This window comes from Paraburkholderia sp. RCC_158, assembly GCF_041355255.1.
In the GTDB taxonomy this organism is placed as follows: domain Bacteria; phylum Pseudomonadota; class Gammaproteobacteria; order Burkholderiales; family Burkholderiaceae; genus Paraburkholderia; species Paraburkholderia graminis.
On record NZ_JBFUPM010000002.1, the window covers coordinates 544,074 to 601,744 of the forward strand.

At 64.0% G+C, this 57,671-nt stretch carries 51 protein-coding genes (2 of these 51 cut by a window edge); 39 read left to right on the plus strand and 12 right to left on the minus strand.

The genetic code is table 11. The features are described 5' to 3' along the window. The 4 genes from lysS to AB6809_RS06820 all read right to left on the minus strand — a co-directional run. Window positions 1–1,394, minus strand: the 5' portion of a protein-coding gene (gene lysS / locus AB6809_RS06805; protein ID WP_029967482.1) for a lysine--tRNA ligase. 133 nt of this gene lie to the left of the window's left edge; only the first 1,394 of its 1,527 coding nucleotides appear in the window; the start codon lies at window positions 1,392–1,394; the stop codon falls past the left edge of the window. Between the two features lie 117 nt (window positions 1,395–1,511). After that, window positions 1,512–2,616 (minus strand): peptide chain release factor 2 gene (prfB, locus tag AB6809_RS06810; protein ID WP_107706556.1). Its coding sequence is split into 2 segments (ribosomal slippage): window positions 1,512–2,534 and window positions 2,536–2,616, totalling 1,104 coding nucleotides; the frame shifts between segments, so codons are not numbered across the junction. Window positions 2,617–2,790: 174 nt separating this feature from the next. Continuing rightward, window positions 2,791–4,497, minus strand: a complete 1,707-nt coding sequence (gene recJ / locus AB6809_RS06815) for a single-stranded-DNA-specific exonuclease RecJ (RefSeq protein WP_006051280.1) — start codon at window positions 4,495–4,497, stop codon at window positions 2,791–2,793. Window positions 4,498–4,558: 61 nt separating this feature from the next. Next, a complete protein-coding gene (locus AB6809_RS06820; RefSeq protein WP_371026137.1) occupies window positions 4,559–5,737 on the minus strand; it encodes a regulator in 1,179 nt (392 codons plus the stop codon). A 588-nt stretch (window positions 5,738–6,325) separates the two neighbouring features. Here AB6809_RS06820 and AB6809_RS06825 point away from each other — a divergent pair. The 9 genes from AB6809_RS06825 (at window position 6,326) to ftsB (ending at window position 17,804) form a co-directional block, all read left to right on the plus strand. Further along, window positions 6,326–7,579, plus strand: coding sequence for a lipoprotein-releasing ABC transporter permease subunit (locus AB6809_RS06825; RefSeq protein ID WP_006051283.1), 1,254 nt, complete (start codon window positions 6,326–6,328; stop codon window positions 7,577–7,579). Then, a complete protein-coding gene (lolD, locus tag AB6809_RS06830; protein ID WP_006051284.1) occupies window positions 7,572–8,315 on the plus strand; it encodes a lipoprotein-releasing ABC transporter ATP-binding protein LolD in 744 nt (247 codons plus the stop codon). Before AB6809_RS06825 ends, lolD begins: the two co-directional genes overlap by 8 nt. Before the next feature lie 164 nt (window positions 8,316–8,479). Continuing rightward, window positions 8,480–9,268 carry a TatD family hydrolase gene (locus AB6809_RS06835; protein WP_029967474.1) on the plus strand — a complete coding sequence of 263 codons (789 nt, stop codon included), beginning with the start codon at window positions 8,480–8,482 and terminating at the stop codon, window positions 9,266–9,268. Window positions 9,269–9,403: 135 nt separating this feature from the next. Then, the gene (locus AB6809_RS06840) at window positions 9,404–12,217 is read left to right on the plus strand and encodes a ComEC/Rec2 family competence protein (protein ID WP_371026138.1); all 2,814 of its coding nucleotides are present in this window, start codon (window positions 9,404–9,406) and stop codon (window positions 12,215–12,217) included. 227 nt (window positions 12,218–12,444) lie between these two features. Then, complete coding sequence (locus AB6809_RS06845) at window positions 12,445–13,248, plus strand: alpha/beta fold hydrolase (protein WP_006051287.1); 804 nt, start codon at window positions 12,445–12,447, stop codon at window positions 13,246–13,248. 121 nt (window positions 13,249–13,369) lie between these two features. Further along, window positions 13,370–15,043 (plus strand): CTP synthase, encoded by a 1,674-nt coding sequence (locus AB6809_RS06850; RefSeq protein WP_006051288.1) that lies wholly within the window; start codon window positions 13,370–13,372, stop codon window positions 15,041–15,043. After that, window positions 15,040–15,894 (plus strand): 3-deoxy-8-phosphooctulonate synthase, encoded by an 855-nt coding sequence (kdsA, locus tag AB6809_RS06855; protein ID WP_029967470.1) that lies wholly within the window; start codon window positions 15,040–15,042, stop codon window positions 15,892–15,894. Before AB6809_RS06850 ends, kdsA begins: the two co-directional genes overlap by 4 nt. A gap of 80 nt (window positions 15,895–15,974) precedes the next feature. Beyond that, window positions 15,975–17,258, plus strand: coding sequence for a phosphopyruvate hydratase (gene eno / locus AB6809_RS06860; protein WP_053858435.1), 1,284 nt, complete (start codon window positions 15,975–15,977; stop codon window positions 17,256–17,258). Window positions 17,259–17,372: 114 nt separating this feature from the next. After that, on the plus strand, window positions 17,373–17,804 hold the full coding sequence (gene ftsB, locus AB6809_RS06865) for a cell division protein FtsB (RefSeq protein ID WP_006051291.1): 432 nt from the start codon (window positions 17,373–17,375) through the stop codon (window positions 17,802–17,804). Window positions 17,805–17,980: 176 nt separating this feature from the next. Here ftsB and AB6809_RS06870 read toward each other — a convergent pair whose 3' ends face one another. The 3 genes from AB6809_RS06870 to AB6809_RS06880 form a co-directional block, all read right to left on the minus strand. Further along, entirely contained in the window at window positions 17,981–18,367 is a 387-nt protein-coding gene (locus AB6809_RS06870) for a hypothetical protein (protein ID WP_029967468.1), read from the minus strand. A gap of 115 nt (window positions 18,368–18,482) precedes the next feature. After that, complete coding sequence (gene hslO, locus AB6809_RS06875; RefSeq protein WP_371026140.1) at window positions 18,483–19,433, minus strand: Hsp33 family molecular chaperone HslO; 951 nt, start codon at window positions 19,431–19,433, stop codon at window positions 18,483–18,485. A gap of 74 nt (window positions 19,434–19,507) precedes the next feature. Beyond that, a complete protein-coding gene (locus AB6809_RS06880; protein WP_006051294.1) occupies window positions 19,508–20,032 on the minus strand; it encodes a gamma carbonic anhydrase family protein in 525 nt (174 codons plus the stop codon). Between the two features lie 403 nt (window positions 20,033–20,435). Between AB6809_RS06880 and AB6809_RS06885 the strand changes: the two genes are divergently transcribed. The 10 genes from AB6809_RS06885 (at window position 20,436) to AB6809_RS06930 (ending at window position 29,627) form a co-directional block, all read left to right on the plus strand. After that, the gene (locus tag AB6809_RS06885; RefSeq protein WP_035569772.1) at window positions 20,436–21,332 is read left to right on the plus strand and encodes a ferritin-like domain-containing protein; all 897 of its coding nucleotides are present in this window, start codon (window positions 20,436–20,438) and stop codon (window positions 21,330–21,332) included. 102 nt (window positions 21,333–21,434) lie between these two features. Next, window positions 21,435–22,319 carry an alpha/beta fold hydrolase gene (locus tag AB6809_RS06890; RefSeq protein ID WP_371026142.1) on the plus strand — a complete coding sequence of 295 codons (885 nt, stop codon included), beginning with the start codon at window positions 21,435–21,437 and terminating at the stop codon, window positions 22,317–22,319. Window positions 22,320–22,449: 130 nt separating this feature from the next. Then, a complete protein-coding gene (locus AB6809_RS06895) occupies window positions 22,450–23,280 on the plus strand; it encodes a 3',5'-nucleoside bisphosphate phosphatase (protein ID WP_371026165.1) in 831 nt (276 codons plus the stop codon). Between the two features lie 159 nt (window positions 23,281–23,439). Continuing rightward, window positions 23,440–24,075 (plus strand): L-threonylcarbamoyladenylate synthase, encoded by a 636-nt coding sequence (locus AB6809_RS06900; protein WP_006051298.1) that lies wholly within the window; start codon window positions 23,440–23,442, stop codon window positions 24,073–24,075. A 47-nt stretch (window positions 24,076–24,122) separates the two neighbouring features. Continuing rightward, window positions 24,123–24,785 carry a site-2 protease family protein gene (locus AB6809_RS06905; RefSeq protein ID WP_006051299.1) on the plus strand — a complete coding sequence of 221 codons (663 nt, stop codon included), beginning with the start codon at window positions 24,123–24,125 and terminating at the stop codon, window positions 24,783–24,785. A gap of 6 nt (window positions 24,786–24,791) precedes the next feature. Next, the gene (locus AB6809_RS06910; RefSeq protein ID WP_006051300.1) at window positions 24,792–25,994 is read left to right on the plus strand and encodes a tryptophan--tRNA ligase; all 1,203 of its coding nucleotides are present in this window, start codon (window positions 24,792–24,794) and stop codon (window positions 25,992–25,994) included. 17 nt (window positions 25,995–26,011) lie between these two features. After that, entirely contained in the window at window positions 26,012–26,611 is a 600-nt protein-coding gene (locus AB6809_RS06915) for a bifunctional 2-polyprenyl-6-hydroxyphenol methylase/3-demethylubiquinol 3-O-methyltransferase UbiG (RefSeq protein ID WP_107706565.1), read from the plus strand. A gap of 43 nt (window positions 26,612–26,654) precedes the next feature. Then, entirely contained in the window at window positions 26,655–27,581 is a 927-nt protein-coding gene (dapA, locus tag AB6809_RS06920; protein ID WP_371026143.1) for a 4-hydroxy-tetrahydrodipicolinate synthase, read from the plus strand. Window positions 27,582–27,706: 125 nt separating this feature from the next. Then, on the plus strand, window positions 27,707–28,846 hold the full coding sequence (gene bamC / locus AB6809_RS06925) for an outer membrane protein assembly factor BamC (RefSeq protein ID WP_006051303.1): 1,140 nt from the start codon (window positions 27,707–27,709) through the stop codon (window positions 28,844–28,846). A gap of 7 nt (window positions 28,847–28,853) precedes the next feature. Then, entirely contained in the window at window positions 28,854–29,627 is a 774-nt protein-coding gene (locus AB6809_RS06930) for an MBL fold metallo-hydrolase (protein ID WP_006051304.1), read from the plus strand. A gap of 155 nt (window positions 29,628–29,782) precedes the next feature. Here the strand turns inward: AB6809_RS06930 and AB6809_RS06935 are convergent, their stop codons facing one another. Continuing rightward, window positions 29,783–30,481: a Bax inhibitor-1/YccA family protein gene (locus AB6809_RS06935; RefSeq protein WP_006051305.1), complete on the minus strand. Its 699-nt coding sequence runs from the start codon at window positions 30,479–30,481 to the stop codon at window positions 29,783–29,785. Between the two features lie 342 nt (window positions 30,482–30,823). Between AB6809_RS06935 and ndk the strand changes: the two genes are divergently transcribed. From ndk to AB6809_RS07020, 17 genes are all read left to right on the plus strand, one after another. Continuing rightward, entirely contained in the window at window positions 30,824–31,249 is a 426-nt protein-coding gene (ndk, locus tag AB6809_RS06940) for a nucleoside-diphosphate kinase (protein ID WP_006051306.1), read from the plus strand. A 158-nt stretch (window positions 31,250–31,407) separates the two neighbouring features. Then, window positions 31,408–32,559 (plus strand): 23S rRNA (adenine(2503)-C(2))-methyltransferase RlmN, encoded by a 1,152-nt coding sequence (gene rlmN, locus AB6809_RS06945; protein ID WP_029967454.1) that lies wholly within the window; start codon window positions 31,408–31,410, stop codon window positions 32,557–32,559. Between the two features lie 215 nt (window positions 32,560–32,774). Beyond that, the gene (locus AB6809_RS06950; RefSeq protein ID WP_371026145.1) at window positions 32,775–33,857 is read left to right on the plus strand and encodes a helix-turn-helix domain-containing protein; all 1,083 of its coding nucleotides are present in this window, start codon (window positions 32,775–32,777) and stop codon (window positions 33,855–33,857) included. An 83-nt stretch (window positions 33,858–33,940) separates the two neighbouring features. Continuing rightward, window positions 33,941–35,257: a flavodoxin-dependent (E)-4-hydroxy-3-methylbut-2-enyl-diphosphate synthase gene (gene ispG, locus AB6809_RS06955; protein ID WP_371026146.1), complete on the plus strand. Its 1,317-nt coding sequence runs from the start codon at window positions 33,941–33,943 to the stop codon at window positions 35,255–35,257. Between the two features lie 20 nt (window positions 35,258–35,277). After that, a complete protein-coding gene (gene hisS, locus AB6809_RS06960) occupies window positions 35,278–36,618 on the plus strand; it encodes a histidine--tRNA ligase (protein WP_371026147.1) in 1,341 nt (446 codons plus the stop codon). A 79-nt stretch (window positions 36,619–36,697) separates the two neighbouring features. After that, complete coding sequence (locus tag AB6809_RS06965) at window positions 36,698–37,327, plus strand: tetratricopeptide repeat protein (RefSeq protein WP_053858426.1); 630 nt, start codon at window positions 36,698–36,700, stop codon at window positions 37,325–37,327. A 74-nt stretch (window positions 37,328–37,401) separates the two neighbouring features. After that, window positions 37,402–38,547 (plus strand): outer membrane protein assembly factor BamB, encoded by a 1,146-nt coding sequence (gene bamB / locus AB6809_RS06970; RefSeq protein ID WP_310399533.1) that lies wholly within the window; start codon window positions 37,402–37,404, stop codon window positions 38,545–38,547. A 585-nt stretch (window positions 38,548–39,132) separates the two neighbouring features. Beyond that, window positions 39,133–40,470: a ribosome biogenesis GTPase Der gene (gene der, locus AB6809_RS06975; protein WP_371026148.1), complete on the plus strand. Its 1,338-nt coding sequence runs from the start codon at window positions 39,133–39,135 to the stop codon at window positions 40,468–40,470. A 142-nt stretch (window positions 40,471–40,612) separates the two neighbouring features. Next, window positions 40,613–40,849: an RNA chaperone Hfq gene (gene hfq / locus AB6809_RS06980; RefSeq protein ID WP_006051315.1), complete on the plus strand. Its 237-nt coding sequence runs from the start codon at window positions 40,613–40,615 to the stop codon at window positions 40,847–40,849. Window positions 40,850–40,921: 72 nt separating this feature from the next. Continuing rightward, window positions 40,922–42,094 (plus strand): GTPase HflX, encoded by a 1,173-nt coding sequence (hflX, locus tag AB6809_RS06985; RefSeq protein ID WP_114156720.1) that lies wholly within the window; start codon window positions 40,922–40,924, stop codon window positions 42,092–42,094. Between the two features lie 49 nt (window positions 42,095–42,143). Then, the gene (hflK, locus tag AB6809_RS06990) at window positions 42,144–43,556 is read left to right on the plus strand and encodes an FtsH protease activity modulator HflK (protein ID WP_053858425.1); all 1,413 of its coding nucleotides are present in this window, start codon (window positions 42,144–42,146) and stop codon (window positions 43,554–43,556) included. Between the two features lie 12 nt (window positions 43,557–43,568). Next, on the plus strand, window positions 43,569–44,471 hold the full coding sequence (gene hflC, locus AB6809_RS06995; RefSeq protein ID WP_371026149.1) for a protease modulator HflC: 903 nt from the start codon (window positions 43,569–43,571) through the stop codon (window positions 44,469–44,471). A gap of 45 nt (window positions 44,472–44,516) precedes the next feature. Further along, a complete protein-coding gene (locus AB6809_RS07000; protein WP_006051319.1) occupies window positions 44,517–44,708 on the plus strand; it encodes a DUF2065 domain-containing protein in 192 nt (63 codons plus the stop codon). A 224-nt stretch (window positions 44,709–44,932) separates the two neighbouring features. Beyond that, a complete protein-coding gene (locus AB6809_RS07005) occupies window positions 44,933–46,084 on the plus strand; it encodes an ATP phosphoribosyltransferase regulatory subunit (protein ID WP_371026151.1) in 1,152 nt (383 codons plus the stop codon). 244 nt (window positions 46,085–46,328) lie between these two features. After that, window positions 46,329–47,675 (plus strand): adenylosuccinate synthase, encoded by a 1,347-nt coding sequence (locus tag AB6809_RS07010; RefSeq protein ID WP_006051321.1) that lies wholly within the window; start codon window positions 46,329–46,331, stop codon window positions 47,673–47,675. 3 nt (window positions 47,676–47,678) lie between these two features. Continuing rightward, complete coding sequence (locus AB6809_RS07015; RefSeq protein ID WP_006051322.1) at window positions 47,679–48,269, plus strand: phosphoribosyltransferase; 591 nt, start codon at window positions 47,679–47,681, stop codon at window positions 48,267–48,269. Between the two features lie 254 nt (window positions 48,270–48,523). Next, window positions 48,524–50,410, plus strand: a complete 1,887-nt coding sequence (locus AB6809_RS07020; protein ID WP_029967434.1) for a potassium transporter Kup — start codon at window positions 48,524–48,526, stop codon at window positions 50,408–50,410. Window positions 50,411–50,557: 147 nt separating this feature from the next. Here the strand turns inward: AB6809_RS07020 and AB6809_RS07025 are convergent, their stop codons facing one another. Together AB6809_RS07025 and AB6809_RS07030 are read right to left on the minus strand one after the other, a co-directional pair. Further along, a complete protein-coding gene (locus AB6809_RS07025) occupies window positions 50,558–52,909 on the minus strand; it encodes a Tex family protein (protein ID WP_371026153.1) in 2,352 nt (783 codons plus the stop codon). Between the two features lie 142 nt (window positions 52,910–53,051). After that, window positions 53,052–53,321 carry a hypothetical protein gene (locus AB6809_RS07030; protein WP_175130925.1) on the minus strand — a complete coding sequence of 90 codons (270 nt, stop codon included), beginning with the start codon at window positions 53,319–53,321 and terminating at the stop codon, window positions 53,052–53,054. Between AB6809_RS07030 and AB6809_RS07035 the strand changes: the two genes are divergently transcribed. The 3 genes from AB6809_RS07035 to AB6809_RS07045 all read left to right on the plus strand — a co-directional run bounded on the left by AB6809_RS07035 (window position 53,299) and on the right by AB6809_RS07045 (window position 56,967). Beyond that, on the plus strand, window positions 53,299–54,159 hold the full coding sequence (locus tag AB6809_RS07035) for a hypothetical protein (protein ID WP_371026154.1): 861 nt from the start codon (window positions 53,299–53,301) through the stop codon (window positions 54,157–54,159). The genes AB6809_RS07030 and AB6809_RS07035 overlap by 23 nt on opposite strands. 248 nt (window positions 54,160–54,407) lie before the next feature. Further along, a complete protein-coding gene (locus AB6809_RS07040) occupies window positions 54,408–54,626 on the plus strand; it encodes a DUF465 domain-containing protein (RefSeq protein WP_006051328.1) in 219 nt (72 codons plus the stop codon). A gap of 64 nt (window positions 54,627–54,690) precedes the next feature. After that, complete coding sequence (locus tag AB6809_RS07045) at window positions 54,691–56,967, plus strand: ATP-dependent DNA helicase (RefSeq protein ID WP_371026155.1); 2,277 nt, start codon at window positions 54,691–54,693, stop codon at window positions 56,965–56,967. 169 nt (window positions 56,968–57,136) lie between these two features. On the opposite strand, the gene AB6809_RS07050 is transcribed toward AB6809_RS07045, so the two are convergent. Both AB6809_RS07050 and AB6809_RS07055 read right to left on the minus strand, forming a co-directional pair. Beyond that, complete coding sequence (locus AB6809_RS07050) at window positions 57,137–57,397, minus strand: hypothetical protein (RefSeq protein ID WP_081652994.1); 261 nt, start codon at window positions 57,395–57,397, stop codon at window positions 57,137–57,139. 233 nt (window positions 57,398–57,630) lie between these two features. Next, window positions 57,631–57,671 carry the final stretch of a JmjC domain-containing protein gene (locus tag AB6809_RS07055; RefSeq protein ID WP_371026156.1) on the minus strand. The gene runs 1,210 nt beyond the window's last position, so only the last 41 of its 1,251 coding nucleotides appear in the window; its start codon lies beyond the right edge, outside the window; the stop codon is at window positions 57,631–57,633.

Genomic DNA, 57,671 nt, shown 5'->3' on the forward strand with positions numbered 1-57,671 from the left:
ATATAGTCCGCGTCGTAGAACATGGCTTCTTCGTCGCCGGCGTCTTTCTGGTCGACCTGCTTCCTGAAGCGCGCGGCCTGGTCTTCCGGATCGTTCAGCTCCGAGAAGCCATTGGCGATCTCGCGGCCGGTAATGAAGAGCTCGAAGCGCTCCGTAATGCCCTCGACCTTGTCCGACGCGCGCGCGAGCGGCGACACTTCGAGCGGATAGTCGATGATGTACGTCGGCTCCCACAACTGCGACTCGGCGGTTTCCTCGAAGAGCGCGAGTTGCAGCGAACCCACGCCCGCGTTCAGGAACTGCGGCTGCGACGCATCCACGCCGAACTTCTTCAACTCGGTGCGCAAAAACGCGCTGTCGGCGAGCTGCTCGTTGGTGTATTGCGGCGCGTATTTCTGGATGGCCTGCGTGATCGTCAAACGGTGGAACGGCTTGGCCAGATCCAGCTCGCGCCCCTGGTACGTGATGGTGGCCGTACCCAGTGCGTCGATGGCGGCCTGGCGGATCAACTGCTCGGTGAAATCCATCACCCACTTGTAGTCGGTGTAGGCCGCGTAAAACTCGATCATCGTGAATTCCGGATTGTGGCGCACGGACACGCCCTCGTTACGGAAATTCCGGTTGACCTCGAACACGCGCTCGAAGCCGCCGACCACGAGACGCTTCAGATACAGCTCGGGTGCGATGCGCAGGAACATCTGCATGTCGAGCGCGTTGTGATGCGTGGTGAACGGCTTGGCCGCCGCGCCGCCGGGAATAGGGTGCAGCATCGGCGTTTCGACTTCCATGAAGCCGGCATCCGCCATGAATTTGCGGATCGACGAAATCGCCTTGGTTCGCGCGACGAATGTCTTGCGCGTTTCCGGCGTGACGATCAGATCGACGTAGCGCTGCCGATACTTCATTTCCTGGTCCGACAGGCCATGAAACTTGTCCGGCAGCGGACGCAGCGACTTCGACAGCAAACGCAGTTCGGTACAGCGCACCGACAGCTCGCCCTTGTTGGTGCGGAACAGGACGCCGCGCGCCGCGACGATGTCGCCCATGTCCCACTTCTTGAAGGCGTCGTACGTTTCCTGGCCGACGTCGGCCGGCGTGATGAAGAACTGGATCTGACCCGAGCCGTCGCGCACGGTCGCGAAGCTCGCCTTGCCCATCACGCGCTTGAGCATCATGCGGCCGGCGATCGCGACTTCGAGCGGATTCGCTTCGAGCGCTTCCTTGTCGGTGTGCTCGAACTGCGCCTGCAGATCTTCGGCGTGATGCGTGGGACGGAAATCGTTCGGATAGGCGACGCCTTGCTCGCGCAATTCGCGCAGCTTTTCGCGGCGCTCCGCGATGATCTTGTTGTCGTCCACCTCGGGCACGAGGTTCGGTTGGATCGGTTCGTTCATGATGGTCTTGGTGTTCGTGGTCCGCGTGGGTCGAGCCGCTTGCGAACAGCCAGTCGGTGAAAAACCTCAGGCAATAAAAAGAGGCGGCGCGGCTGTGCGTGCCGCGCCGGTTGTCGCTTAGACGCCTTGCTTCAGGCTTGCGCTGATAAACGGATCGAGATCGCCGTCGAGCACGCTCTTCGTATTGCTGATTTCGACGTTGGTGCGCAGATCCTTGATGCGGCTGTTGTCCAGCACGTACGAGCGGATCTGATGACCCCAGCCCACATCGGTCTTGCCGGCTTCGAGCTTGTCCTGCTCGGCCTGACGCTTGCGGATTTCCGCTTCGTACAGGCGCGATTTCAGCATGGCCATGGCTTCCGCGCGGTTGCGGTGCTGCGAGCGGTCGTTCTGGCATTGCACGACGATGCCCGACGGCATGTGCGTGATACGCACCGCGGAATCGGTCTTGTTGATGTGCTGACCGCCCGCGCCCGACGCGCGGTACGTGTCGATACGCAGATCGGCCGGGTTGATGTCCACTTCGATCGAATCGTCGACTTCCGGATACACGAACACCGACGAGAACGACGTATGACGCCCGCCCGAAGAATCGAACGGCGATTTACGCACGAGGCGGTGCACGCCGGTTTCGGTGCGCAAAAAGCCGTACGCGTATTCGCCTTCGATCTTGATGGTGGCGTTCTTGATGCCCGCGACGTCGCCGTCGGTCTGCTCGAGCACTTCCGTCTTGAAGCCCTTGCGTTCGCAATAACGCAGGTACTGGCGCAGCAGCATGGCGGCCCAGTCGCACGCCTCGGTGCCGCCCGCGCCGGCCTGGATGTCCAGGAACGCGTTGTTCGGGTCGGCGGGGTTCGCGAACATGCGGCGAAATTCCATGTCGGCCACGCGCTGCTCGAGCGCTTGCGCGTCCGCTTCGCAGGCGACGAGCGTTTCGTCGTCGCCTTCTTCACGCGCCATCTCGAACAGGTCTTGCGCGTCGCGCAAGTCGTTGTGCAGCGAGGTGAGTTTGCCGACCGTGTCGTCGAGCAGCTTCTTTTCCCGGCCGAGCGCCTGGGCGTGTTTCGAGTCGTTCCAGACGTCCGGGTCTTCGAGTTCCCGGTTGACTTCGATCAGACGACGAGATTTGTCGTCGTAGTCAAAGATACCCCCGTAGGTCGGCCGCGCGCGTGCGCAGGTCCGCCAGAGAGGCTTCGATCGCGTTGAGACGTTCCGCTTCCATGTCGATCTTTGTGGCTTCGTAAAAAGGGGAAATTATAGCCGATCGGCGTGCCGCGCCGGATGCCTCCCGGCGATCCGGCGCTTGTTCGCGGTTGATTTTGCGGAGATTTTCGGGGCGGTGCGAGTTGGGCGCGAGTAGGGCGAGCGCGGCCGCGGCAGTTCGTTGACGAGCGTGCTAGCTCACCGCATGCTCGACGATCAACTGGACGCGCGACACGCCGTTCCACGTATCGCTCGCGAGCCGGTACGCGACCGTGGTGCGCGCGGGCAGCGTGTCCGTGTGGTTGAACCAGATCGCGTTGAAGCGCTGGCGGCCGCGCATCAGTTGCAGCTTGAGGTGCTTGTCCTTCACGAGCGCCTGCGACGCCACGTCGAATTCGCCTGAGAACACCGGCGCCGGAAAGCCCTGGCCCCACACGGCTGCGTCGAGCATGTCGACGAATTGCGGCGTGAAATACGCGTCCTCGAGTTCGCCGTCGGTTTCGACGGTGCGCGACAGCGCGTCGTCGCTCAACCATTCGCGGCCGACCGCTTCGAACGCGGCCGTGAAGCGCGGCACGTCGGCGGTCGCGAGCGTGAGGCCCGCGGCCATCGCGTGGCCGCCGAATTTGACGATCATGCCGGGTTCGCGCTTCGAGATCAGATCGAGTGCATCCCGCAGATGAAAGCCCGCGATAGAACGCCCCGAGCCTTTGACGAGCTGGCCGCTGTCGTCGGCAAGCGCGAACGTGAACGCGGGCCGGTGAAACTTCTCCTTCAGCCGTCCCGCGACGATGCCGATCACGCCCTGATGCCACGCCGGATTGAACAGCGTGATGGTGGTCGCGCCGTCGGGGTCGATCGACGAGAGGTCGTCGAGCGCCTGCTGCTGCATGCCGGCTTCGATCTCGCGCCGCTCGCGGTTCATCGTGTCGAGCTGCTGCGCGAGTTCCCATGCGCGGCCGATGTCGTCGGTGGTGAGGCATTCGATCCCGAGCGACATGTCGGACAGCCGTCCGGCCGCGTTCAGGCGCGGACCGAGCGCGAAGCCGAGGTCGAAGCCCGACGCGTTGCGCGCGTCGCGAGCGGCCGCGCGAAAGAGGGCGGCGATGCCCGGCTGCATCTTGCCTTTGCGGATGCGCTGCAAACCTTGCGCGACGAGCACGCGGTTATTGCCGTCGAGCTTCACGACATCGGCGACGGTGCCGAGCGCGACCAGATCGAGCAGGCCGTCCAGACGCGGCTCGGGAAAGTCGTCGCCGAACGCGCCGCGCCGGCGCAATTCCGCGCGCAACGCGAGCAGCACATAGAACATCACGCCGACGCCCGCAATGCACTTGCTGGGGAACTCGCAGCCCGGCTGATTCGGATTGACGATGGCGCGCGCGGCCGGCAACTGGTCGCCGGGCAGATGGTGATCGGTGACGAGCACGTCGATGCCGAGCGCGTTCGCCGCTTCCACGCCGTCCACGCTCGCGATGCCGTTATCGACGGTGATCAGCAGTTCCGGCTTGCCCGACGCGCTTTGCGCGGCCAGCGCGACGATCTCGGGCGTGAGCCCATAGCCGTATTCAAAGCGGTTCGGCACGAGGTAATCGATCTTGCCGCCGAACATGCGCAGCCCGCGCACCGCGACTGCGCAGGCGGTGGCGCCGTCGCAATCGTAATCGGCGACGACCAGCATGCGGCGCTTCTGCTGGATGGCGTCGGCGAGCAGCGCGGCGGCCTCGTCGCAACCCTTCAGCGCGGCGGGCGGCACGAGGCGCGCGAGGCCGGTTTCGAGCTCGTCGGGCAGGCACACGCCGCGCGCCGCATAGAGGCGCGCGAGCACCGGATGCAGGCCGTGGCGCACGAGGATTTCGGCGTCGACGGGAGAACAGGCGCGCGTAACGATTCGGGTCATTGTGAAGGGGCGTCGGTTGGTGCGTCGATAGGGGCGTGGGCACGTTAGATCGTGCGGTCGATCATTCGATGAACAGCGATGCGAGCACGCGCCGCCGCCAGAACTTGCGCAGATCGCCGCGTGTGATGCTGAGCGTCACCGAGCCAGTGTCGCCGCATAGCGTCAGGCCGAGTTGCGCGAGCGCGCCCGATTCGAGCGCTGCGAGCGCCGGTTCGATCCAGTCGCCCTGCAACGACGCGAAGGCCGCGTTCCAGCGGGCCCAGTCCTGTTCGATGTAAGGCGCCGAGAACGGATCGAGCTCGACGAGCGTCGCGTTGTTGTCGCTGCCGGCGTCTTTAGCCAACGGCGACGACGCCGACGACGCCAGCGCCGCGAACGACGCCGGCGGTGCCGCGACCGGCGCGCCGGCCGTCATCGCGAGGCCGCGCGTGGCGGCGGCGTCGGAGAAAACTTGCGTGAACGGGCTTTGCACAGGACGCGCCGCGCCTTGCGCATGAAACCAGATGGAGTTGACGGCGGGCAGGCCGCGCGCTTCACGCGCCTCGTTGACGGGATGCTCGAACCAGGCCATCTGCACTTCGTTCTGCAGCTTCATCCACGCGCGCGAGCGCTCGCCGGAATGCGCTTCGTGCGGCAACCAGATTTCGATGTTGCGGCCGCTCGCGCGCAGCGGCGACGCGCCGGCGAGCGTGCCGAAGCCGTCGCCGGACAGATACCAGCGCGTGGGATTCGGCGCCTCGATTCGCACGCCGAGTTCTTCGATGAGCGGCCGCGCCACCGCGAGTAGCGCGCTGGCTTCTTCGTCCGAGAGTTCGAGCGACGCCGGATCGATCAGCACCAGATGGTCATGCGCGATGCGCACGTGCACCGGCTGCACGCAGGCCCAGGTGGCGTCGCCGGGATCGCCGCCGTCGGCGCGCAGCATGTACGGGGCGAGCGGGGCTTCGTCGGCGGCTGGGCTTGCATTGGTGGCGTCGGCGGGGCGGGTCGTGCTGGTCGCGTCGGTCGCGCCCGTCGCGCCGGTCGATAAAGCGCCGAACTGGCGAGCGATCCACCGTTCATGCGGCAGCGTGCGCTGGAAATCCTCGCCGATCACGCGTTCCACGAGCGTCGCGCGCGCGATCAGCCGGTCGAGGGCGGGGCTGCGGATGTCGTGGAGAGCAGTGGCGGCATCGGCTGCGGCAGGCAGCGCGAAAGGAAGCAGAAGATGGAGGCGGTTGGCGTGCATGATGCTGCGCATTGTAGGGCAAAGCGTGCGGCGATTTCGATTGGCGCGGCGGATGGCGGGCGCGGGCATTGGCGTCGCGGAGGGCGTGAAGCGGCTGGCGGACGGCGGGAGCATTTGCGCTGGGGCGGGCGTAGAGCGGCTGGCGGACAGCGGGAGCATTTGCGCCGCGGTGGGCTCGCGAGGGATCGCCGCAGGGCGCTTTGCGGCGAAGGCGGTGAACGCGCAAGCCGGCGCACCGCGGGAACGCGTCAACTCCGGCAACGCGTCCGCGCAGCGACACGTCAACTGCGGCAACCGGTCAACCGCGCGGACCTCACCGAACCGTCGCTCGTCACTCGTCCCTTTACGCGGCGGCGCGGCATTGTATGGCAAACTTCGCGCTTGATTGACGGTGGCGGCATCGGCGATATGGGGTGAAGTCTGGCGCGCAGTTGCGCCGCCAGACCAGACTGGAACCATCCGCATTGCCGCGACACCAATGATCAGGACACTCGGGCCACGCAACCATGCGCAACCGCGGGCAATCGCAAGCAACCGCAGCCGCACGGCAGCGGCTGCCCCAGCGGCAAGAGTGGCCGAAGAACGCAGAAAAGGACTCGCTTGAAATTTCCCTATGAATGGCAGATCGGCTGGCGCTACACGCGCGCCGGCAAACGCACGACCGGCAACGGTTTTATCTCCTTTATCGCGCTGGTGTCGATGTCGGGCATCGCGCTCGGCGTGGCCGCGCTGATCGTCGTGCTGTCCGTGATGAACGGCTTCCAGAAAGAAGTGCGCGACCGGATGCTGTCGGTGCTCGCGCACGTCGAAATTTTCTCGCCGACCGGGTCGATGCCCAACTGGCAACTGACCGCTCAGGAAGCGCGCCAGAACAAGGAAGTGATCGGCGCCGCGCCCTATGTCGAAGCGCAGGCGCTGCTCACACGCCAGGACGCCGTGAGCGGTGTCGCGCTGCGCGGCATCGAACCGGCGCTCGAGCCGCAGGTCTCGGACATCGGCAAGGAAATGAAAGGCGGCAAGCTGACGGACCTCGTGCCGGGCGAATTCGGCATCGTGCTGGGCGCGGATCTCGCGACCAACCTGGGCGTCGCTGTCAACGACAAGATCACCCTCGTCGCGCCCGAAGGCACCATCACGCCGGCCGGCATGCTGCCGCGCCTGAAGCAGTTCACGGTGGTGGGCATCTTCGAGTCCGGGCATTACGAGTACGACAGCACGCTGGCGCTCATCAACATCAAGGACGCGCAGGCGCTGTTCCGGCTGCCCGCGCCGACCGGCGTGCGGCTGCGCCTCGCCGACATGCAGCGGGCGCCCGAAGTCGCGCATCAGCTCGCGCGCAGTCTCTCCGGCGACCTGTATATCCGCGACTGGACCCAGCAGAACAAGACCTGGTTCTCGGCGGTGCAGATCGAAAAACGCATGATGTTCATCATCCTCACGCTGATCATTGCGGTGGCGGCGTTCAATCTGGTGTCGTCGCTGGTGATGACGGTGACCAACAAGCAGGCCGACATCGCAATCTTGCGCACGCTCGGCGCGCAGCCGCGTTCGATCATGAAGATTTTCGTCGTGCAGGGCGTCACGATCGGCTTTATCGGCACGGCGACCGGCGTTGCGCTCGGTTGCCTGATCGCGTGGAGCATCCCGTGGCTCGTGCCGATGATCGAGCATGCGTTCGGCGTGCAGTTCCTGCCGCCGTCGGTGTATTTCATCAGCGAGTTGCCGTCCGAACTGATTCCCGCCGACGTCGCGCGCATCGGCATCATTGCATTCCTGATGTCGGCCGTGGCCACGCTTTACCCGAGCTGGCGCGGCGCCAAAGTCCGTCCCGCGGAGGCGCTGCGTTATGAATGACCGTTCCGCAACTTTACCCATGACCGCTCAGGAAATGACGCCGCATCCCTACGTGCTGGAAGCGACCGGCATTTCGAAGTCGTTCGTGCAAGGCGGTCTGAACGTCCAGGTGCTGAACAACACGCAATTGAGCGTGCGGCGCGGCGAGAAACTTGCGATCGTCGGCGCGTCGGGTTCGGGCAAAAGCACGCTGCTGCATGTGCTCGGCGGTCTCGACGATCCGAGCGCGGGCCACGTCTCGGTGATGGGCAAGCCGTTCACGAAACTCTCCGAGCGCGAGCGCAACGACCTGCGCAATCGCGCGCTCGGCTTCGTGTATCAGTTTCATCATTTGCTGCCGGAATTTTCGGCGCTCGACAACGTCGCGATGCCGCTGCGAATTCGCCGCATGACAACCGAAGCGTCGCGCCGCGAGGCGCTCGCGGTGCTCGAGCGCGTCGGCATGGCGCATCGCGCGAAACATCGGCCGGGCGAACTGTCGGGCGGCGAGCGTCAGCGCGTGGCCATCGCGCGGGCGCTGGTCACGAAACCGGCGTGCGTTCTCGCCGATGAACCGACGGGCAACCTCGACGGCGGCACCGCGGATACCGTCTTCAACCTGATGCTGGAACTGTCGCGGACGCTCGAAACGAGCTTCGTGATCGTCACGCACGACCCGGAACTCGCGGGCCGGTGCGACCGCATCATGCGGCTGCGCGACGGCGTTCTGTACGAAGAGCCGCCCGTGCCGGTGTGACGGCGAGGCGGGGCGGGGCGGTGCGGAGTTGGGTTGTTGCCGGGTACGGGTTCGCCAGGTTCGCCCGCTTGGCTACGTTCCAGTCAGCGCCGCGTTTCGTTTAAAGCGTTCTGTTGCTCTGCGGCTCATTTGCTCACTCAGTTGCTCAGCTAGCGAGGCAAGTCATGTGGATCGATACGCACTGCCATCTCGACGCTTCCGAATTCGACGCCGATCGCGAGCACGTCGCGACGGCGGCGCGAGGCGCGGGCGTCGGGCGTATCGTGATTCCCGCAATCGGCCGGCAGAACTTCGCGACCGTGCGCGAACTGGCGCATCGCTTCGAAGGCGGCGCATACGCGCTCGGGATTCATCCGCTCTTCACGCCCTCCGCGCAGGACGGCGACCTCGAACTGCTGCGCGCGGAAATCGAGGCGAGTCTCGACGATCCGCGCTTTGTCGGCATCGGCGAGATCGGTCTGGACTATTTCGTCGACGGCCTCGACGACGCCCGGCAGCAATTCTTCTACAACGGCCAGCTTGAGATCGCGCGGGAGTTCGATCTGCCGGTGATCTGCCATGTGCGCAAATCGCAGGACCAGGTCATCAAGGGACTGCGCCGGCACCAGATTCATCGCGGCATCGCGCATGCGTTCAACGGCAGCTTCCAGCAGGCGCAGGCCTACATCGATCAGGGGATGCATCTCGGCTTCGGCGGCAATCTGACGTTCGAGCGCGCGCGGCAGATTCGGCGCCTCGCCGAACAGTTGCCGTTCGACGCGCTCGTGGTCGAGACCGACGCGCCCGACATTCCACCCTCCTGGATCTACAAACAGCGCAACTCGCCCGAGCAGATTCCAGGCATCGGCGCGGGGCTCGCGCAATTGCGCGGCATGGCCGTCGACGAGACCGCCCTAGGCACAACGGCTAACGCGCTCGCCGCGCTGCCGCGGCTCGCACTTTCCTCTGCATAATCGAAGCCATTGATTTTTAGTGGTTCGTGAGTGGTTCGCGCCGGGCGAGACACACGTCCCGGCATGCCTGTGCGTTGCGCGGCGCGTTGAGCGGGTGTTCGTTGTTTCGTCCGGTGGATGGCGGGCGGAGGGCGGATGCGTGCATGGTGGTGCGGGTTTGCGTTGGGCGTAGTCTGGTTGCAGCAACAGGCTGAGTTGCCGGGTTGGAGAGGCGGGTGCTTGCTGGTGTCGTTGGCGTGTGCGGCGTCGGCTGTTGCGATTTGGGGGTTGCGTCGGCGGGCGGAGATTCAGTCGGACGGGCACAGCGCGGTCGCACACTGGACCTTGCGGCGCTGGCGTTCTTTCGCGGGCTGGTGCGCGGTCTCTTGTGTAGCCTGGTGCGCGGGCTTCGGCTATGCGGCGTGGCGTGCCGACGTGCGGCTCGCGGCAAGCTTGCCGCTCGCGTGGGAGGGCCGCGACATCGACGTGACCGGCAGCATCAAAGGCTTGCCTGCGCGCGACGATAACGGCGCGCGTTTTCCGTTCGATGTCGAGTCGGTGGACTCACACGAAGCGGGACTGCTGCCGCCGACGCCGGTTATCTTTCCACGCGTCATTCAGCTTGCATGGATTGCCGACGAAGCTCCGCCGCCGCTTCAGCCCGGCGAGCGCTGGCGTTTGCGCGTGCGTCTGAAACGGCCGCACGGCAATGCGAACTTCGGTCTGCGCGATGCGGAAGCTGCGCTGCTCGCGCGCAATGTGCGCGCCACCGGCTATGTCAGCGCGGCGGCGCAGGCGGTGCGGTTGCGGCCAGACGCGCGCGGTGTCGGCGTGACCGTGGACCGCTGGCGCGCGGCGCTGCGGGCACGAATCGACGCGGTGCTTGGCAGCGCGCCGCATCGGGGCATCGTCGTCGCGTTGGCGATCGGCGCACAGGACGAGATCAGCGACGCCGATTGGCAACTGATGCGCGCCACCGGCACCAGTCATCTCGTGGCGATTTCGGGCTTGCATATCGGCTTTGCCGCAGGGCTCGCGGCCTGGCTCGCCGGCGCTTTCTGGCGGCGCTCGGGATGGATCGGCCGCAACTTGCCGTTGTGGCTGCCAGCGCAAATCGTCGCGGTGACGGGCGGCGCGCTGTTTGCCGCGCTGCACGCGGCGCTGGCCGGTTTCAACGTGCCCGTGCAACGCGCGTTGTGGATGGCAAGCGTCGTCGCGCTCGCCTACGTAAGCGGGCGCAATGTGCCGCGCTCGGCCGTGCTCGCGTGGGCGCTCGGACTCGTGGTGCTGATCGATCCGTGGGCGGTGGTGTCGGCGGGATTCTGGCTGTCGTTCTGCGCGGTGGCGGCGATTCTTTTTGCGACGTCGGGGCGGTCGCGGGTGTGGGACCGTGCACAGCATTTTGATGAGATCGACGACGAAGGTGGTGGCGCGGGCGGGGTGTTGGCTGCGTCGTCGCGGGCATCGGGTTTGTGGCGGTCGTTGCGCTTTCCGCGCTTTCGCACAGCCGCTGCACGGCGCATTCGCGCGTTCGGTGAGCGGCTCTATGGCGCCGCCCACGTCCAGCTCGCCGTCACGCTGGCGCTCGCGCCGTTGACCGTCTACTGGTTCGCCCAGATTCCGCTCATCGGCCCGCTCGCGAATGCGTTCGCGATTCCGTGGGTGAGCGTGTTGGTCACGCCGTCGGTGCTGGCCGGCGTCGTGTTGCCCGCGCCGCTCGATGCCTACGCATGGCGCATCGCGCACGCGTTGCTCGAGGTGATGATCGCGGGATTGCAACGGCTGTCCGGGCCGCGTTGGGTGCTCTGGTGGCTGCCGCAGCCGAGTGGATGGACGCTCGCCGCCGCCGCGGCCGGCGTGCTCTGGTGTCTTGCACCGCGCGGCTGGCCGTTGCGCTGGGCCGCGCCGCTGACTTGGTTGCCGCTCGTCGTGCCCGCGCCGTCCGGGCCGCCGCACGGCAGCTTTCGGCTGACCGCGCTTGATGTGGGGCAGGGCACGTCGGTGCTGGTCGAGACCGCGCATCACGCGCTGCTGTTCGATGCCGGACCAGGGCCCGAATCGACGCATGCCGGCGAGCGAGTAGTGGTGCCGTATTTGCGAGCGCATGGCGTGAATGCGCTCGATACATTGATCATCAGCCATGCCGATTCCGATCATTCGGGCGGCGCGCCGGCCGTGCTGGATGCCATCGAGGTTCGTCAGATGGTCGCGGCGCTCGCGCCTGCCAACGCGCTATGGGCGAACGCGCGGCAACGCGGCGCAGACACATGGCCGTGCGCGGCGGGTCAGCGCTGGCAGTGGGATGGCGTCGAGTTCGCGATGCTCTGGCCCGACCCTGGGCCGCTGCAAGGCAAACCGAACGCGCACTGCTGCGTGCTGCGCGTGAGTGCGTTGCCGGTGGCGGTTGCGTCGGAATCGGGTAGTGCCGTGCGCAGCGGTGCGGAGAGTGCGGGCGTGGATGGCACGGGTGACACGGATAGCTCAGTGCGCAGCGCACCGATCAGCGCATCAAACACCGCACCGACCGGTGCACCGAACAGCGCACCGACCGCGGGACCAACCCCCCAACCCCAAGCCACGCCCCTCGCCGCGCTCCTAACCGCAGACATCGAGGCCCCGTCCGAACGCGTGCTGCTTTCGCGCGATCGCGACATGCTTCGCGCTCAGGTGCTCGTGGTCCCGCATCATGGCAGCAAGACCTCATCCACTGAACCGTTCCTCGATTCTATCGACCCGCTCATCGCGCTATTTCAGGTAGGCTATCGCAACCGGTTTCATCATCCCAGTGCGGGCGTGCTGGCGCGCTATTCGGCGCGGCACATCGAGTTGGGCAGGAGCGATTCGGACGGCGCGGTGCGCGTGCTTGTCGATCCTTACTTCGCCGCGCGCGAGGCCCCGCATGCGCCAGACGCCGCGCTCACGGTCGAGCGTTATCGCGACACGCAGCGGCGCTACTGGATGGATCGATGAATGCTCGCTCAACGTTCGCTCGACGTTCGCAGATCGTGACAGCGGACATCGGCGCATCGCAAAAGGAGAGGCTGAAAATGGCCAGTGCCGCCAGACAGCCACACAGCCAGACGGCCAGACAACAAGCGCCGCCACGAGCGCACCCGCGAACACTGCGGCATACCTTCCAGATGCCGCACCGCTTCACCCGCCGCGCGAAAACGAAAACAGAACGGAGATAACCGCAGTTGAAAAACATCATTCATTTTTCGCACGCGAACGGCTTTCCGGCCTCGACTTACCGGACGATTTTCGCCGAGCTCTCCGACGACTACGACGTGCGCTACATCGAACGCATCGCACACGATCCGCGCTTTCCGGTGACGCAGGACTGGCCGCATCTCGTCGAGCAATTGATCGACGACATCGGCCGCACGTATGAGCAGCCTGTGTGGCTCGTCGGCCATTCGCTTGGCGGTTATCTGTCGCTCATGGCCGCGCTGAAAAAGCCGCAGTGGGTGAGAGGCGTCGTGATGCTCGATTCGCCGGTGGTCGCCGGCTGGCGCAGCAGCATCCTGCGCGTGTCGCAATTCACCGGGCTCGACGAGCGGCTGTCGCCCGCGGCCGCGACCCGCACGCGCCGAACGCACTGGGCGAGCCGCGACGAGGCGTGGCGGCATTTCCATTCGAAGCCCGCGTTCGCGCGTTGGGACGAGCGCATGCTGTCCGACTACATCGAGTTCGGCATTCCGCAGGTCTCGCACGACGGCTCGCGCAGTCTCGCGTTCGATCGGCGCATCGAATATCAGATCTACCGGACCTTGCCGCACACGCTCGGTGCGCGGCTCGCGCGCGGCGCGCCGGTGCCGGTGGGTTTCATCGGCGGCACGCGCTCGAAGGAAGTTCGCCAGGTCGGCTTGAGCGCGACGCGCCGGGCGACGGGCGGGCATATCGAATGGATCGAGGGCAGCCATCTGTTTCCGATGGAAAAGCCGATCGAAACCGCGCGCGCCGTGCAGCGGATGTTGCGCGAACTGAGCGAGCGCGGCTGAGGCGGCGCGCGTCGATCGCCGTGGCTCGCGCGGCGCATCGGCTTGCCGCGGGCGCTCGCATTTTGCTGGGGTTGAGACCCTGCTTTACGGTATAATCCGTTTTTCCCGCGAGCATCCAGCGATGACCAAATATGTTTTCGTCACCGGCGGCGTAGTATCTTCCCTCGGCAAGGGTATTGCCGCCGCTTCCCTCGCCGCGATCCTCGAATCGCGCGGTCTCAAAGTCACTCTTCTCAAGCTCGATCCCTACATCAACGTCGACCCCGGCACGATGAGCCCGTTTCAACACGGCGAAGTGTTCGTGACGGAAGACGGAGCGGAAACCGACCTCGACCTCGGCCACTATGAGCGCTTCATCAGCACGAAGATGCGCAAGGCCAATAACTTCACCACGGGCCAGATTTACGAATCGGTGATCCGCAAGGAACGCCGCGGCGATTATCTCGGCAAGACGGTGCAGGTCATTCCGCACATCACGAATGAAATCCAGGCGTTCATCGAGCGTGGGGCAGCTTCCGCTACCTGCGGCGAACCGGACGTCGCGATCGTCGAAGTCGGCGGCACGGTGGGCGATATCGAATCGCTGCCGTTCCTCGAAGCCGCGCGTCAGATGAGTCTGCGCATGGGCCGCAACAGCGCGTGCTTCGTGCACCTCACGCTGGTGCCCTGGGTCGCCACCGCCGGCGAACTGAAGACCAAGCCCACGCAACACAGCGTGCAGAAGCTGCGCGAAATCGGTATCTCGCCGCACGTGCTGCTGTGCCGCGCCGACCGCCGCATTCCGGACGACGAGCGCGCGAAAATCTCCATGTTCTCGAACGTGCCCGAAGACGCCGTTATTTCGGTGTGGGACGCGGACAGCATCTACAAGATTCCGCAGATGCTGCACGATCAGGGTCTCGACGCGATCATCTGCGAAGAGTTGAAGCTCACGCCGAAGCCCGCCGATCTGTCGATGTGGGCCGAACTCGTCGAGAAGCTGCAGAATCCGAAGCACGAAGTCACGATCGGCATGGTCGGCAAGTATGTCGATCTGACGGAGTCGTACAAGTCGCTGATCGAAGCGCTGCGTCATGCATCCATGCATACGTCCACGCGCGTGAACATCGAGTACATCGATTCGGAAGAGATCGAGACGCAGGGCGTCGAAAGTCTCAAGCATCTGGACGCCGTGCTCGTGCCTGGCGGCTTCGGCCGTCGCGGCACCGAAGGCAAGATCGCCGCGATCCGCTATGCGCGTGAAGCGAAGGTGCCGTATCTCGGCATCTGTCTCGGCATGCAACTGGCCGTAATCGAATTCGCACGCGACGTGGTCGCGCTGAAAGACGCGAACAGCACCGAGTTTGATCAGGAAACGCCGAACCGCGTGGTCGCGCTGATCACCGAATGGTACGACCGCGAAGGCCGCGTCGAAAAGCGCACGGAAGAATCCGACCTCGGCGGCACGATGCGCCTCGGTTCGCAACGCTGCCCGATCAAGCCCGGCACGATGGCCGAAGAGATCTACGGCAAGGACGTGAACGAGCGTCATCGTCACCGTTATGAAGTCAATAACCGCTTCGTGCCCCAGCTCGAAGCCGGTGGTCTTATCATCAGCGCCCGTACCCCGAGTGAAGATCTGCCGGAAATGATGGAACTGCCGCGCAGCATGCACCCGTGGTTCGTCGGCGTGCAGTTCCACCCGGAATTCACGTCCACGCCGCGCGACGGCCATCCGCTGTTCAAGTCGTTCGTCGAAGCCGCGCTCGCGCATCAGCAGTCGCGCGTCGCGAGCGAAGTCGGGGAGAAAGCATGAAACTGGGCGATTTCGAAATCGGGCTCGACAAGCCGTTTTTCCTGATCGCGGGCACGTGTGTCGTCGAATCGGAGCAAATGACGATCGACACCGCGGGCCGCCTGAAGGAAATCTGCGCGAAGCTGAACATTCCGTTCATCTACAAATCGTCGTACGACAAGGCCAATCGCAGCAGCGGCAAGTCGTTTCGCGGTCTCGGCATGGACGAAGGTTTGCGCATCCTGTCGGAAGTGAAGCGTCAGCTCGGTTTGCCGGTGCTGACGGACGTTCACGCCGAGCACGAGATCGAGCAGGTCGCATCAGTGGTAGACGTGCTGCAAACGCCGGCTTTTCTGTGCCGTCAAACCGACTTCATTCACGCGTGCGCGCGTTCGGGCAAACCGGTCAACATCAAGAAAGGCCAGTTTCTCGCGCCGCACGACATGAAGAACGTGATCGACAAGGCGCGCGACGCGGCGCGTGAGGCGGGTCTTTCCGAAGACCGCTTCATGGCATGCGAGCGCGGCGTGTCGTTCGGTTATAACAACCTCGTGTCGGACATGCGGTCGCTCGCGATCATGCGCGAAACCAACGCGCCGATCGTGTTCGACGCCACGCATTCGGTGCAGTTGCCGGGCGGCCAGGGCACGAGCTCGGGCGGTCAGCGCGAATTCGTGCCGGTGCTCGCGCGTGCGGCCGTGGCGGTCGGCGTCGCCGGTCTCTTCATGGAAACGCACCCGAATCCGGCAGAAGCGAAGTCGGATGGTCCGAACGCGGTGCCGCTCCATCGCATGGCCGATCTGCTCGAGACGCTCGTCACGCTCGATCAGGCCGTCAAGCGCACGCCGTTCCTCGAAAGCGATTTCAACTGATTCACGCGTTCGCCGCGTGCCGGCTTGCATATCGACACCGTGTCGCTGTAAAGAATTCATCGTCATTTCTTGAGGAAACCATGAGTGCTATCGTAGATATCATCGGTCGAGAGATTCTCGATTCGCGAGGCAACCCCACCGTCGAATGCGACGTACTGCTCGAGTCGGGCACGATGGGCCGCGCCGCGGTGCCGTCGGGCGCGTCCACCGGTTCGCGCGAAGCAATCGAGTTGCGCGACGGCGAAACCGGCCGCTACGGCGGCAAGGGTGTGCTGAAGGCTGTCGAGCACATCAACACCGAAATCTCCGAAGCGATCATGGGCCTCGACGCTTCCGAGCAGGCTTTCCTCGACAAGACGCTGCTGGAACTCGACGGCACGGACAACAAGTCGCGCCTCGGCGCGAACGCGATGCTGGCTGTTTCGATGGCCGTCGCGAAGGCTGCTGCTGAAGAAGCCGGCCTGCCGCTCTACCGCTACTTCGGCGGCTCGGGCGCGATGCAACTGCCGGTGCCGATGATGAACATCGTCAACGGCGGCGCGCACGCGAACAACAGCCTGGACATCCAGGAATTCATGATCGTGCCGGTCAGCCAGCCGACCTTCCGCGAAGCACTGCGCTGCGGCGCCGAAGTGTTCCACGCGCTGAAGAAGATTCTGTCGGACCGCGGCATGAGCACGGCAGTGGGCGACGAAGGCGGCTTCGCGCCGAACTTCGGCAGCAACGACGAGTGCCTGTCGACCATCCTGCAAGCTATCGAGAAAGCCGGCTACCGCGCCGGTGAAGACGTGCTGCTCGCGCTCGACTGCGCGGCGAGCGAGTTCTACCACGACGGCAAGTACCAGTTGGCGGGCGAAGGCCTGCAACTGTCGTCGGCGGAATTTGCGGACTATCTCGCGACGCTGGCCGACAAGTTCCCGATCGTGTCGATTGAAGACGGCATGCACGAAGGCGATTGGGAAGGCTGGAAGCTGCTGACCGAAAAGCTCGGCAAGAAGATTCAGCTCGTCGGCGACGATCTGTTCGTCACCAACACGCGCATCCTGAAGGAAGGCATCGAGAAGGGCATCGCGAACTCGATCCTCATCAAGATCAACCAGATCGGCACGCTGACCGAAACGTTCGCCGCAATCGAAATGGCGAAGCGCGCGGGCTATACGGCTGTCATCTCGCATCGCTCGGGTGAGACGGAAGACTCGACGATCGCGGACATCGCCGTCGGCCTGAACGCCGGCCAGATCAAGACGGGTTCGCTGTCGCGTTCGGACCGCATCTCGAAGTACAACCAGTTGCTGCGTATCGAAGAAGACCTCGGTGATATCGCCAGCTATCCGGGCAAGTCGGCGTTCTACAATCTGCGCTAATGGTTGTGAGTGGACTTTTTAGCGCTGACCGATGAGCCGGTTCTTCCTCGTGTCTGATTGACCTCGCCGCCCTGCGTAAAGCGCAGGGCGGCGCGTATTTATTGTGCTTACTTCATGCGGCTCGTCACTGCTGTACTGATCGTTCTGCTGGCGTTGATCCAGTACCCGCTGTGGTGGGGCCACGGCGGGTGGTTGCGCGTCCACGAACTGCAGCAACAGCTCGCGCAGCAGATACAAAAGAACGCCGACGCGAAGCTGCGCAACGAGCGTATTCAAGGCGAGGTGCAGGATCTGCAGAACGGCACGGCTGCCGTCGAAGAGCGCGCCCGCTACGAGATGGGCATGGTCAAGGACGGCGAAGTGTTCGTGCAGTTCGTGTCGCCGAATGCGCCGTTGCCGACGGCAAACGCGCCGTCGACTAGTGCGTCGACACGCGGCGAGGTGTCGGCCGCGCCGCTGCACGTGGTGCCGAATCCGGAGTCGCGCGCGAAGCCCGAGCGTAAGCACGGCAGCAAGGCGGCGAAAGAGAAGAAGCCGGCGCACTGAGTGGGGCGTCGATCGCGGCGTGATGGTGGTTCAGTAGCGCTTGGGGCGCGTAAGGTCAGGTGCGGGAAACGACGTAGACAAAAAAGGCGCGGTCTGTGGACCGCGCCTTTTTGCATTTTGGGCCGCACATTCGGCGACCGGAACGACGGCTCTGCGGCATTGCACCTGCCACTGGATCACCAGCCCCAGTACGACCCATAGCCGATGCCGACGCCGGTGCCCCAGCCGTGTCCCCATCCACCGCCGTAGTAGCTGCCGTACACGCTGACGGGCACACGCGGGCTGTAATAACGCGACCACGCTTGCGCGGCGTTTTCGGCGGCGATGGCCTGGTTCTGCTCGGCCATGACCTGCCGGTCGATTGCGTCGTAACGCTCGCGCTCGGCCGGCGTCAGCGGTTGTGCGGTGCTGGCCATGCCCGACTGGTCGGCGGGCAGCCGGCTATAAATGGGCGAGGGACCCGGCGGGTCCATCATGCAACCGGTCAATGCAGTGAGACCGGCGAGCGCCGTCAACACGGCGAGCGTGCGCGCGGGACGCGGCAATGAAGTGGGAATGCTCATGTTGAATCTCGATCGGTCGATACATCAGCGCAGTCTAAGCGGACATTGAGCAGACACTAAGCGGACGCTCTGCGGACATTAAACGAACCCGCAAAGCGCCCACCCGCCGACCGCTTCAATGCCGTTGTTCAGCAGCCGGCGTCACACCTTGTGAGAGTGCATTGGCGAAAAAAAGTTGCGCCACGTCGACGGGGTCGAACTCGTACCGCTGATTGCAGAACTCGCAATGAATCTCCACGTGGCCGCGCTCGGCGATCACGCCGTCCACTTCGTCGCGACCCAGCATCTTCAGCATCGAACCGACTTTTTCGCGCGAGCAGGTGCATTCGAAACGCGCGCTGGCCGGCTCGAAATGCTGGACGTTCTCCTGCCAGAAGAGGCGCCGGAACACCGTCCCCGGTTCTTCCTTCAGCAGTTCGTCTTGCGACAGCGTGCCGCCGAGCGTGCAGACGCGCTCCCATGTATCCGCGTCCAGTTCGCCGGGATGCGGGACGATGCCGCCGTCGCCGGGAAGTTTTTGCAGCAGCATGCCGACCGCGCGCTCGGAATTCGCCGCGAGCCACAGGCGTGTGTCGAGCTGCTCGGAGTGATGCATGTAGTGTTCGAGCACTTCGGCCATCGACTCGAGCGGCCCGTTTTCGCCCGACAGCGGCACGATGCTCTGATACGGCTGTTGCCCCGGCTTCTTGTCGCGCGGATCGAGCGTGATCACGCAGCGGCCGTGACCGCTTGCGTTGAGCAATTCGATCATCGACGTCGTCTCGCCGATCACGCTGTCTTCGTCGCCGGAAAGTTTGGCGGTGGCGCGCATCGACAGGTCGGAGCTGCATTGAACCACCAGCATCTTGACCGGGCCGTCGCCGAAAATCTGCATGATCAGCGTGCCGTCGAACTTCAGATTCGCGGACAGCAGCGCGCACGCGGCCATCATCTCGCCGAGAATCGTCCGCACGGGCGCCGGATACTGGCGGCGCGTCAGCACTTCCTGCCATGTATTGCGCAGCGAAACGATTTCGCCGCGCACCGGCGCCGCGCTGAACATGAATTTTTGCAACTGGTCGCTCACAACTTTTCCTCTGTCGAATGGCGCGGCACGGCGAGATGCCCTGCACACGCCGTGCGCGCCGCGCCCCCGGCCGGTTAGCCGATACGCACGAGCTGCGCCTTGAAATACTCGCGGCGCTCGGCGTAACTTGCCGTGCCGCGCTGCATGTTGGCGATGTCCGCGTCGGTCAGTTCGCGCACCACTTTCGCGGGCGCGCCGAGAATCAGCGAATTGTCGGGAAACACCTTGCCTTCAGTCACGATGGCGCCCGCTCCGACCAGACAGTTGCGGCCGATTACCGCGCCATTCAAGACCACCGCCTGAATTCCGATCAACGCGCCTTCCTTGATCGTGCAGCCGTGCAGCATGACCTGATGGCCGATTGTCACGTTGGCCTCGATGGTCAGCGGAAAACCCGGATCGGTGTGCAGCACCGCGTTTTCCTGGATGTTGCTGCCCGCGCCGAGCGTGATCGGCTCGTTGTCGCCGCGCAGCGTCGCGCCGAACCAGACGCTCGAATTTTCCTCCAGCGTCACGTTCCCGATGATGGTCGCGGAATCCGCGACGAACACGCTTTCGTGGATGTTCGGTGCGGCGTCGCCAAGCTTGTAAATGGTCACGTTGTCTCCTCGTGGATCGGTCGGATCGGTCGCCGGGCGTGCGGACGGCTCGCGGCGTGTCGGGTTTGACGGCTTTTCGTTGGCTGCTGCGAGGCGCTTTGGGCTCTCGCGAGCGTCGAATCGAGTATTGTAAACGGTTGTGTGGTTCGGCCGCTTCGTGCGATATGCGGGGTCGTGGGCGCGGTTTGGTGGGTCTGGCGGGTTGCCGTCGCATGGTGTTGCAGCGTGCGGACAGAAGCGGCCAGTGCGGCCATGCCGTCAGACCTGCAAGCGGCGGTAGCCACTGCGCTTGTGACCCGACCGACGCCAGCTCCGTTCGCTGTTTGCCCGCGACAGGCGCGCGCTGCCCTTAAACGTCCGTCGACCTCCGTCGCTCTCACTTCCCTCTACCGATCACGCTGCCATGATGTCCGCCGCTTCGTCCGCTTCGTCCGCTTCGTCCGTTCACTCCGCGTCTGACATGGGCGACGACGCGCTTTGCGCGCGCACAGCGGCGCTTGCCGCGCTGCGCGAACCCGATCCGGCGACCAAGGCAAACGCCGCGCGCGCGCTCTACGCAGCGGTGCTCGACGGCAGCCTGCCGTGTATCGCCAATATCACACTCGACGAACCGCCGGAATTGCCCGGCCGGCCCGCGCGTCCGGAACTCGTAGAGCCGCGCAAGCTCGGGCGGCGCAGCATGCAATCGCCTCAAGGTCGCGCGGTGTTGCTGCATGCGCTCGCCCACATCGAATTCAACGCGATCAACCTGGCGCTCGACGCCGTGTGGCGCTTCGCCGGCATGCCCGCCGCTTTCTACACCGACTGGCTGAAAGTCGCCGCCGAAGAGGCGTACCACTTCTCGCTACTGTCCGCGCGGCTCGCGGACTACGGCCATGCGTACGGCGACTTTCCCGCGCACGACGGCCTGTGGGACATGTGTGAGCGCACCCGTGGCGATGTGCTCGCGCGCATGGCGCTCGTGCCGCGCACGCTCGAAGCACGCGGCCTCGATGCGTCGCCGCCGATCCGCGCGCGTCTGCAGCAGGCGGGCGACGACGCTTCGGCGTCGATTCTCGACGTGATTCTGCGCGACGAAATCGGCCACGTGCTGATCGGCAATCGCTGGTTTCGTCATTTGTGCGACGAAGGCGGGCTGGACCCGCACACGACCTACACGCGCCTCGCCGACCAGTATCACGCGCCGAAATTGCGTGGTCCGTTCAATTTCGAGGCGCGCCGCGATGCAGGTTTCGACGACGCGGAACTCGCCGAACTGGCGGCGCTGGCGGGCCTCGACGTGGACGATCCGCAAAAGTAGGGCGTCTCCACGCGACTGAGTTAGTCCGCACTCGGGCGCCGCCCATCGTCGGCCTATCTCGTTATAATCGAACGATCATTCTTTTTTGGCGGGCATCCGACCATGAATACTTCCCGCTCCGAGTTCGTCGCCGTCCGAGGCATCCGTCTGCATGTGCGGCGCTGGGGCCATCCCGACGCGCCGATGCTGTTCATGCTGCACGGCTGGATGGACGTAGCCGCGTCGTTCCAGTTCGTCGTGGATGCGCTCGGCGGCGACTGGCAGGTCATCGCGCCGGATATGCGCGGCTTTGGCCTGTCCGACTGGCCGGTGGCGCAAAGCGGCGGCGGCCACTACTGGTTCCACGATTACCTCGCCGATCTCGACGCGCTGCTCGACCACTACGCGCCGACCGGCCAGGTGAATCTCGTCGGGCATAGCCTTGGCGCGAACGTCGTCTGCCTGTATGCGGGCGCGCGCCCCGAGCGCGTGCGGCGGGTGGTCGATCTGGAAGGCTTCGGACTCGCGCCCGCGCACCCGGCGCAAGCCCCGAAGCGTCTGCAGAACTGGCTCGACGAGTCGCGCGATCCGCCGCAACTCAAGCGCTACGCATCGCTTGACGAGGTCGCCGGGCGCCTCATCAAGACGAATCCGCGGCTCGCCCCGGCCCGCGCGGAGTTCCTCGCGAAGCACTGGTCGAGGCCCGACGGCGAAGGGCGTTTCATGCTGCTCGCCGACCCGGCGCACAAACTGCGCGGCCCGACGCTGTACCGGCTCGACGAGGTCATGGCCGTCTGGCGCAAGGTGAGCGCGAAAGTGCTGCATGTCGAAGCCGCCAATTCGCCGACGCTCGCGACACTGGCCGGCGAGATTCCGCTCGACGAATTCAAGGCGCGTTTCCAGGCATTTGCCGACTGGCGCGAGAAGTTCATCGACGAAGCGGGGCACATGGTGCACCACGATCAGCCGGAACAGGTGGCGGCGCTGATCGAGGGATTCTGCGCGTAGCGCCGGCAAGGGCGGCACTGCACCGGCGCGAGCGTCGCAGAGAAGCCGCCCAAGCAATCGCCTACGAGATTTGCTCTGCGTCCACTTACTGCGTTGCAGTAAAATGGCTGCAAACCTTCTCCAGACGATGATGAACGCCGACCTCCACTGTCACTCCACCGTTTCCGACGGCCAGTTCGCGCCGGCCGATGTCGCGCGCCGTGCGCATGCGGGGGGCGTGACCTTGTGGGCGCTGACCGATCACGACGAACTCGGCGGCCAGCAGGAAGCGCGTGAAGCCGCCGCGGAACTCGGCATGGACTATCTGAGCGGCGTCGAAATTTCGGTGACGTGGGCGGCGCGTACCGTTCACATCGTCGGGCTCGGCATCGACCCGACCAGCTCGGTGCTGATCGACGGCCTCGCGCGCACGCGCAACGGCCGCGCGGCGCGCGCCGAGGCGATCGGCGAGCAACTGGCCACGCTCGGCATTCCCGACGCGTATCAAGGCGCGCTCAAGTACGTGTCGAACCCGGACATGATTTCGCGTACGCATTTCGCGCGCTTCCTCGTCGAAAGCGGCTACGCCGCGTCCACGCAAGACGTATTCAACCGCTATCTCGGCGACGGCAAACCCGGCTATGTGGCGCACCGCTGGTCGAAACTGGCCGACGCGGTCGGCTGGATCAAGGCGGCCGGCGGCGAGGCAATCGTTGCCCATCCGGGCCGTTACGCGTACTCCCCGACAGAATTCGACGCACTTTTCGCCGAATTCATCGACCTCGGCGGCAAGGCAATCGAAGTCGTCACGGGCAGCCACACGCCCGATCAATACCGCGAATACGCCGACGTCGCACGCCGCTTCGGGTTCGAGGCGTCGCGCGGGTCGGATTTTCATGCGCCGGGCGAGGGGCGTGTCGAACTGGGCACGCTGCCGCCGCTTCCTTCCGATCTCAAGCCCGTCTGGGAACGCTGGCTGTGAACGCGCGCCGTGCCGACGCGGCACGTCGTGTGCGAGCCGGGAATCCGGCGCGCTCGCGTTCCCGCTCGTCAAGTCCGCGTTCGCCTCGCACGGTCCACGGTCGTTTTGCTTTGAGCCGCGCTATAAACCGTTGTCTCTCCGTCGCCATCGTTAGCCGCCATGTCCCAATACTTCCGGCTTCATCCCGATAACCCGCAGCCGCGCCTCGTGAAGCAGGCCGTGCAGATCATCAACGACGGCGGCGTGGTCGCATTGCCGACCGACTCGAGCTACGCGCTCGCGTGCCATCTCGACGACAAGGACGCGGTTGAGCGCCTGCGCCGGATTCGCGGGCTTGACGAGAAGCAGTTGCTGTCGCTGCTGGTGCGCGATCTGTCGGAACTCGCGAACTTCGCGATGGTGGACAACCGTCAGTACCGGCTGATCAAATCGGTGACGCCGGGGCCTTATGTGTTCGTGCTTCAGGCCACGAAGGAAGTGCCGCGGCGCCTCTCGCATCCGTCGCGCAAGACGATCGGCCTGCGCGTGCCGGACCATGCGATCACGCTCGCGATTCTCGGCGAACTTGGCCAGCCGCTGCTCGGCTCGACGCTGATTCTGCCAGGCGAAACGGCGCCGCTCAACGAGCCCGAGGAAATTCGCGCGCGGCTCGAAAAACAACTGGATCTCGTGATCGACGGCGGGGCTTGCGTGTGCGAGCCGTCCACGGTGATCGATCTGACCGGCGACGAGCCGGTGCTGGTGCGGGCAGGGCGCGGTTCTCTCGCGCCATTCGGTCTCGAAGAGACGGCATGAGCGAAAGCGGACAGACGCACGCAATCGCATTGTTACAATAGCGAGTTATGGATTCTTCCCTGATACAAACCATCGCGGTCTACGCGTTGCCGGTGATCTTCGCCATCACGCTGCACGAGGCCGCGCATGGTTACGTCGCGCGCTGGCTCGGCGACAACACGGCCTACGTGCTCGGCCGCGTTTCGATCAATCCGATGCGGCACATCGATCCGCTCGGCACGATCGCCATTCCGTTGCTGCTGTACTTCGCCACGAGCGGCGCGTTCATGTTCGGCTATGCGAAGCCGGTGCCGGTCGCGTTCGGCAATCTGCGCAATCCGCGTTGGGGCAGCCTGTGGGTCGCGGCCGCCGGGCCGGGGTGCAACTTCGTCCAGGCGCTGATCTGGGGCCTGTTCGGCGTGGCGCTCGCCGTGATGGCCGTCGACGAACCGTTCTTCACGCGCATGGCGGGCGCGGGCGTCGGCGTGAATCTGGTGCTCGGCGTGCTGAATCTGTTCCCGCTGCCGCCGCTCGACGGCGGCCGCGTGCTGATGGCGCTGTTGCCGCCGCGCCAGGCCATCGCGCTGTCGCGCCTCGAACCGTATGGCTTTTTTATCGTCATGGCGCTGGTCATGACGGGCACGCTGACGCGCTACTGGTTGAGCCCGCTCGTCGCGCTCGGCTACAGCGGCATCACCGCAATCCTGACTCCACTTGTTTCGCTTTTCTAAATAATCATGTTCCCAGACCGTATCTTCTCCGGCATGCGGCCCACCGGGTCGCTGCACCTCGGCCACTATCACGGCGTGCTGAAAAACTGGGTGCGGCTGCAGTCCGAATACCCGTGCTTCTTCGCTGTCGTCGACTGGCACGCGCTGACGACCCACTACGAAACGCCCGAGGTCATCGAGAAAAACGTCTGGGAGGTGCTGATCGACTGGCTCGCCTCCGGTATCGACCCGGCGCAGGCCACGCTGTTCATCCAGAGCCGCGTGCCCGAGCATGCGGAGCTGTCGCTGCTGCTCGGCATGAGCACGCCGCTGGGCTGGCTCGAACGCGTGCCGACCTACAAGGAGCAGCAGGAAAAGCTGAAGGACAAGGATCTGTCCACGTACGGCTTCCTCGGCTATCCGGTGCTGATGGCGGCGGACATTCTGCTGTATCGCGCGTCGCTCGTGCCGGTCGGCGAAGACCAGGTGCCGCACGTCGAAATGACGCGTGAAATCGCGCGGCGTTTTAACTATCTGTACGGCCGCGAGGCGGATTTCGAGGACAAGGCGAACGAAGCCGCGAAGAAGCTCGGCGGCAAGCGCGCGAAGCTGTATCACGAACTGCGCAACGCCTATCAGCAGGAAGGCGACGACGAGGCTCTCGAGCAGGCTCGCGCGATGTTGCAGGAATCGCAAAGCCTGTCGATGAGCGACCGCGAGCGCCTGTTCGGCTATCTCGAAGGCTCGCGCAAGATCATTCTGGTCGAGCCGCAGGCCATGCTGACCGAAGCGTCGCGCATGCCGGGGCTCGACGGCCAGAAAATGTCGAAGTCGTACGGCAACACGATCGGTCTGCGCGAAGATGCCGAGACCATCACGAAGAAAGTGCGCACCATGCCGACCGATCCGGCCCGCGTGCGCCGCACCGATCCGGGCGATCCGGACAAGTGCCCGGTGTGGCAGTTGCACCAGGTCTACACGGACGAAACCACGCACCAGTGGGTCCAGAAGGGCTGCCGGTCGGCGGGTATTGGCTGTCTCGAATGCAAGCAGCCGGTGATCGAAGGCATCTTGCGCGAGCAGCAGCCGATGCTCGAGCGCGCGCAGAAGTACATGGACGACCCGTCGCTGTTGCGCGCGATCGTCGCCGACGGCTGCGACAAGGCTCGCCGCTTCGCCACGGAAACGATGCGCGACGTGCGCGAGGCGATGGGTCTGTCGTACAACTGACGAGCGGCGCGCACGTCATGAGCACGCCGGCCGCAGCCATGCATGGATTGGGCGAGCCGTCGCGCTGGGTGCGTCATTGGGCGCATCTGGTCGCGGCGGGCGGCGCGGTGCTCGACGTCGCTTCGGGTGCGGGGCGGCATGCGCGCTTCTTTGCGTCGCTGGGGCATCCCGTCACCGCGATCGACCGCGACGCGGCCGCGCTCGATGCGCTCGCCGACGAACCGCTCGTCACACGTATCCTGGCCGACATCGAAGGCGCTCCGTGGCCGTTGCGCACGGACGAGAAGTTCGCGGCGGTCGTCGTCACCAACTATCTGCATCGGCCGCTTTTCGGCCAACTGGTTTCGTCGCTCGCGCCCGGCGGCGTACTGGTTTACGAGACCTTCGCGCAAGGAAACGAAACGGTCGGCAAGCCCTCTAACCCCGCGTTCCTGCTCGCGCCAGGCGAGCTGCTCGAGGTCGTGCGCGGGCACTTGCGGGTGGTCGCGTTTCAGGACGGTTTTCTCGCGCAGCCACGCCCGGCTTACGTCCAGCGCATCTGCGCCATTCTCGAGGCGGACCGCTCAGACAACCCCGCGCAGGCGGCGCCCCCGCCTTGTTACGAGTTGGCTGGCTAATCCGCTACAATCGCGGTTTACCTGATCAAATTCATGGCGTTTCATGACTAACGGCACACACTCGGGCAACACCGCCGGCAACGACGGCGTTCAGATTCGCGGCAGCATTCCTGCCATCATCACCCCGATGCTCGAAGACGGCAGCCTCGACCTGCCGGCGTTTCGCAAACTGATCGACTGGCATATCGCCGAGGGCACGAATGCGCTCGTGGTGGTCGGTACGAGCGGCGAATCGGCCACGCTTTCCGTCGAGGAACACGTGCTGATGGTCAAGACCGCGGTCGAGCACACGGCGGGCCGGATTCCGGTGATCGCGGGCTCGGGCGGCAATTCCACGACCGAAGCCATCGAGCTCACGCGCGAGGCGAAGGAAGTCGGCGCAAACGCGACGCTGCAGGTCGTGCCGTACTACAACAAGCCGACGCAGGAAGGCATCTACCGTCATTTCGTGAAGATCGCCGAAACGGTCGATCTGCCGGTGATCCTGTACAACGTGCCGGGCCGCACGGTCGCGGACATGAGCAACGAGACCATTCTGCGTTGCGCGCAGGTGCCGGGCATCATCGGTGTGAAGGAAGCGACCGGCAATATCGATCGCGCCGCGCATCTGATCAAGTCGGCGCCGGCGCATTTCGGCATTTACAGCGGCGACGATCCGACCGCCATCGCGTTGATGCTGCTCGGCGGCCACGGCAATATCTCGGTGACGGCCAACGTCGCGCCGCGCGCCATGAGCGAGCTGTGCAAGGCCGCGCTTGCGACGGACGCGAAGACCGCGCGCGAAATTCATCTGAAGCTCTTGTCGCTGCATAAGAACCTGTTCATCGAATCGAATCCGATTCCGGCGAAATGGGCACTGCAGCAGTTGGGTCGTGTGCAGGGCGGCATCCGCCTGCCGCTCACGCCGCTCGACGCGCAATACCACGAAGTGGTGCGCGGCGCGTTGCGCGAAGCGGGCCTGCTCGGCTAACCGGGCGGCCTGTCATACCCGTCAGCGCTCGCCCAGCCACCGGCATTTCCTTAACCGACGTCGATCCAGCCCACGTTCCCGGCACCCAGAACCAGGCACCGCGTTCCAGCATCACGAAGGACCTCATGAAACGTTCCGCACTTTCCCTCCACGCAACCCGCATGGCGGCGCTGACGCTTGCCCTGGTGACGCTCGCCGGCTGTGACACCCTGAACGACTGGTTCGCTTCCGATCGTGTGAATTACAAGGCCGCGGGCAGTGCGCCGCCGCTCGCCATTCCCGGCGACCTGACCACCACCGGCACTGACCAGCGTTACGTTGCACCGCCGGCCAATCTGGCGCTGGGCGGCGCGACCAAGCGCGCGGTCACGGCGGCCGGCAATTCGACCGAAGGCCAGCCGACCGCGCAAGACCCGTACGGCATGCACATCGAGCGCGACGGCGACCGTCGCTGGCTGGTGGTCAACGGCCGCTCGCCGGAACAATTGTGGCCGCAGCTGCAGGAGTTCTGGCAGGAAAACGGCTTCGCACTGAAGACCGACGCGCCGGCTACCGGCATCATGGTGACCGACTGGGCGGAAAACCGCGCCAACATTCCGGACGACTGGTTTCGCCGCACGGTGGGCAAAGTGATCGACTTCGCGTATTCGTCGGGCACGCGGGACAGTTTCCGTACGCTCGTGTCGCGCGGTCCTTCCGAGACCACGGATATTTCCGTCACGCATAGCGCGATGGAAGAAGTGCTGACGGGGCAGGACAAGACGTCGTCGCGTTGGGAAGAGCGTCCGCGCGACCCGGCGCTCGAAGCGCTGTTCCTGACCAAGCTGATGCAGAAATTCGGTCTCACCGAAAAGCAGTCGAAGCAATTGCTGACGGAAGCGCGTCCGGCCACGGCGCCCGCCACGCTTGACAAGAGCGCGGGTGCGTCGACGCTCGACCTGCAGGAATCGTTCGACCGTGCGTGGCTGCGCGTGGGCCTGGCGCTCGACCGCACCAACTTCACGGTCGACAACCGCGATCGCGAGAAGGGCATCTACTACGTGCGCTACGCCGATTCGATGCAGGAACTGAAGAAGGAAGGGCTGCTCGGCAAGCTGTTTTACAGCGGCACTTCGACGAAGAAGCCTGGTCAGCAGTTCCTCGTCAACGTGCGCCCGAAGGGTGACGCCGTGACGCAGGTCGCGGTGCTGGACACGAACGGCCAGATCGACAATTCGTCCGACGCGCAGCGCCTCGTGACGCTCCTGCACGCACAGCTGAACTGAACAGGCCGTGCGGTTCGCAAGTCTTGGCAGCGGCAGTGAAGGCAACGCGTTGCTGGTGGAGGCGCAAAGCGGCGTAACCACCACGCGCGTGCTGCTCGATTGCGGCTTCTCGGCGAAAGAAGTCGAGCGGCGCCTGAACCGGCTCGGTTCGAGCGCCGAAGCGCTCGACGCCGTTCTGATCACACACGAACACAGCGACCACATTGGCAGCGCGTTGACGCTCGCGCGCAAGTGGTCGATTCCGCTGTACATGAGCTGGGGCACGGCCCGCGCGGTCGGCGCCGATGAAGCCGACGTCGATCTGCAAGTGCTGTGGGGCGACGAGGCGGTGGCGATCGGCGACCTGAGCGTTCTTCCGTACACCGTTCCTCACGACGCCCGCGAGCCGTTGCAATACGTGTTCTCGAATGGCGCGAGCCGTCTTGGCGTGCTGACAGACGTCGGCACGTCCACGCCTCATATCAGCACTGTGTTGAGCGGCTGCGACGCGCTGGTGCTCGAATGCAATCACGACGTACGCATGCTGGCCGGCAGCCGCTATCCGCAATCGCTGAAGGCGCGGATCGGCGGCAATCACGGGCATTTGAACAACGACGCGGCGGCCGAAATTCTGGCTTCGCTCGATCGCTCGCGTCTGCGTCATCTGGTCGCTGCGCATTTGAGTCAGCAGAACAATCTGCCGGAACTCGCGCAGGCCGCGATGGCGAGCGTGCTCGGCGCCGCGGCGACCGAGGTGGTGGTCGCGTCGCAGGCGGATGGATTCGAGTGGCTCAGCTTGTGATGCGCGAGTAGGTCCGGGGCCGCGGCGGTTTGTCGCCGGGGCGCATCGTCATCGCACGCGTAAAAAAAGCCCATAACGATCGCTCGTTATGGGCTTTTTCATGATTTCCACCAGGCCGGCGCGTTGAGCGCCGCCGAGGTGCGAGGTGTGAAGCCTTAGTTGCGGTTGCCGCCGAAAATGCCGAGCAGCGCCAGCAGGTTCACGAACACGTTGTACAGGTCGAGATAGATCGCGAGCGCCGCGGTGATGTAGTTCGTCTCGCCGCCGTTCACGACGCGCTGCACGTCGAACAGCATGTACGCCGAGAAGATCACGATCGCCATGACGGACACCGTGAGCATCAGCGCCGGCAGGTGCAGGAACACGTTTGCGACCGACGCCAGCAGCAGCACGATCACGCCCATGAAGAGCCACTTGCCGAGACCGGAGAAGTCGCGCTTGCTCACGGTCGCGATGGTCGCCATGGACGCGAAGATCACACCAGTGCCACCAAAGGCGAGCATGATCAGCGACGGGCCGTTGGAGAAGCCCAGCACGAAGCCCAGAATGCGCGACAGCATCAGGCCCATGAAGAACGTGAAGCCCAGCAGCACGAACACGCCCGCGGAGCTATTTTTTGTTTTCTCGATCGCGAACATGAAGCCGAAGGCGATCGCGAAGAACGCCAGCAGGCTCATGGCGGGACTGGTGGCGGCGAACAGCGAAAAACCGGTGGCGAGACCCACCCACGCGCCGAGCACTGTCGGAATCATGGACAGCGCCAGCAGCCAGTAGGTGTTTCGTAGCACCCGGTTACGCGTTTCGACCGTGCTGACCGCGCCAGTGCGGCCAAAGCTATACGGATGATCGTTCATGGTCTCTCCTTACGTCAGAAGCGTGTTGCGTGAGTTGTCAGCGGATTGTCCAGCGTTCTTGCCCGGTGGTGCCCGTTGTTGCCATATGCCGCCGCGCCGGACGCTGTTCGCCGCCCGCCGCAAACTACCCGATCATAAGATCGGTGCGATGGCCCGGAGTTTCAATGCGTTCACGCTGCGAAAAGTGCGTTGAAAGTCCTACACGGCCTACGCTACCAGCATTCACAAACTCCTGCTTGGAGTCTTTCAATGCTGTAAGGGTTCAATCGCAATCATACATGGGAACATGCTACAATAGCGGATTCATTTGAATCTGTAACCTCTTAATTTTTTGGAGTTTTTATGGCGATCGAACGCACCCTGTCCATTATCAAGCCGGACGCAGTGGCCAAGAACGTGATCGGCCAGATCTACAGCCGTTTCGAAAACGCCGGCCTGAAGATCGTGGCTTCGCGCATGGTCCATCTGTCGCGCGCCGACGCTGAGAAGTTCTACGCTGTGCACGCCGCACGCCCGTTCTTCAAGGACCTGGTTGAATTCATGATCTCCGGCCCGGTGGTCGTCCAAGTGCTGGAAGGCGAAAACGCCGTCCTGAAGCACCGCGATCTGATGGGTGCAACGGACCCGAAGAAGGCCGAAAAGGGCACGATCCGCGCCGACTTCGCCGACAGCATCGACGCGAACGCAGTGCACGGTTCGGACGCCGCTGAAACGGCTGCAGTTGAAATCGCGTTCTTCTTCCCGCAAGTGAACGTGTACTCGCGCTAATGCTGAATTGCCCCGGCGGCCGGTGCAGTCAATGCGTTTATTCACACCAATCGCCGGGCAAAGTAGTAAGGTAAAAGCAGCAGGATGGGCGCGAACGGTTTTGCGTTCATGCAGCTTGTTGCATGAACCAGTCTCGCACTGAAATGGCAGGATTCGATATGACGAGCAGTTCCACCGTCAACCTTCTCGACCTCGACGCCCAAGGGCTCGTCGCTTACTGCGACAGCCTGGGCGAGAAGCCGTTTCGCGCCAAGCAATTGCAGCGCTGGATCCACCAGTACAACGCTGCGGACTTCGACGGCATGACCGATCTGGCGAAGTCCTTGCGCGAAAAGCTCAAGGGGCGCGCCACGATCTCGATGCCGGGCATCGTCAGCGACCATATTTCTACCGACGGCACACGCAAGTGGCTGATCGACGTCGGCAACAGCAACGCGGTCGAAACCGTTTTCATCCCGGAAGAAACGCGCGGCACGCTCTGCGTGTCGTCGCAGGCGGGGTGCGCGGTGAACTGCCGTTTCTGCTCGACCGGCAAGCAAGGTTTCTCGCGCAATCTCACCACCGGTGAAATCATCGGCCAGTTGCGCATGGCCGAGTTCGCGCTGCGCGCGTCGCTCGGCGCGGCCGGCGGCCGCGCCGTGGGCGGCGAAGGCAAGGGCGAGCGCGTCGTCACGAACGTCGTGATGATGGGCATGGGCGAGCCGCTTCTGAACTACGACGCGGTTGTGCCCGCCATGCGCCTGATGCTCGACGACAACGCCTACGGCCTGTCGCGCCGGCGCGTCACGCTGTCGACCTCGGGCGTCGTACCCATGATGGACCGGCTGGGCGCCGATTTGCCCGTTGCGCTGGCAGTTTCGCTGCATGCGCCGAGCGATCCGCTGCGCGACATGCTGGTGCCGCTCAACAAAAAATACCCGCTGCGCGAATTGATGGCGGCTTGCCAGCGCTATCTGAAAGTCGCGCCGCGCGATTTCATTACCTTCGAATATTGCATGCTGGACGGCGTGAACGACAGCGAAGCGCAAGCGCGCGAGCTGCTCGCGCTCACACGCGACGTCCCGTGCAAGTTCAATCTGATTCCGTTCAATCCGTTCCCCGAATCGGGCCTGGTGCGCTCGAAGTCGGAACAGATCAAGCGGTTTGCACAGGTGTTGATGGACGCGGGCGTCGTCACCACCGTGCGCAAAACACGCGGCGATGATATCGACGCTGCCTGCGGTCAGTTGGCGGGTGCGGTGAAAGACCGCACGCGTCTCGCTGAGCGCACCGGGAAGGCAGCGAAGATCATCGAGGTTCGCGCCGTCTAGCAGGAAGGGGCGGGGGGCTGCGAAGATTCGGCGCAAGCGCCGGAGAATGCGCAAAAACGCTTCACGCCCCGGCAATTGAAAAGAAAGTTTGCAGAATCGATCGGAAGCGGCACAAGAGGCCGCGCATTTTGTTATAAACGGTCTGCGATTCGGACATGAGGTTTGGACCGGTCCGGTCGCACAGTGAAAAAAGAATCGACGCGAAAGGATTTGGGATGAGTGAGCCGCAGCACCCGCAGCCGCAGGACACAGACACGAACGAAGGCCGCCCGGCATCTGTCGCACGGGCGGTGGTGCAGCCTGTGGGGCAGCCGGGCCTGGACTCGCTGGCGGCGGTTGGCGCGCGCTTGACGCAACTGCGCGAATCGAAGAACTGGTCGATCGAAGACGTTTCTGCCCGCCTCAAGGTGGCGCCCGCCAAATTGCGCGCGCTCGAAGCGGGCGACATCAGCCACTTGCCGGACACCACGTTTGCGCTCGGCGTCGTGCGCAGCTATGCGAAGATGCTCGGCGCCGATCCCACGCCGTTTACGCAGGCTTTGCGTCGCGAGAAGGGCGTGCCTGCGCCGGATCTGTCGATGCCGGCTTCATCGGGCAAGGATTTGCCGCGCGGCCGCGTGTCGCTGTCGCTCGGCGGAGGCGCGCAAAGAAGCCGCTCGTGGTTGTGGGGCGTCGCGGCGGTGATTGTCGCGGTTATCGCGCTCGCCATGTGGCATACCAATGGCGGCGATTCCACGGCTTGGCTGGCACGTCTGAAAGCAAGCGCGAACGGCGGCGCGGGTGGCGCCACTGGTGCGTCCGGTGCTGTCGCGCAAGGTCCGGCGGCCGGCTCTGAGGCAGCCGCTCAGGAGGCGGCGCCCGAGACGGACGCTGCGGCGCAAGGCGCGTCGTCGGCTACACCGATGCCTGCTCCGCTCGCTGCCGGCACGGCGCCGGCTTCGGCTCCGCCTCCGCCTGTCACGGCTACGCCTGCTGCGCCCTCTGCTCCTGCGGCGAGCGCGCCGGTGGTAGTTGCGGGCGCATCGGCGGCAGTCGCTGCACCGACGGCAGGTTCGGCCATCGTTGCGCTGCGCGTCACGCAGGACAGCTGGTTCAGCGTGCGCGGCAAGGACGGTAAGGAAGTCTTCTCCGGCCTCGTGCGTGCGGGCGACACAAAAGAAGTGACGGGCGAAGCGCCCTTGAAGGTTACGGTCGGCAACAAGGCGGGTCTCGAGTCGATCACGCTCGACGGCCAGCCGGTCGATCCGTCGAAATATGCGGCGGCGAAAGGCAACGTGGCGCGCTTCGCGCTGCCTTGATACAGACGGTGTGCGCCGCGGCCAACCGGACCGCGGCGCTTTTTCAATTCAGGCGCTGCATTTTTGCGGCGACTGCGGCGTAAATGGGTTTTTCGATGCAATCCGAAGCTCAATCCCAATCCAGTAGCAAGATCGTGTCAAACGAGCCGGTGTTCGGCGGGCAGGCGCCGCGGCGCAAGTCGCATGCGGTCGACGTCCGTTGGGGCGGCCAGCTCGTCACCATCGGCGGCGACGCGCCGGTGCGTGTCCAGTCGATGACGAACACGGACACCGTCGACGCCATCGGCACCGCTATCCAGATCAAGGAACTCGCGCAAGCCGGTTCGGAACTGGTGCGCATCACGGTCAACACGCCGGAGGCGGCCGCGGCCGTGCCGGCGGTGCGCGAGCAACTCGACCGCATGGGCGTGTCGGTGCCGCTCGTCGGCGATTTTCATTACAACGGCCACCTGCTGCTGCGCGACTATCCGGCGTGTGCGGAGGCGTTGTCGAAGTACCGCATCAACCCCGGCAATGTCGGTCACGGCGCGAAGCGCGACACGCAATTCGCGCAGATGATCGAAGCGGCGGTGAAGTACGACAAGCCGGTGCGCATTGGCGTGAACTGGGGCAGTCTCGACCAGGACCTGCTCGCGAAGATGATGGACGAAAACGCCGCGCGTTCCACGCCGTGGGAAGCGCAAAGCGTGATGTACGAAGCGCTGATCCAGTCGGCGATCGGCTCGGCGGAGCGGGCGGTCGAACTCGGTCTCTCGCGCAACCAGATCATTCTGTCGTGCAAGGTGAGCGGCGTGCAGGACCTGATCGCGGTGTACCGCGAACTCGCGCGCCGTTGCGATTTCGCACTGCATCTCGGTCTGACGGAAGCGGGCATGGGCTCGAAGGGCATCGTCGCGTCGACGGCGGCGTTGTCGGTGCTGCTGCAGCAGGGCATCGGCGACACGATCCGCATTTCGCTCACGCCTGAACCGGGCGCGCCGCGTACCGGCGAAGTGATCGTCGGCCAGGAAATTTTGCAGACCATGGGTCTGCGCTCGTTCACGCCGATGGTCATTGCTTGCCCCGGCTGTGGACGCACGACCAGCACGCTGTTCCAGGAACTGGCGTCGCAAATCCAGACCTATCTGCGTACGCAAATGCCGGTCTGGCGCGACCAGTATCCTGGCGTCGAAAAAATGCACGTCGCGGTGATGGGCTGCATCGTCAACGGTCCGGGCGAGTCGAAGCAGGCGAACATCGGCATCAGCCTGCCGGGCTCGGGCGAGAACCCGGCCGCGCCCGTGTTTATCGACGGCGAGAAGGTCAAGACGCTGCGCGGCGAGAACATCGCGCAAGAATTCCAGCAAATCGTGAGTGACTACGTCGAGCGCCGCTATGGCCGCGCCGAGGCGCTCAACTAAACATCGGCTATCGCATACAGATGACTGAACAGAAGAAAAAGCTCGAGAAGCTGTCCGGCGTGAAGGGCATGAACGACATCCTTCCGCAGGAAGCCGGGCTGTGGGAATTTTTCGAAACGACCGTCAAGTCGATGCTGCGTTCGTACGGATACCAGAATATTCGTACGCCTATCGTCGAACATACACAGCTGTTTACGCGCGGTATCGGCGAAGTGACGGATATCGTCGAGAAAGAAATGTACAGCTTCACCGACGCGTTGAACGGTGAAAATCTGACGATGCGCCCGGAAAATACGGCGGCGGTGGTGCGTGCGGCGATCGAGCACAACATGCTGTACGACGGGCCGAAGCGTCTGTGGTACATCGGCCCGATGTTCCGTCACGAGCGTCCGCAGCGCGGCCGTTATCGGCAGTTTCATCAGGTCGGCGTGGAAGCGCTCGGCTTTGCCGGCCCCGACGCCGACGCTGAAATCATCATGATGTGCCAGCGTCTGTGGGACGACCTGGGCCTCATGGGCATCAAGCTCGAAATCAATTCGCTCGGTCTCGCGGAAGAACGCGCGGCGCATCGCATCGAACTGATCGCGTACCTCGAAAAGCACATGGACGTGCTGGACGAAGACGCAAAGCGGCGTCTCTACACGAACCCGCTGCGCGTGCTCGACACGAAGAACCCGGCGCTCCAGGAAGTCGCGCAGAACGCGCCGAAGCTGATCGACTTTCTCGGCGAGGAATCGCGCGCGCACTTCGAAGGTTTGCAGCGCATTCTCAAAGCGAACAACATTCCGTTCAAGATCAATCCGCGTCTCGTGCGCGGTCTCGATTACTACAATCTGACCGTGTTCGAATGGGTGACGGACAAGCTCGGCGCGCAAGGCACGGTCGCCGCGGGCGGCCGTTACGATCCGCTGATCGAGCAACTCGGCGGTAAGGCTACGGCCGCATGCGGCTGGGCGATGGGCATCGAGCGGATTCTCGAGCTGCTGAAAGAAGAGCAACTCGTGCCCGAAGACGAAGGTTGCGACGTGTACGTCGTCCACCAGGGCGATGCGGCGCGCGAGCAGGCCTTCATCATTGCCGAGCGTCTGCGCGATACCGGCCTCGACGTGATCCTGCATTGCAGCGCCGACGGTCAATCGGCGAGCTTCAAATCGCAGATGAAACGCGCCGACGCAAGCGGCGCCGCGTTCGCCGTGGTGCTCGGCGAAGACGAGATCGCGAACGGTACGGTCGGGGTCAAACCGCTGCGAGATACAAATGCTAACGGCGGTAAAAACGAGCAACATAACGTGCCCGCCGAAGACTTGACCGAATTTCTAATCAATGCGATGGTTGCAACCGCCGAAGACGGCGACGACTGATCGCGATGTCGTCGAGCCGGTTTTGTGACCGATCAGACTCGACACGCACACGTAGCAAGAAAGAGGAAATCGCCGGGCAATGAGTTACCACGACGAACAAGAATCGATTGAAGGTCTGAAGGCTTGGTGGGCGCAGTGGGGCAATGCAACCACGTGGATCGTGCTGGTGGCGCTGGTCGCCGCAGCCGGCTGGAACGGCTGGAATTTCTGGCAGCGGCGTCAGGCCGCGGAAGCCGCCGTGCTGTACGACCAGGTGCAGCAGGCGGTGGCATCGGGCGATAAGGCGAAGATCAGCCGCGTCGCCGCCGACATGGAAGACAAGTTCAGCCGCACCGCGTACGCGCAAATGACGGCGCTTGGCGCCGCGAAGGCGCTGTACGCAGCCGGCGACGAAGCCGGCGCGAAAACGCAGTTGCAATGGACCATTGATCACGCGAAGGACGACGAGTTCAAGCAGATCGCCAGGCTGCGCCTCGCTTCGCTGCTGCTCGACGAGAAGGCTTACGACCAGGGCCTCGCACTGCTCGCCGAACCGCAATCCGACGCGTTCAAGGGCATCGTGGCCAACGGCCGCGGCGATCTGCTCGCCGCTCAGGGCAAGCGTGACGACGCGCGCGCGGCCTACAAGCTCGCGCTCGAATCGCTGCCGAAGAACGACAGTTCGGAGCGCCAATTGATCCAGTTCAAGCTGGACGCGCTGGGCGGCTAAGCATCGCGCGCAACGTCGCGCGCCAAGATCAACCGGCCTTTCTTTAACCTATTTCCTGAATGCTTCGTCCACCGATGAATCTGCTGAAACGTTACGCTGTGCCCGTTGTCTGTGCGATGACCGTCCTCGCTCTCGCGGCATGCTCATCCACGAAAGACGAGCGCCGCGTGCCGACGCCGCTCACCGAGTTCAAACCCGTGCTCGACGTACAGCAAGCCTGGAAGACGAGCGTCGGCAAGGCAGGCCGTTATCTGTTCTCGCCGGTTGCGATCGGCGACGCGGTGTACGCGGCCGGCGCGAACGGCTCCGTTGCGAAGATCGACGCGCAAACCGGCAAGGACATCTGGCGAGTCAAGCTGCACGACGACATCTCCGCGGGTGTCGGCAGCGACGGCACGCTGACGGCCGTCGGCGGTCTGAAGGGTGACGTCTATGTGCTCGGCGCAGACGGCAAGCAATTATGGACGGCCAAGGCGCCCGGCGAAATCATCTCGCCGCCGCTCGTCGGCAATGGTCTCGTGGTCGTGCGTACAGTCGACGGCCAGATCGTCGCGTTCAATGCGCAAACCGGCGAGCAGAAGTGGAATTACCGCAATCGCGCTGTGCCGCTGAACCTGCGCGTGTCGTCGGGCATGACGTTCGCGGGCGACGCGGCCGTGCTGGCCGGTTTCCCTGGCGGATCGTTCTCGGCGATCAATCTGCAAACGGGTGAGACTTACTGGCAAACGCCGGTGTCCTATCCGAAGGGCGTGACGGAAGTGGAGCGCATCAACGACGTGACCGGCCCGCCCACGCTGGTCGGTTCGGAAACCTGCGCGGTGACGTTCCAAGGTCAGATCGGCTGTTTCGATGCGAACTCGGGCCGCGCGCTGTGGGAAAAGGCGTTTTCGAGCGCGAGCGGTCTCGCGCAGGACGATCGCGCGGTCGTCGCGCCGGACGACTGGTCCGTCGTGTCCGCGTTCGACGTTACCACCGGCGCGCCGCTGTGGAAGAACGACAAGCTCAAGAACCGCGAACTCGGCGTGCCGTTTATCCTCGGCCGCGCTGCGGTGCTGGGCGACTATCAGGGCTACGTGCACTTCCTGTCGCGCGAGGACGGAACGCTCGTCGCACGCATGAAGACCGACGGCAGCGCGATTAGCGCGGCACCCGTGCTGGCCGGCGAGACGCTCGTCGTGCAAACGCGCGACGGCGACCTGTACGGTTACCGTCCGCGCTGATTGGCGGGGGCGCTGTCGAGCGCGCAGGCCGGCTTTGCCGGCCGCGCGTTTTTTGAGGCGCATAGTAGTGGCAGCGTCGTTGAGCGCGCCGACGCAGGCGACGCTGGCAACCGACACCGCGCGTGCAACATCGCGAGGTAAGTAAGCGATTCCACCGGACTGGCTGAGCCGGTGAGAACGAAAAGCGCTGCGAAAGCGAGCGGCACAATCGCTGCGAATAACAGCGATCGGCCGCGAACGGCGAACACAGCAGCGCATGAACGCGATGCAGTCGAGCGATGCACGCAAGCGATCAACAAAAGCAGCACGCGTGACGCCGCTTGTTTCTTGCGGTGCCGCAGTCAGCCGCATCACAAGACACGCAGCGTAGCCGGCGAACGAACCGCCTGCAGCAGGACATGACCTCGCAGCCGATCACGCTGCGCATCAGCCAAACCCCCGTCCGCCTCGGCGCGCATCTGGACAGCGCATCCGGGGCTGGCCGAATTCGTGATAATTTTCGTCAAACGCTGCCGTGTAGCGGCGCAATGGCGTCGCTATGCGGACGGTCGATTCCGATCCGCGTTTCACCGTGAACAACATCTGATGAAACCCGTTATTGCCCTCGTCGGGCGCCCCAATGTGGGGAAATCCACGCTGTTCAACCGCCTCACGCGTTCGCGTGACGCGCTCGTCGCCGACTTGCCCGGCCTCACCCGCGATCGCCACTACGGCGAAGGGCGCACTGGTGAGCGGCCGTATCTCGTCGTCGACACGGGCGGTTTCGAGCCGGTCGCGAAAGACGGCATCCTGCACGAGATGGCGCGCCAGACGCGCCAGGCGGTGGAGGAGTCGGACATCGTCGTGTTTATCGTCGACGGCCGCAATGGTCTCGCGCCGCAAGACAAGTCGATTGCCGATTATCTGCGCAAGACGGGCCGGCCGATTTTCCTCGTCGTCAACAAGGCCGAGGGGATGAAGTACAGCACCGTTGCCGCCGACTTCTACGAACTCGGTCTCGGCGATCCGCGCGCGATTTCGGCCGCGCACGGCGACGGCGTCACCGAAATGATCAACGAGGCGCTCGGCGTCGCGTACGCGGGCCAGCCCGAAGAGACCGACGAGGACAAGGAAGCGCGCGGCGCGAAGATCGCGATCGTCGGCCGTCCGAACGTGGGCAAGTCGACGCTGATCAATGCGCTGGTGGGCGAAGAGCGCGTGATCGCATTCGACATGCCCGGCACCACGCGCGATTCGATCTACGTCGACTTCGAGCGTCAGGGCAAGCCGTACACACTGATCGACACGGCAGGTTTGCGCCGCCGCGGCAAGGTGTTCGAAGCGATCGAAAAGTTTTCGGTGGTCAAAACGCTGCAGTCGATTTCGGACGCCAACGTCGTCATTCTGCTGCTCGACGCGCGCCAGGATATTTCGGAACAGGACGCGCACATTGCCGGCTTCGTGGTCGAGCAGGGCCGCGCGCTGGTGGTCGGCGTGAACAAATGGGACGGGCTCGATTCGCATGTGCGCGAACGCACGAAAGCCGATCTGGAACGCAAACTAAAATTCCTCGACTTCGCCAAATTCCATTTCATTTCCGCTGCGGAAAAAACGGGAATCGGTCCGCTCATGCGCTCGGTTGACGACGCCTACGCCGCGGCAATGTCGAAGCTGCCCACACCGAAGCTGACGCGCGCGCTGATCGAGGCGGTCGAGTTCCAGCAGCCGCGCCGACGCGGTCCGGTGCGGCCGAAATTGCGTTACGCGCACCAGGGTGGACAGAATCCGCCGATCATCGTGATTCACGGCAACGCGCTCGACGCGATCACCGAAACGTACAAACGCTACCTTGAAAACCGCTTCCGGGAAACTTTCAAGCTGACCGGGACTCCATTGCGAATAGAGTTCAGATCGTCGACGAACCCTTACGCGGACAAAGGCTGAAACCCGCGTGTGCGTTGGGTTTGGCCGCTTCGGCAGGGGCCCCGCGCGAAAACGAAAATCGGCTATAGTGTAGCGGTTGACGGCAGATACCTTTTCTTCTGTCGTCAATTCAGTCAACCTGCAAAAAAATACGGAGTTTGCTATGAGCAACAAAGGGCAATTGTTACAAGACCCGTTTTTGAACGCACTGCGTAAAGAGCATGTGCCGGTGTCGATCTACCTGGTCAACGGCATCAAGCTTCAAGGGAACATCGAATCGTTCGACCAGTACGTCGTGTTGCTCAGGAATACGGTCACCCAGATGGTCTACAAGCACGCAATCTCGACTGTCGTGCCAGCCCGTCCGGTGAATTTCCACCCGGATTCCGAACAGTCCTAACCCCCGTCGCGGCCGGCATAGCGTCGCCCGTTGGCGATTACTTCCGGCCGCCTCATTTTGATACCCTCCAATTTGATCAATGCAGCGCTTGTCGGCATCGACTTCGGTAAGATCGATTTCGAAGCCAGTCTCGAAGAACTCAGCCTGCTCGCGCAAAGCGCGGGCGCGAATCCTCTAGTCACCCTCACCGGGCGCCGGGCGAGTCCCGACGCAAAGATGTTCGTCGGCAGCGGCAAGGCCGAAGAACTGCGCCTTGCGTGTGAGGCCAACGACATCGAACTCGTCATCTTCAATCACGCTCTTGCGCCTGCCCAGCAGCGCAATCTGGAGCAAGCGCTTAATCGGCGCGTGATCGACCGCACGAGTCTCATCCTCGACATTTTTGCGCAGCGCGCCCGCAGCCACGAAGGCAAGCTGCAGGTGGAGCTCGCGCAATTGCAGTATCTGTCCACGCGGCTGATCCGTGCATGGACTCACCTCGAGCGGCAAAAAGGCGGTATCGGCTTGCGCGGGCCTGGTGAGACGCAGCTCGAAACCGACCGCCGGCTGATCGGCGAGCGCATCAAGGCGCTCAAGTCGCGGCTCGAAAAATTGCGCCGCCAGCATGGCACGCAGCGCCGCCAGCGCTCGCGCAATCAGACCATGTCGGTGTCGCTCGTCGGCTATACGAATGCGGGCAAGTCCACGCTCTTCAATGCGCTGACGAAGGCGCAGGCGTACGCGGCCGATCAGCTTTTCGCCACGCTCGACACGACTTCGCGCCGTGTTTATCTCGGCGACGAAGCGGGGCAGGTGGTGGTGTCCGATACGGTCGGCTTCATTCGCGAACTGCCTCACCAACTCGTCGCGGCGTTTCGCGCCACGCTCGAGGAAACGATCCACGCGGATCTGCTGCTGCATGTCGTGGATGCTTCCAGCGCCGTGCGTCTCGATCAGATCGATCAGGTGAACGAGGTGTTGCACGCAATCGGTGCGGACACCGTCCGGCAGGTGCTCGTGTTCAACAAGATCGACGCGGTGCCCGAATTGGCGGCCCGCGGCGAGGCGGTCGAGCGAGACGAGTATGGTAATATTTCGCGCGTCTTTTTGAGCGCGCGCACGGGGCAAGGGCTGGACACATTGCGCGCTGCCATCGCTGAGATCGCTACTGCCGAACCTCTTCCCGACACGCTGCTGGACTCGTCGGAAGAAGACCGGTCGGCAGCACCACGCGAGCACCGCAAGGTTCCAGAACTCGGGCACTGACCCGTTCCAATTGCACTGACCCGCTGTCTACTCTGGTGAACGAACACAGGTGAACGATTACAACGAGCGGAGTATCTGGCTGCGCATGCGCGCCATGCTTTCACTGAACGATCCGCGCTGGGGCCGTGGCGATGGCAATGGCGAGCGCCAGCGGCCCGTCGAGCCCAAGCGGCCGCAGGCCAAGGAAGGTGAAGGTCCGCCCGATCTCGACGAGATGTGGCGGGATTTCAACCGTCGTTTGAGCCGGATGTTCGGCCGCAAGGGCGGCGGTGCCGGCGGCGGCCGTCCGGACAACGGTCGTGGCGCGCGCATCGGCGTCGGCATCGTGATCGGCGTGCTGATCGCCATTTATCTCGGCAGCGGCGTGTTCGTGGTGCAGGACGGCCAGGCCGGCGTGGTGATGCAGTTCGGCAAATATCGCTACACGGCCGCGCACGGTGTGCACTGGCGTTTGCCGTATCCGTTCGAAACGCACGAACTCGTCAATGTCGGCCAGATTCGGCAGGTGGAGATCGGCCGCAACAACGTCGTGCGTCTTGCGAACGTGAAGGACGCGTCAATGCTGACGCACGACGCGGACATCGTCGACGTTCGCTTCGCCGTGCAGTACCAGATCCGCAAGCCGACCGATTACCTTTTCCGCAGCGTCGATCCCGACCAGAGCGTGATGCAGGCCGCGCAGGCCGCAGTGCGCGGCATCGTCGGCGCGCGCAGCACACAAGACATTCTTGGTCAGGATCGCGAAGCAATTCGCCAGCAATTGATCGCGGCAATCCAGAAATCGCTCGATCAGTATCAGTCCGGTCTCGCTGTCACGGGCGTGACGATCCAGGCGGTGCAGGCGCCTGATCAGGTGCAGGCCGCGTTCGACGACGCCGCGCGCGTGCGTCAGGAAAACGAGCGTGCGAAGCGCGACGCGCAAGCCTATGCAGCCGAGCTTCTTCCGCGCGCACAAGCGGACGTGGCGCGCCAGATCGACGACGCGAAGAAGTACAGCGACAAGACGGTGGCGCAAGCGCAAGGCGACGCGGACCGCTTCAAGGAAGTCTATGCGCAGTACTCGAAGGCGCCCGCTGTGATTCGTCAGCGCATGTATCTGGAAACCATGCAGCAGATCTATTCGAATACGACCAAGGTCTTTGTGGACAACAAGAGCGGCAACAACGTGCTGTATCTGCCGCTCGACAAGCTCGTCGAGCAGAACCGTCAGCGTGTGGCAGATGCCGCGGCAGCCGCGGCTGCATCGGGCGCCGCAGCGGCGGGTGCGTCGCAGCCGGCGAATTCGTCGGGTGCCGTGGCGGCGCAGGCGAATGCCGCATCGGCTGCCGCCGCATCGACGGCTGCTTCCGGGTCCGCATCCGCAGCCGCCGCCACGCCTGCAAGCCGCGCGGCGGCGAGCAGCGACGCGCTGCGCTCGCGCGAGTCCTTCCGCAGCCGTATGCGCGAAGACGACGTTCAATAAGGAGCGCAGAACATGAACAAGATCATTGCGCTCGTCATCGCGGTTGTCATCGTGCTGTTCGCCGCTTCGTCGATGGTGGTCGTTGTCGACCAGCGCCATACGGCGGTGTTGTCGTCGCGCGGCGACGCGGCGCCGGCGTTGCTCGGGCCCGGACTGCACGTGAAGCTGCCGCCGCCGTTGCAAACGGTGACGCTCGTCGATAGCCGCATCCAGTCGCTCGATGCGCCGGACGAAGACCGCTACGTGACCGCCGACAAGAACGATTTGCTCGCGAACCCGGTCGTCAAATATCGCGTGACCGATCCGCTGAAGCTGCTCGCCGAAACGAAGGGCGACGTGCAAAGCCTGCCCGAGCGTCTCGCGCTCGTCGCGCGCGGTGCGCTCGGCGACGCATTCGGCAAGTACACGCTGGCCGATGCGCTCGCCAAACAGCAGACACTCGCCGACGAAGCGCGCGGTGCGATGGACAAGACGGCGGCGTCGCTCGGTGTGTCGGTGGTGGACGTGCAGTTGACGCGGGTCGATTTTCCGGCCGCCATGGCCGACTCGGTCTACAAGCGGATGATCGCCGAGCGCCAGCAGATCGCGGCCGACGAGCGCGCGAAGGGCGCCGCCGAAGCCGACAAGATCAAGGCCGACGCCGTCGCGCAGCAGCAGGCCATTCTGGCTAACGGCTACGGCCAGGCGCAGACCATCAAGGGCGAGGGCGATGCGAAAGCCGCCGAGATCGCCGCGCAGGCGTACGGCAGCGACCCGGAGTTCTATCAGTTCTATCAAAGCATGCAGGCGTACCGGAACACCTTCAAGCCTGGCGACGTGATCGTGGTCGACCCGAGCAGCGAGTTTTTCCGCTTCATGCGTAGTCCGACCGGCGGCGCAGCCCCGGACGCTTCCGCGGCCTCGCGCAAACACTAATAACCCGGAACGCCGCGGCATTCGCATCGCGGCCCCTTCTTTCGCATGGATATAGTCGGCTCGTTACTGCTCGCGATCGCGTTGATGCTGGTTATCGAGGGGATGTTCCCATTCGTTTTTCCGAGCGCGTGGCGCGACACGTTCCGTAGAATAGCGGAACGGCCCACGCATCAGATTCGTATCGGCGGCCTGATCGTCATGCTGCTGGGGCTGATCCTGCTGTTTTTCGTGACTTGACGCGGAGCGTGGGGCGACACGCGATGCCTCAGCGTGAACAAGCCCGCGATGTTTCCGCATCGACCGCCGCGTGTTTCGACAGGCGCTCTTCCTGCGTAGCGACTGCATGAGCCGTACGCTTCCGCCGCCGTCTGCCGAAGCCGCCGCAATCGAGTCCGAGCCCGCCATTCACACTTACTACCGGCGCATTGTGCCGCCGTGTTCAACGTCGTAGGACTGTATCGATGTCGACCTGGTTACTTCCCGAGAACATTGCCGACGTGCTGCCGTCGGAGGCCCGCAAGATCGAAGAATTGCGGCGTCGTCTGCTGGACCGTTTTCGCTCGTACGGCTACGAGATGGTCATGCCGCCGCTGCTCGAATACATCGAGTCGCTATTGACGGGCGGCGGGCACGATCTGAACCTGCGCACCTTCAAGCTGGTCGATCAGTTGTCCGGACGCACGCTCGGCCTGCGCGCCGACATCACGCCGCAGGTCGCGCGTATCGACGCGCATCTGCTGAACCGTCAGGGCGTCACGCGTCTTTGCTACGCCGGGAATGTCGCGCATACGCGGCCGCGCGGTCTGCACGCGACGCGCGAGCAGATTCAGATCGGCGCTGAAATTTACGGTCATGCGCGCCTCGAGGCCGACCTGGAAATCCAGCAACTGATGCTCGATGCACTGCATCTCGCGGGCCTGGGCAAAGTGCGCCTCGATCTGTGTCACGCGGGCGTGCTCGCGGCGTTGATCGAAGCGGAGCCGGCCGCCGCCGAACTCGGCCAATCGCTTTACGACGCGCTGGCGGGCAAGGACGTGCCGCGGCTCGTCGAATTGACCGCGAATCTTTCGGCCGTCACGCGCGATGCGTTGCGCGCGCTGCCTTCACTCTACGGCGACGCGTCGGTGCTCGAAGAAGCGCGCGCGCGTTTGCCGAATGCGCCGGCCATCGCACGCGCGCTCGACGACCTCGCATTCCTCGCAAGCCAGGTCGAAGGCGCCGAAGTGATGATCGACCTCGCGGATTTGCGCGGCTACGCGTATCACAGCGGCGTGATGTTCTCGGCGTATGTCGACGGCGTGCCGAACGCGGTCGCGCGCGGCGGCCGTTACGACCACGTCGGCCAGGCGTATGGCCGGGCGCGCGCGGCGACAGGCTTCTCGCTCGATCTTCGCGAAGTCGCGCGCATTTCGCCCGTCGAAGCGCGCAGCAGCGCGATTCTCGCGCCCTGGCAACACGACGACGCGCTGCGCGTGAGCGTGGCCGCGTTGCGCGACGCCGGTGAAGTCGTGATCCAGGCGCTGCCCGGTCACGAACACGATCTCGACGAATTCGCGTTCGACCGCGTGTTGGTCGAGCGCAACGGCGCATGGACCGTCGAACCGCGCTCGTGAGCGCGTTTTAATAGCGTCGCTCACGGTTTTTTCGCGGACACATCGAGGCGCGCAGCAGTTGTTCCGCATGCGTCGCCGGACATCGCGCGGCTATTGGCTACCCTCGGCCAACATCGGCCACCACCGGCCGCGCTCCTTTCACGATACCCACCATAACGTGCATGCCGTTGAGCGGAAACGGAAAAATTCCGGAAGCGTCCGCGAACATAGGTAAAATACGTTTTTAACCAGCTTACGAAACAACATGTCTGCCAGCGCAGTGAATGTGAACCCCGGGCGTAACGTCGTCGTCGTGGGAACCCAGTGGGGTGATGAAGGCAAGGGCAAAATCGTCGACTGGCTGACGGACCACGCTCAAGGCGTCGTTCGCTTCCAGGGCGGTCACAATGCCGGCCACACGCTTATCATCGGCGGCAAGAAAACCATCTTGCGCCTGATCCCGTCGGGCATCATGCATGCCGGCGTCGCGTGCTACATCGGCAATGGCGTCGTGTTGTCGCCGGAAGCGCTGTTCAAGGAAATCGGCGAACTCGAGGCCGCAGGCGTCGACGTGCAGAACCGCCTGTTCATTTCCGAAGCCACCACGCTCATCCTGCCGTATCACATTGCCATCGACCAGGGCCGCGAAGCGCGCCGTGGCGCGAGCAAGATCGGCACCACCGGCCGCGGCATCGGCCCGGCTTACGAAGACAAGGTGGCGCGCCGCGGCTTGCGCGTGCAGGACCTGTTCGAGCCGGAGACTTTCGCCGAACGTCTGCGTGAAAACCTCGACTATCACAACTTCGTGCTGACGCAGTACCTGGGCGTCGCCGCTGTCGACTTCCAGCAAACGCTCGACACGATGCTGAGCTACGCCGACCGTCTGAAGCCGATGGTGACGGACGTGTCGCGCCGTCTGTACGACGCGAACGCCGCCGGCAGCAACCTGCTGTTCGAAGGCGCGCAAGGCACGCTGCTCGACATCGACCACGGCACCTATCCGTTCGTCACGTCGAGCAACTGCGTCGCGGGCGCGGCAACGGCAGGCGCGGGCGTCGGTCCGCAAAAGCTGAACTACATTCTCGGCATCACCAAGGCGTACTGCACGCGCGTCGGCTCGGGCCCGTTCCCGAGCGAACTGTACGACGCGGACAACGCCGCGCGCCAGGAAGCGATCGGCCTGGAACTCGCCACCGTCGGCAAGGAATTCGGCTCGGTCACCGGCCGTCCGCGCCGCACCGGCTGGCTCGACGTCGCCGCGCTGCGCCGCTCGATCCAGATCAACGGCGTGTCGGGCTTGTGCATGACGAAGCTCGACGTGCTCGACGGTCTCGACGAAGTGAAGCTGTGCGTCGGCTATACCGTCGACGGCAAGAACGTCGATCTGCTGCCGCGTGGCTCGTCGGAAGTCGCGCGTTGCGTGCCGGTGTACGAAACCTTCGCGGGCTGGAAGGAAAGCACCGTCGGCATCAAGGAATGGGACAAGCTGCCGGCGAACGCGCGTGCGTATCTGTCGCGCGTGCAGGAAGTGGCGGGCATTCCGATCGACATGGTGTCGACCGGTCCGGATCGCGACGAGACCATTCTGCTTCGTCATCCGTTCAAGGCTTAAGCGATGGTGCAAGGTGTCCCCATGATTGCGATGAAAGATCCGCGCAACGACGATAAAAACCTGTGGGTCGGCTGGGACGAGTATCACCGGCTGATCGAATTGCTGGCGCTCGCCGTGCATGAATCGGGCTGGAAGTTCGACAAGATTCTGTGCCTCGCGCGCGGCGGTTTGCGCGTGGGCGACCAGCTTTCGCGCATCTACGATTTGCCGCTGGCTATTCTCGCAACCAGTTCATATCGCGAAGCGGCCGGCACGGAGCAGGGCGAACTCGACATCGCGCAATACATCACGATGACGCGCGGTGAACTGCACGGCAACGTGCTGCTCGTCGACGACCTCGTCGATTCCGGCGTGACGCTCGCACGTGTTCAGCAGCATCTGAAGGAACGCTATCCGGCCATTACGGCGGTGCGTTCGGCGGTGCTCTGGTACAAGGGCTGCTCGAAAGTGAAGCCCGACTATCATGTGCAGTACTTGCCGACCAATCCGTGGATTCATCAACCGTTCGAGGAGTGGGATACGGTTCGCCCGCATAACCTCGGCGCGTGGATCAAGCGCGGCATGGCGCAAGCGCAGGAGTCCTCGGAAAATTGATGCCTCAAAAGCGCATCGTAGCGGAGCCCCATAGGGCTCCGTTTTTTTATGCGCTGGCAACAACGCGCGGCGCTTCGCCCGCGCGCAGTGACATTCGCCGCACGAGACGTTACGCAGCAGACGCGCACATATCGCAGTGCTACACTGCGCGGACCATCCACGTGGTGTATCCACAATAAGCTGGGCGGTCTCAGGCAGGCGGTTTAGAATAGCGGTCGCTTTTTTCCGCCCAGGAAACGGATTTCCTCGCGTTTATGACAGATAACAATCACGTGCACAAACAGCCACTACCTTCGCTCGCGCTCGCCGCGATCGGCGTGGTGTTCGGCGATATCGGCACGAGCCCGCTGTACGCGCTCAAAGAGGCGTTCAGCCCGTCGCATGGCATTCCGCTGACCGATCAATCCATCCTGGGCGTGATCTCGCTGCTGTTCTGGGCCATCGTGATCGTCGTCGGCATCAAGTACGTGCTGTTCGTGATGCGCGCGGACAACAACGGCGAGGGCGGCGTGCTCGCGCTCATGGCGCTGGCGCTGCGTTCGCTGGATGAGAAATCGAAAATGGCCGGCCTGCTGATGATGCTCGGCATTTTCGGCGCCTGCATGTTTTACGGCGACGCGGTGATTACGCCCGCCATTTCGGTGATTTCCGCCGTCGAAGGTCTCGAGATCGCGGCGCCTCATCTGTCTCATCTCGTGTTGCCGCTCACCATCGTGATTCTGATCCTGCTGTTCTGGATCCAGCGGCATGGCACGGCCACCGTCGGCCGTCTGTTCGGTCCGATCATGGTCGTGTGGTTCGTCGTGCTCGCCGTGCTCGGGCTCTGGCATATCGTGCAATCGCCGACTGTGATCCGCGCGCTGAACCCGTATTACGCGTACTCCTTCATGGCCGCGCACGTGTTGCAAGCGTATGTCGTGCTGGGTTCGGTCGTGCTCGTGCTGACGGGCGCCGAGGCGCTCTACGCGGATATGGGCCACTTCGGCGCGAAGCCGATCCGCATGGGCTGGTACGTGCTGGTCATGCCTTCGCTGGTGCTGAACTACTTCGGCCAGGGCGCGCTGCTGATGCACGACGCCAAGGCAATCGAGAATCCGTTCTTCCTGCTCGCGCCGCAGTGGGCGTTGCTGCCGCTCGTCGTGCTGTCGACGGTGGCGACGGTGATCGCGTCGCAGGCGGTGATCTCGGGCGCGTATTCGTTGACGAGCCAGGCGATTCAGCTCGGCTACGTGCCGCGCATGAAGATCCTGCATACGTCAGAGCTTGCTATCGGCCAGATTTATGTGCCGGTCGTGAACTGGATGCTGCTCTTCATCATTCTGTGCATCGTGATCGCGTTCAAGAGTTCCGATAACCTCGCGGCCGCGTACGGCATCGCGGTGACGGCGACAATGGTCATCACCACCATCCTCGCGTGCGTCGTGATGGTGAAGGTGTGGAACTGGAACAAGTTCCTGGTTGGACTGATCATCGCCGTGTTCATCACGATCGACTTAGGATTTTTCGGCGCGAATCTGCTGAAGGTGGAAGAGGGCGGCTGGCTGCCGCTCGGCATTGGCGCGTTGCTGTTCTTCCTGCTGATGACGTGGTTCAAGGGCCGAATGATCGTCAAGGAACGCACGGCCGCCGACGGTATTCCGCTGATGCCGTTCCTGCAAGGGCTGCTCGCGCATCCGCCGCACCGTGTTTCGGGTACGGCGATCTACCTCACCGGCAGCGATACGCTCGTGCCGGTCAGCCTGCTGCACAATCTGAAGCACAACAAGGTGCTGCATGAGCGCACCATCTTCCTGACCTTCATCACGCGCGACATTCCGTATGTGAACGACGCGGAGCGCGTGACGGTGAGGAACATCGACGGCGGTTTGTATCTCGTGAAGGCCGCGTACGGCTTTAATGAAACGCCGGACGTGAAGGCCGTGCTCATGGAAATCGGCCGCACACACGACATGACGTTCGAGTTGATGGACACGTCGTTCTTCCTCGCTCGCGAAACGGTCGTGCCCACGCAGTTGCCCGGCATGTCGGTGTGGCGTGAACGTGTGTTCGCGTGGATGCATCAGAACGCCGCGAAGCCGACCGACTTCTTTAGTATTCCCGCGAATCGCGTGGTGGAGTTGGGAACGAAGATCGAGATTTGACGGACGGCGCAGTAGCCCGCAGTAGCCGGCATTAGCTCTAACGAAAAAAACCCACGCATTGCGTGGGTTTTTTGTTGGCGGCCCGTGAGAGACGGCGTGCATTCAGCGGCGCGGCATAAGCACTTCGCACACCGAACGCAGAGGCGCTTACTTCTGCTTGAGCTTCGCGAATGCCGCGGCCATTGCGCCGCCCGGTTCGGGTTCACGCGAGCGCGGCTGCGGCGCGCCGCGTCCATTGCCGCCGCCCGCACGGCCGGAGCCGCCGCGATCCTGCTGCGCACCGCCGCCACTGCGCGTTGCGGCCGCGCCGAACTCGTCGTCCAGACGCATGGTCAGCGCGATACGCTGGCGCTTCACATCGACTTCGAGCACCTTGACCTTGACGATCTGGCCGGCCTTGACGACTTCGTGCGGGTCCTTGATGAACTTCGTCGACATGGCCGACACGTGCACGAGACCATCCTGATGCACGCCGACGTCGATGAACGCGCCAAACGCCGCGACGTTCGTCACCACGCCTTCGAGCACCATGCCAGGCGTCAGGTCGCTGACCTTCTCGACGCCTTCGCGGAACGTCGCCGTCTTGAACTCAGGGCGCGGATCGCGGCCCGGCTTTTCGAGTTCGAGCAGAATGTCGCGCACGGTCGGCAGACCGAAACGATCGTCGACGAATTCGGCGGGCGACAAGCCGCGCAGCGCGTCGCGATTGCCGAGCACTTCGCCGGCATGCTTGTTGATCTTCGCGAGAATCCGTTCGACGACCGGATACGCTTCCGGGTGCACCGACGAGCGGTCGAGCGGATTTTCGCCGTTGTTGATGCGCAGAAAACCGGCCGCCTGTTCGAAGGTTTTGTCGCCGAGACGCGGCACCTTGCGCAAATGCTCGCGCGAAGGGAACGGACCGTTCGCGTCGCGATAGTCGACGATGTTGCGAGCCAGCGTGGCGTTGAGCCCCGACACGCGCGCGAGCAACGCGACCGACGCCGTATTCGCATCCACGCCGACCGCGTTCACGCAGTCTTCGACCACGGCGTCGAGCGAGCGCGCGAGTTCGCGCTGGTTCACGTCGTGCTGATATTGGCCGACGCCGATTGCCTTCGGCTCGATCTTCACGAGTTCGGCGAGCGGGTCTTGCAGACGCCGCGCGATGGACACCGCGCCGCGCAGCGACACGTCCATGTCCGGGAATTCCTTTGCCGCGAGTTCGGACGCCGAGTAGACCGACGCGCCCGCTTCCGACACGACGATCTTTTGCAGCTTGAGTTCGGGATGACGCGCGATCAGTTCGCTCGCGAGCTTGTCCGTTTCACGCGACGCCGTGCCGTTGCCGATGCTGATCAGCTCGGCCTGCGTCTGCGCGCAGATGCGCGCCAGTTTCGCAATCGAGCCGTCCCAGTCGCGGCGCGGCTCGTGCGGATAGATCACGTCGGTGGCGAGCACCTTGCCCGTCCGATCGACCACCGCGACTTTCACGCCGGTGCGCATACCAGGATCGAGACCGATCACGGCCTTGGGGCCCGCCGGCGCGGCCAGCAACAGGTCCTTCAGATTGCGCGCGAACACGCGGATCGCCTCGTGTTCGGCTTCCTCGCGCAGATTGGTCAGCAGTTCGTTTTCGATGTGCGGCTGCACCTTCACGCGCCAGCACCAGCGGCACACGTCCGACAGCCATTTATCGGCCGGACGGTTCTGATTGGCGATGCCAAAATGACGCGCGATCAGCGCCTCGCCCGGATGCGGCACCTGCGCGTCCAGTTCTTCGCCGAGGCCGAGCTTGATCATCAGCACGCCGGCATTGCGGCCGCGGAACAGCGCGAGCGCGCGATGCGACGGCACCGTGCGGATGGTTTCCGCGTAGTCGTAGTAATCGCGGAATTTTTCTTCTTCAGCGCTCTCTTTGCCTTCGACCACCTTCGACGACACCACGCCCTGATTGAACATGTAGTCGCGCAGCTTGCCGAGCAGATCAGCGGTTTCGCCGAATTGCTCGGAGAGGATGTCGCGTGCGCCGTCGAGCGCGGCCTTCACGTCGGCGACGCCTTTCTCGGCGTCGACATACGCGGCGGCTTCGGTTTGCGGGTCGAGCAGCGGATTGCCGAGCAGCGCATCGGCGAGCGGCTGCAGGCCGGCTTCGCGAGCGATCTGCGCGCGCGTGCGGCGCTTCGGCTTATACGGGAGATACAGGTCTTCGAGCACCTGCTTGCTGTCGGCGCCCTCGATCGCGGTGCGCAGCTCGTCGGTGAGCTTGCCCTGTTCGTCGATGCTCGCGATGATCGCCGCGCGCCGGTCTTCCAGTTCGCGCAGATACAGCAGGCGTTCCTCGAGGTTACGCAGCTGCGTGTCGTCGAGATTGTCGGTCACTTCCTTGCGGTAGCGCGCGATAAACGGAACGGTCGCTCCTTCGTCGAGAAGTTGCACCGCGGCCGCGACCTGGCGCGGCTGGACGGACAGTTCGGCGGCGATGCGCTGTACGATCTTGAGTGCTACGGTTTCCGTCATAAGCTCTTGGGTTTCCTGCGGACTCGGTCAGGGGCCGTGCGCCGGCGGCGCCTCGCACACACACGAGGCGCCGGGCACGCAGTGCGTGCGCGCTGCGACCAGTTTGCTAGAGCGGGGCATTTTGCCACAAATGCCAAAGGGCTCAACCGCGCGGGGGTGATAGAATTTCGGGCATGTTCCGTTGACCCTCTCTGACGTTGCCAATCACGTTGCCAATCTCCTTTTTGTTCAACCGCCAAGGCTCGCGCCCGGTTTCCCGCTCGCCACATTTGCCGCTGTTCGCCGCGCGCTGGCCGTTTGCTTCGCGTGTAGCCGGGTCGCGTCGTGCCGACCTTTTCGCGTGGGTTTCCAGCAGAACGTTGATGGCGTCTTGCGCAGCGTCGGCGTGCATGATGGCTGCGGCGCTGGCCATGTCAGAGCCTGCTGCGGCGCAATCGGTGACGCCCGCGGCCGCATCGGCTGTGCAGGGCAGCAGTGCCGGCGGTGATGCGAATGCCGCTGCCGACGGTGCAAGCAGCACCGCGGCGCTGGACACCGAATTCGACGCGCGGCAGAGAACGCTGGATCAACGCACCGAGGAAAACAACTATCGCTATGGCGTCGCCGAGCATGACTGCTACAGCACGTTCTTTGTCAATCACTGTCTGAACAAGGCGCGCGATCAGATGCGCACGGTTCAGGCGCAGATCCGCAAGGAGCAGTTGGCACTCGACGGCGAGCAGCGTGCCGAGCGCGCGCGCAAGCGCGACGAGCAGGCGGCGATCAAGCGCGCACAAGACGAGGCGAGCGCGCCGCAGCGTGCTGCCGAAGACGCGCGCAACGCCCAGGCTTACGAAGACAAGCAGCGCCAGCACGCGCTCGACCAGGCGCAGCGCAGTGCCGAGGCGCCGCAGCGCAGCGCCAACGCCGAGGCCTACGAGGAAAAGCAGCGTCAGCACGCAATCGACCAGGCGAAGCGCGGCATCAGCCCGTCGCAGGCGGCTGCCAATCAGCGGGCTTACGATCAGAAGCAGAGCGACTTCCAGCGCAAGCTCGACGAGGCTCGCAAGCAGGGCGCGCAGAAAGCGCAGGAGCGCGTCGAGAAGCAGCAGAGCTTCGAAAAGAAACAGGCCGAGGCCGCGCAGCACCGGGCCGATGTCGAAGCGCGCCAGAAGCAGGCCGCCGAAAAGGCCGAGCAGAAACGCCAGGAACAGTTGAGGCAGCAGAAGCAACTCGAAGAGCAGCAGAAACAGCAACAGCAGCAACAGTAGCGAGCCGCGCCGTGCGCAGTGCGTGTGACATGCGTATGGCGTTGAATGGCGCTTGCATGGTGCTGGTATCGCACCCATCCGCACGGTGGGTGCCATGCGGTTGTAATATCGCAGTAGTGCACGCAGTAGCCAGCGCGCGCCGTAGTGCAGACAGTCGCCGTAACGCGTTTTGAGCCGGACAGCAACCTCAGGCAACGGGCTGAACATCGCGAACATGCAGCCCGTGTCACAGTCGAGCGGAGGCGAGCATGCGCGATCAACATCACGTCATCAACGCGGACACACTTCGCGACCGGATTCTGCAACTGCAATCGGAGCATAGTGGGCTCGACCGTTTGATCGACCGAATATCGGATGAGCCCGGCATCGACGACTTCGAGTTGCAGCGCCTAAAAAAGCGCAAACTCAAAGTCAAGGACACCATCATCTTGCTGCAATTGCAGCTCGAACCGGACGCACGCGCCTGAGTTCGCGGCCTGGCAGGCGCCGGGCGCGCGCCGCGCGAGCCGGACTTTGCAGGAAACGCTTGCCTTGAATTCACCGCTTGAAACTTCGCTTGAAACTTCATCACGCGCGAGTGCCGCCGACAGCGCCTCTGACACCGGCACACCTGCGCCGCGTCCCGCCGCGCAGGCGCTGAGCGCATCGCTCGATCCTCGCCGCGCCGCGGAACTGAACGACATCTTCGCCGACAACGGTTTGCTGGCGCGGCAGATCGACGGCTATCGCTCACGGGCGTCGCAAATCGAAATGTCGCGCGCCGTCGCTGCTGCCATGGAAGCATCGGGCCGCGCGATGCCCGAGCCCGCGATGTTCGAGGCGCAGAAACGTCCGGCGCGGCGTCTGCAAACTGCCGGCGCGGATGCCGCAAGCGAGACCGTCGAAGCGGACGAAGCAAAGGCGCTCGACGGCGCCGAGAACACGCTGATCGTCGAGGCCGGCACGGGCACGGGCAAGACCTATGCGTATCTGGTGCCGGCCATGCTGTGGGGCGGCAAGGTGATCGTCTCCACGGGCACCAAGCACCTGCAGGACCAGCTCTTTCAGCGCGACATTCCGACCGTGCGCGACGCACTGGCGGTGCCCGTGTCGGTGGCCATGCTCAAGGGCCGCGCGAACTATCTGTGTCACTACTATCTGCAGCGCACGGCCGATAACGGCCGCTTGCCGTCGCGCCAGGAAACCTCGTATCTGCAGGACATCGTGCGCTTCGCGAAGATCACGCGAACCGGCGACAAAGCCGAGCTCGCGAGTGTGCCGGAAACGGCGGCGGTGTGGTCGATGGTCACATCGACGCGCGACAACTGTCTCGGCCAGGAGTGTCCGCATTACAAGGACTGCTTCGTGATGCAGGCGCGCCGCGAGGCGCAGCAGGCCGACATCGTAGTGGTGAATCACCACCTCTTTTTCGCCGACATCATGCTGCGCGACACCGGCATGGCCGAGCTGCTGCCCACGGCCAACACGGTTATCTTCGACGAGGCGCATCAGCTTCCCGAAACGGCCACGCTGTTTTTCGGCGAGACGCTTTCCACCGCGCAGTTTCTCGAACTCGCGCGCGATTCGGTGGCCGAGGGCTTGGGGCATGCCCGCGACGCCGTCGACTGGGTCAAGCTCGGTTCGACGTTGGAGCGTGCCGCGCGCGACGTGCGGCTTGCGTTCAAGGAAGATTCGGTGCGCTTGTCGATCGGTCAGTTGCCCGACGATCACCCGTTGTTCGCCGCGCTCGAAGCGCTCGAAGCGGAGCTCGATGCACTCGAGTCCGCGCTCGCCGGACAGGCCGAGCGCGCCGAGTCGATCGGCGCCTGTTTGCGCCGCGCGCGCGAGTTGCAGGGCGTGCTGGCCGGCTGGACGACTCCGCCTACCGAGTTCGAACGTCAGACTGCGGATACGGATCGAAGCGCTTCCGCCGAAGCCAAAAACGAGCGCGCCGATCCGAACGAAAAAGTGCGCTGGATCGAAGTCTTCGCGCACACGGTGCAGTTGCATGAGACGCCGCTCTCGGTCGCGCCGATTTTCGCGAAGCAGCGCGCCGGCGTGCCGCGCGCGTGGATCTTCACGTCGGCCACGTTGTCGGTGCGCGGCGACTTCACGCACTACGCCGCGCAAATGGGCCTGAACGCCAAACGTTCGATGACCTTGCCGAGCCCGTTCGACTATCCGTCGCAAGGGCTGTTGTATGTGCCGCGTAATTTGCCGCAGCCGTCGTCGCCGATGTTCACCGACGCGGTGTTCGACGCGGCCTTGCCGGCGATCGAAGCCTCGGGCGGCGGCGTCTTCATGTTGTGCACGACGTTGCGCGCCGTGGACCGCATCTCCGCGAAACTGCGCGATGTGATCGAGGCGCGCGGCTGGAACTATCCGCTGCTGGTTCAGGGCGATGCGAGCCGCACGGAATTGCTCGATCGTTTTCGCGCGTACGGCAACGCGATTCTTGTCGGCAGTCAGAGCTTCTGGGAAGGCGTCGACGTGCGGGGCGACGCGCTATCGCTCGTCGTGATCGACAAGCTGCCGTTTGCGCCGCCCGACGATCCGGTTCTGTCAGCGCGGCTCGATGCGCTCACGAAGAAAGGTCTGAGCCCGTTCGCGGTTCATCAGTTGCCGCAGGCTGTCATTACGCTCAAGCAGGGCGCAGGGCGGCTGATTCGCGCGGAAACCGATCGCGGCGTGCTGATGATCTGCGATACGCGTCTCGTCGATAAACCTTATGGGCGCCGGATCTGGCAAAGCCTGCCGCCGTTTAAGCGTACGCGTGAAATCGAGGTCGTCCGCGAATTCTTTGAAGAGAACGACAAAGCCGCGCAATAGGCAAAATGGCATAGCCGTATTTCCACGCCGCGAAAACGACGCTGGAATAACGGCGCTGAAATAACAAAACGCCACGGATGTGAGTCCGTGGCGTTTCGCTTTACCGCTCGGGAAATCGAGATGATTTCCCGATGCGGTTTTCGCCCGAAGGCGAACCCTACGCGACAGCTTACTGGCTTGCGCCCGAAGCCGGAGCAGCAGCCGAAGCAGCAGCGCCTGCGTCCGAAGCAGCGGTCGAAGCCGAAGCAGCAGCGTCGCTCGCAGCAGCAGCCGCACCCGATGCAGCAGCAGCCGAATCCGAAGCAGCGGCAGCCGGTGCCGAAGCGGCAGCTGCGTCGCTAGCCGGTGCAGCGGCCTGATCGTTGCTCTTGTTGCATGCAGCCAGTGCCACAGCTGCCAACAGGGATGCTACGAGGAGGGATTTCTTCATGATCACGTCCTTTTATGGTTAAAGGTAAGCAACAGCGCAAAATAATACCGGTAATGTGCTCCAACACCGACTTCGGCCGCTGGTGGAGACGCTCTTTTGACGAGCAGGAATCTTCCCTACGGCTTGGGCGGAAATTATATGCACTTTCGTACTGACAATCCATAAATCCGGGGTCAATACGTTGTCTTTCTCATACAAAATTTCACTGTACTGTGTATAACAGACACGCGAGGCTAGGCAAGCTCGCCCATCCGTATCCAGCCCGCACGATACC

Coding starts and splice junctions, on each gene's coding strand:
- AB6809_RS07015 (WP_006051322.1), top strand. CDS start 47,679: ATGGTGCAAGGTGTCCCCATGATTGCGATGAAAGATCCGCGCAACGAC.
- AB6809_RS06835 (WP_029967474.1), top strand. CDS start 8,480: ATGTGGATCGATACGCACTGCCATCTCGACGCTTCCGAATTCGACGCC.
- AB6809_RS06915 (WP_107706565.1), top strand. CDS start 26,012: ATGAGCACGCCGGCCGCAGCCATGCATGGATTGGGCGAGCCGTCGCGC.
- AB6809_RS06885 (WP_035569772.1), top strand. CDS start 20,436: ATGATGTCCGCCGCTTCGTCCGCTTCGTCCGCTTCGTCCGTTCACTCC.
- AB6809_RS06965 (WP_053858426.1), top strand. CDS start 36,698: ATGAGTTACCACGACGAACAAGAATCGATTGAAGGTCTGAAGGCTTGG.
- AB6809_RS06905 (WP_006051299.1), top strand. CDS start 24,123: ATGGATTCTTCCCTGATACAAACCATCGCGGTCTACGCGTTGCCGGTG.
- recJ (WP_006051280.1), bottom strand. CDS start 4,497: ATGACCCGAATCGTTACGCGCGCCTGTTCTCCCGTCGACGCCGAAATC.
- ftsB (WP_006051291.1), top strand. CDS start 17,373: ATGCGGCTCGTCACTGCTGTACTGATCGTTCTGCTGGCGTTGATCCAG.
- bamC (WP_006051303.1), top strand. CDS start 27,707: ATGAAACGTTCCGCACTTTCCCTCCACGCAACCCGCATGGCGGCGCTG.
- AB6809_RS06910 (WP_006051300.1), top strand. CDS start 24,792: ATGTTCCCAGACCGTATCTTCTCCGGCATGCGGCCCACCGGGTCGCTG.
- AB6809_RS06840 (WP_371026138.1), top strand. CDS start 9,404: ATGCGTGCATGGTGGTGCGGGTTTGCGTTGGGCGTAGTCTGGTTGCAG.
- lolD (WP_006051284.1), top strand. CDS start 7,572: ATGAATGACCGTTCCGCAACTTTACCCATGACCGCTCAGGAAATGACG.
- eno (WP_053858435.1), top strand. CDS start 15,975: ATGAGTGCTATCGTAGATATCATCGGTCGAGAGATTCTCGATTCGCGA.
- bamB (WP_310399533.1), top strand. CDS start 37,402: ATGAATCTGCTGAAACGTTACGCTGTGCCCGTTGTCTGTGCGATGACC.
- AB6809_RS07025 (WP_371026153.1), bottom strand. CDS start 52,909: ATGACGGAAACCGTAGCACTCAAGATCGTACAGCGCATCGCCGCCGAA.
- AB6809_RS06890 (WP_371026142.1), top strand. CDS start 21,435: ATGAATACTTCCCGCTCCGAGTTCGTCGCCGTCCGAGGCATCCGTCTG.
- hfq (WP_006051315.1), top strand. CDS start 40,613: ATGAGCAACAAAGGGCAATTGTTACAAGACCCGTTTTTGAACGCACTG.
- AB6809_RS06895 (WP_371026165.1), top strand. CDS start 22,450: ATGAACGCCGACCTCCACTGTCACTCCACCGTTTCCGACGGCCAGTTC.
- der (WP_371026148.1), top strand. CDS start 39,133: ATGAAACCCGTTATTGCCCTCGTCGGGCGCCCCAATGTGGGGAAATCC.
- dapA (WP_371026143.1), top strand. CDS start 26,655: ATGACTAACGGCACACACTCGGGCAACACCGCCGGCAACGACGGCGTT.
- AB6809_RS06935 (WP_006051305.1), bottom strand. CDS start 30,481: ATGAACGATCATCCGTATAGCTTTGGCCGCACTGGCGCGGTCAGCACG.
- AB6809_RS07010 (WP_006051321.1), top strand. CDS start 46,329: ATGTCTGCCAGCGCAGTGAATGTGAACCCCGGGCGTAACGTCGTCGTC.
- AB6809_RS06850 (WP_006051288.1), top strand. CDS start 13,370: ATGACCAAATATGTTTTCGTCACCGGCGGCGTAGTATCTTCCCTCGGC.
- AB6809_RS07000 (WP_006051319.1), top strand. CDS start 44,517: ATGGATATAGTCGGCTCGTTACTGCTCGCGATCGCGTTGATGCTGGTT.
- AB6809_RS07005 (WP_371026151.1), top strand. CDS start 44,933: ATGTCGACCTGGTTACTTCCCGAGAACATTGCCGACGTGCTGCCGTCG.
- ispG (WP_371026146.1), top strand. CDS start 33,941: ATGGGTTTTTCGATGCAATCCGAAGCTCAATCCCAATCCAGTAGCAAG.
- AB6809_RS07040 (WP_006051328.1), top strand. CDS start 54,408: ATGCGCGATCAACATCACGTCATCAACGCGGACACACTTCGCGACCGG.
- AB6809_RS07035 (WP_371026154.1), top strand. CDS start 53,299: ATGATGGCTGCGGCGCTGGCCATGTCAGAGCCTGCTGCGGCGCAATCG.
- AB6809_RS06900 (WP_006051298.1), top strand. CDS start 23,440: ATGTCCCAATACTTCCGGCTTCATCCCGATAACCCGCAGCCGCGCCTC.
- rlmN (WP_029967454.1), top strand. CDS start 31,408: ATGACGAGCAGTTCCACCGTCAACCTTCTCGACCTCGACGCCCAAGGG.
- AB6809_RS06870 (WP_029967468.1), bottom strand. CDS start 18,367: ATGAGCATTCCCACTTCATTGCCGCGTCCCGCGCGCACGCTCGCCGTG.
- AB6809_RS07020 (WP_029967434.1), top strand. CDS start 48,524: ATGACAGATAACAATCACGTGCACAAACAGCCACTACCTTCGCTCGCG.
- AB6809_RS07030 (WP_175130925.1), bottom strand. CDS start 53,321: ATGGCCAGCGCCGCAGCCATCATGCACGCCGACGCTGCGCAAGACGCC.
- AB6809_RS06820 (WP_371026137.1), bottom strand. CDS start 5,737: ATGCGCAGCATCATGCACGCCAACCGCCTCCATCTTCTGCTTCCTTTC.
- AB6809_RS06950 (WP_371026145.1), top strand. CDS start 32,775: ATGAGTGAGCCGCAGCACCCGCAGCCGCAGGACACAGACACGAACGAA.
- hflC (WP_371026149.1), top strand. CDS start 43,569: ATGAACAAGATCATTGCGCTCGTCATCGCGGTTGTCATCGTGCTGTTC.
- kdsA (WP_029967470.1), top strand. CDS start 15,040: ATGAAACTGGGCGATTTCGAAATCGGGCTCGACAAGCCGTTTTTCCTG.
- hisS (WP_371026147.1), top strand. CDS start 35,278: ATGACTGAACAGAAGAAAAAGCTCGAGAAGCTGTCCGGCGTGAAGGGC.
- ndk (WP_006051306.1), top strand. CDS start 30,824: ATGGCGATCGAACGCACCCTGTCCATTATCAAGCCGGACGCAGTGGCC.
- AB6809_RS07050 (WP_081652994.1), bottom strand. CDS start 57,397: ATGAAGAAATCCCTCCTCGTAGCATCCCTGTTGGCAGCTGTGGCACTG.